We start from the raw sequence: 57,671 nt of genomic DNA, 5'->3' as shown, positions 1-57,671 counted from the left end.
TGTACAGTGTATGCCACCTCGAACAGGTTCATGATGATAAGGGTGAGCACCTGATAGATCATAGAACCGGCCAGAAAACCAGCCAGTGCAGCTGCGGCTCCCATGATCACATTCTCTATCATAAACATCCTGGCAATTTTCTTGTTGGTAATACCCAGCAGCATGTAGGTGCCCAGTTCCCTGCTTCGTTTTTCCAGCATAAAGCGGTTCATATAGTGGACAAGCCAGGCAATAACGAAGATTACAATTAATGAAATCATGACGATAACAATAGAGAGGCTGCTCAGCGTCTGGTTCAGGCCTTGGATATCATCAGAAAAAACTACCATATTAAACGCATACATAAGGGAAAATGCAATTGTAACTGTTATCATATAGACACTGTAATCCTTCATGGAGCGTTTTACATTTCTAAGAGCTAATTTACTTAGCATCAGATACGTCACCTCCAAGCAGTGTCACTACGTCCATGATCTCATTAAAAAATCTGCGCCGTGGTTTATTTCCCTTTACAAGTTCATTGAATATTTTTCCGTCCCTGAGAAAGAGTATCCTGCTGCAGTAGCTGGCAGAAAAGATATCGTGAGTGACCATAAGTATGGTTGCATTCATCTCACGGTTCATCTGGGTGAAGCAGTCCAGGAGCATTCCGGCCGATCTGGAATCCAGGGCGCCTGTAGGCTCATCAGCCAGAATAAGGCTGGGCTGTGCGATGAGAGCACGGGCACAGGCACAGCGCTGCCGCTGTCCCCCGGAGACTTCATAGGGAAATTTGGGGAGAATATCCTGGATTCCCAGTTTTTTCGCCACATCCATTACCTGCCCGGCTATTTTTTTGGGGGAAGTCCCCTGGATGACGGGGGCGAGAGCTATATTTTCTTCTATAGTGAGTGTGTCCAGAAGATTAAAATCCTGGAATACAAAGCCCAGATTCTTTTGACGGAATTCTGCCAGGTCCTTCTCCTTCAGAGTGGTGATATCCGCATCTTTTAAGCAGATGTGTCCGGCTGTCGCCGTATCTATTGTGGAGATGCAGTTCAGCAGAGTGGTCTTGCCGCTTCCAGAGGCCCCCATGATCCCAAGGAATTCACCCTCTTCTACTGAAAATGAAATATTGTCCAGCGCTTTTGTCACATATGTTTTAGAACCATAATATTTTTCAAGTCCTTCAATTCTTAGAATAGTACCCATTTTAAACTCCTTTTTGTAATTGCTCTTATGTTTTCCTGTTGTCAATATAATAACAGGTGTAAGGAGATTTGGGTACTTACAAAGTTGTAAGGGCGTACCTGAAGCTTATTTAACGGCACCTGAGATTACACCCTTTATAATCTGTTTCTGGAGAATCACATACAGAACCAGGATAGGGATGACGCACAGCAGCAGTCCTGCCATGATGGTACCGTAATCTGCTGAATAAGTCCCGTAGAAGCTGTAGGTTGAGAGCGGCAGAGTCAGCAGTTTTTTATCTGAGAGGACCAGTGAGGGCAGCAGGTAATCATTCCAAAAGGCAAGTGCGTTTAATATGACCAGAGTGGAAATAATTGGCTTAAGCAGAGGGAATACTACCCTGAAAAATGTCTGTGTGCTGCTGCACCCGTCCAGGCAGGCAGCTTCCTCCAGAGCTATGGGAATGCTGCCCCTGATAAAGCCATGAAACATAAATACAGACATACTCATGGAAAAGCCTGTATGTAAGACTATTAAAGTTATTCTGTGATTTAAGATATTCAGCCATCCTCCGTAGATACTTACAAGAGGTATCATGATAGCCTGGAATGGGATTATCATGGAAGCTACCATCAGTGAAAATGTCAGGGTGGAAATTTTGTTGCGGTGGCGCACGATATAGTAGGCCGTCATGGATGCCAGGATGGTGACTAAGATAGTAGCTCCCCCTGTTACAAGAAGGGAATTCTTAAATGCATTCAGGAAATCCATCTGTACAAAAGCGCTTACAAAGTTGTCGAAGGAAAGCCCCTTTACTGTAAACAGCCAGGAAAACGGGTCCTTGATAATATCACGTTTTACTTTCAGGGAGTTAATGAGCACCATGATAAACGGGAACATGAAAGCCAGGAATACGAGGATCAGGACGGCCATAGTGACTATTCTGGTAAATTGTTTTCTGGTACCGCCGATGGCGTTATGTGTCTTTTTACTCATTACGCTTCTACCTCCTTGCGTTTTGTGAGATATACCTGCAGTCCGCTGACACAGGCTACAATAATGAAAAGAATAAGGGCTTCGGCCTGTCCGACCCCGTACAGCCTGGATGTGAATGCTTTTTCATACACATGCATCGCAGCCATTTCAGTAGTTCCGTAGGGAGCGCCGGCAGTCAGCGACAGGTTTACATCGTAGACCATAAATGCCCGTGACAAGGTCAGAAACAGGCATATGGTAATAGACGGCATCATCATAGGGATAATGATGTTTTTCAGTTTCTGGAATCCTGTGGCGCCGTCAATGTCTGCAGCCTCAAGCACATCCTCATTCATGCCTGTAAAACCTGCCACATAGATGAGTATCATATAACCAGTCAGCTGCCATACTGAGACGAGGACAAGCGCCAGGAATGCCTTGTTGGGATCGGACAGCCAGGATACCTTAAATAACCCGAAACCAGTAAAATCTCCTATGCTTACAAATACTCTGGAGAAGACAAACTGCCATATATATCCAAGGACAATACCTCCGATCAGATTCGGCGTAAAGAAGCCTGCGCGGAAGAAGTTTTGTCCCCTGATCCCCCGTGTCAGCAGATATGCCAGAAGGAAAGCTATCACATTGACCAGGATTACTACCAGTATCACATATTTAAATGTGAGCAGCAGAGACTGCCAGAAAGCGCTGTCAGAAAATACTCCGGCAAAATTACTCAGCCCTGTAAAATCCTTTGAAGCTGACACGCCGTTCCAGTTTGTAAAGGTAAGGTAAATACCGTAGACAAAAGGCACTATGACAACTGCGGCAAAGAAAAATATGCCAGGCAGTCCAAAGATACAAAAGTCTTTAAATTTTTTCTTAGATCTCATATCGTTTCCTCTTTTCTTACATGAATAAGTTACAGTTAATTTTTCTGTTCTGCCCAATACTGCAGGATGGAGGAGGCGAGTTCCTCTCTGCTGCTGCGTCCTGCCAGATACATCTGCATAGCGTCGCCTAATACCTTCCAGTGGTCACTTGGAACTATAGCTGCCGCGTTAAATGTGAGGCCCTCATGGATCTTATTGTAGATATCTCTGCTTAAGGGATCTGCAGGTTCGTTTGGATTATTCCTGCAGGCCGGAATGATATCACAGCTGTCCACCAGCATCTGCTGCCCGACATTGCTGTATACGATCCAGTTCAGAAATTCTCTGGCGGCAGCCTGCTGATCCTCTGTTGCATATTGTTTGTCTATCATGACCTGTTTGGAAGGTGAGGCCTGGATCTTTGTATTTGTATAGTCATTTTCATCACTGCCCATAAAATATGGAAGGAATCCATATTCATCTTCGGCATCTGCTCCGGCTTCCTTCAGGTTCGGCCATGCCCAGTTTCCGTTGAACCAGAAAGCGGTCTTTCCGTCGGCCAGATCAATTGCCATTTCGTCATAGTCAGCGCCCAGCGGGTCCAGCCTGGCCACGTTATATTCTTTTAAAGTATCAAAGAGATCTAAGAGCTGGTCAAAACGATCGTAATCTGACAGGCTAATGCTGCCGTCAGATAACATGGATGTAACCTGCGCAGCTCCATCTGAAGTACCGTCATATGTCTCGTAGAGGTATTGAAGCTGGTGCCCTGCAAGTGACCAGTTTTCCATAGACAGTGACACGGGGGTTTCCATGCCGGCAGCCGTCAGGCGCTCCAACAGTGCTCTGAAATCGTCCAGTGAATGGAGACTGTCTGGATCAAAAGTTTCACCAAGTGTATCCTCGATTGCCTTTTTATTGTAAATGATTCCGCGGCCTTCAATGCAGAGCGGAAAACTGTATACCTTGCTGTCAAAATCCATCACGTACTCACTGCATTCTTTGACCCATTCCTCATTCGTAAGTTCCAGCGCTTTTTCAGAAGACAGAGCTTCAATGTCTGTCAGGTCAAGGATTGCCAGTGTAGGCGGAGTGCCTGAGTTGTACATATTTATGACTTTGGTATAGGGCGTATCGTCCCCGCATGGAATCACTTCCAGGCTGACCCCGGAGAGTTCTCCGAAGACTCTGCCCATCTCCTCAAGGGCGACCTGTATTTCAGCTTTGGAATTAAGCATGGTGATTTTAGTGCCCCTCAGAGAATCATCGTAGATAAAATCATCCTTAGAAGTATCAATGACTGCTTTCCCTTCCTCATTGCCTGGTACATCAGGATCACTTGCAAACCCAAATCTCAGGCCGCAGCCAGAAAACAGGCCTGCAGTGACAGCCAGGGACAGAAGCAGCGGCAATCCCTTTTTAACACATCTGTAATTGCTCATTTTATTACCCTCCCTTATAAAAAATACAATTGTCTGAGCATATTGCCGGTTATTTTGTTCTTTGAGTAACCGGTAAAGTAACCGGTTACTTTAACTTATTTTATCATAGCACCTTGTATAAACCCAGTCAATATATAAATATTATTTTGTGAGATATAGATGGAAAATAAACCACTGAATTGTATAGTTTTCACAAAAGTAACCGGTAACTATATGGCGAATACAATTTATTATTGCTAAAAGTAACCGGTTTTGTTATACTGGCATAATAAATCAAGATTCCGAGCGGTAAAAGGAGGAGTTTTATGAATAAAAAGAATGTGACATTCAGCGATATAGCCGCCTACACTAATTTTTCTAAAACAACCATATCCAGATACTTTAATAATCCGGACAGCCTTACAGAAGAAAATCAGAAAATTATTGCAGATGCCCTTACTGCGCTGGATTACAAGGAGAATAAAGTGGCCAGGATCCTGGCAAACGGAAAGACAGAGTTTATAGGGATCATTATACCCAGCCTGTTTTTCAGATTTTTCTCAGAAATGCTGGACAAGATCCTGGGTACATATGAGACATACGGTTATAAGTTTCTGGTCTTTCTGGGGGATGAGAAGAAGGAAGCTGAGGAGAAATATCTTCAGGAACTGCTGGCATATAAGATAGAGGGACTTATCATTATGAGCCATACGATCTCTTCCGGGGAGCTGGCCTCATATCATGTGCCCGTGGTGGCCATAGAGAGAGAGGCGGAGCATATTTTCAGCGTAGAGACTGATAATTATAAAGGCGCGTTTGAAGCTGCCCAGATTTTGTCAGAGGACGGCTGCCAGGCTCTGTTTCACATAAATTCCTTCCCGGATGAACAGGAGCCGGATTATAAACGTATCACGGGTTTCTGTGACTGTGCGCAGAAAAGCGGCCTTCCGTACAGGGTTTTAAGGGAGAATTTTGGATTTGAGTATGAGGACACCCACAGCAAACTGAAAAGAATGTTTGAGGAGATTGAAAAGGAATATCCTGACAAAAGGAAGGGAGTATTCATATCAAATGACACACATGCAAATATATTTATGAATATAGTTCTGCGTTACGGGAGAAGGGTGCCGGAAGATTATGAGATTATCGGTTTTGATGATTCTCCGGCTTCCAGAGAGGCGATCATACCATTCACAACAGTGGGACAGGATACTAAGAGGCTGGCTGAAGCAGCCATGGAACTTCTGGTCAGGCAGATAGAGGCAAGAAAAAAACGTCATGCAGATCAGGAGCTGCAGCCTGAGCACAGGGTCGTAGAGCCTGCTGTCATACGCAGGGAGAGCACATTAAATTTAGTTCAGCATAAGACACAGGAGGAAAAATGAATATGCACAGAGATGATTTTCTGCATTTGAGGGCGCCGGGAAACTGGATCAATGACCCGAACGGATTTATATATTACAAGGGGGAGTACCACCTCTACTATCAATATTTCCCATATGCCCCCCAGTGGGGGACTATGCACTGGGGACATGCCGTCAGCCGGGATCTTGTCAGCTGGGAGCACAGGGGACTTGCTTTATTTCCCAGTAAACCATATGACAGGAACGGATGTTTTTCAGGCAGCGCACAGGCAGAAGAGGAAGGGATCAGCTTCTATTACACAGGTGTCAGGTACAACAGATACGATGAAGAAAATATCCATCTGTCCGTAAATGATGATTTTGATTCCTCACAGGTGATGATCACCTCACAGGATGGATACCATTTTGACAATTTCCATGATAAGAAGATGATCATTCCACCTGTTGCTGACCCTTCCATTGGAAGTGTCACCCATACAAGAGATCCAAAGGTGTGGAAGGAAGGGGATACATACTATATGGTCCTGGGCAGCCAGGCTGAGAATGAGGATGGGGACATGCAGGGAAAGCTGCTTTTCTACAGAAGCATGGATGGTCGGGCATGGGAATATGCGGCGTCCTATACAGATAACACAGGCGGTTATATGTGGGAGTGTCCCGATCTCTTTTGCTGCGGAGGCAGATATGTGCTTTGCATGTCTCCCATGGGGTATCTGAAGGACGGATATGAATATGAAAATATCTCAGTCTGCCTGCCTGTCTCCTTTGAGGCCTCAGAATGTACCCTGAGGGCTGAAGGAGCAGCAGAGCTGATGGATTACGGCATGGACCTTTATGCCCCTCAGAGCACGCTGGATGCCTCCGGAAGGAGGACCATCATCGGATGGATGCGCATGCCTGTACCTGTGCAGGAGGAGAACGGGCAGGAATGGATCGGAATGATGAGCCTGCCGCGCCTTGTGGAATACAGGGACGGCCATATCTGTTTCCGCCCCCATCCAGATGCGGCGGCAGTATTTAAGAAGGAAACAGACGTGAGGGAAATAGACTATGGGAAGCCGTTTAAAATAAATACGTCACTTGCTGAGGGTGACAGCCTGGCAATCGGCGGTTTTTGCCTATGGCAGGAGGACGGGAGGCTCATGGCTGACAGAAGCAGAGTATTTGGGGACGTGAGGGGATACCGTACAAGGTTTTCCACACCGCCCCTTGGGGGACGGTGTGAACTGGAGATCTATGTGGATAGAAATATAATAGAAGTATTTGTAAATGACGGGGAATATGTCCTGAGCAATATTGTCTACGGGCTGAGCGGGCCAACCAGGTTTTCTTATTCCCGCCTCTCCGGGTGCGGAAGCGCGCCCACAGGGAAGCCTATGGTAATTTTTGTACCCTGATTTAACACTGAGTCTGCGGATATGGTAAGTCCCAGTTTCAGACAGAGCTTTTTGCACAGATACAGGCCCATACCCGTGGATTTCCTGTTATTCCGGCAGCTCCCGGTAAAGCCTTTCTCAAAAATCCGGGGAAGATCTTCAGGAGAGATACCCTGCCCATTATCCTCCACGGTGAGATATACCCCGGAGCCGGCACTTGTGGAATATATATGGATACTGGGGTTATGGGGGCTGCGGTACTTGATGGAGTTGGTGAGGATCTGACTTAGTATATAAGTGAGCCATTTCTCATCAGTACATACCGGAGTGTCATTTTCATCAATGGAGAGGGATATCTTCTCCTCCAGAAGGACGGTCCTGTTCTGCATCAGAGCAGGGGCGAGAGCATCAGAAAGGGAAAATTCTTTTATAAAATAGTCCTTTTCTACATTCTCGCTCCGGGCATAGTAGAGGGCCTGCTCCACCAGATAGTTTATCTGCGCCAGCTCCCTGCTGATCCTGGTATTTTCCGGGCCGGGATGGTTTTTGCAGATCAGGTCAACAGCAGTGATGGGCGTCTTTATCTCATGGATCCATTCTTCAATATATTCTTTATAATCACGCTGGGCATTTCTTATCTTATTTACATTCTCAAGCATAGATTTATTTGCTGTCCTGAGCGTCAGCTGGTACAGCTTTTCCAGGCCGTTTTCTGGTTTTCCAAGCATCTCGCAGATAAGATACTTCTGGTCCAGCATATCCAGCTGGTTATTAAGAAGCTGTGCCTTATTCCTCAGTGTGAAAAAGCCCTTCATGATCACGGCGGCCAGTATAAAGAACCATACAGCCAGAATGGGTATTGCTGCCGGGAGGCTGTTTCCCAGGAGCCGCAGGTAAATGGTGAGGGCGGCTGCACAAAACAGATTCAGTATTATCATCAACAATTTTTCATAGATATAATTTCCAAAAGACAAATTTACACCTCCGTCAGTCATTCTTATTGATATCTGCGTCAGCAGACATGTCCGTTTACTTATGGTCTGGTCAGCTTTCTACCATCAGCCCCTGCTTCGGAACAGTAATGATCAGATCCTGCAGCCCGATTTCTTTCAGTCTCCGGCGCAGGCGTGAAAGATTCACATTCAGGATGTTCTCGTCCACATAAAATTTATTTTCCCACAGATATTCAATCAGAGAATCTTTAGAAACAATATGTCCTTTATTCAGAAAAAGATAATAGAGTATCTTTACTTCATTTTTTGACAGCTCCAGTGTCGCACCGTGGGCAGAAATCTGCCCCATAAGGACATTTAGGGATGCGCAGCCTGCAAAGACAGATTCGGCAGGGGCCTGGCTCTTCCGCGCCAGTATTCTGTTGACACGCGCCATGAGGACGGGAATGCTGTAAGGCTTTCTGATAAAATCATCACCGCCCATCAGGATCCCGGAGAGCTCATCCGTCTCATCAGCCCGGCCGGTGACAAAGATGATGGGAAGGGTAGAGATACTGCGTATTTCCCTGCATAGCTTCAGTCCGTCACATTCCTGCAGATTGATGTCCAACAGCAGCAGTTCTATGGGGTTTTCCTCCATGAGCTTCCTGACCTGATCAAAAAGTTCTTCCTGGGTGCAGTTAAAATCAGCAGGACCGGCTGATGGATGCCCGTTCAGGCTCAGGCAGCGGGAGAGCTCCTCCCGGATGTTGGGGTTATCTTCAACAATAAGTATCATCTTGCATTTATTCCTTTCTGACAGCTGAAAAAACAGGGTGATTTCACAGATATCATTATTATACGGCATAAAGGGTAAATGAGAAAGAAGATTTATAGTTACTGTTAACTCCGGGACCAGTAACACGCTCCGCGATGCACAGAAACGATTTACATTCTTTTGAAATAGGATACAGTATGTGTTATGTTGCTATTATGGACAGAGACGTATATAATATCTGTATGTGCGGCTTTGACATATATTGAAGCTCGTATAAAAGCTCATAAAAAAGCAAAATAGAGACAGAAGGACAGGGTAAGTGATGAAGATAAAGAAAGAACCGGAGACAAGAGAGACAGAAAAGATAGAAAATACAATAGAAACAGAAAAAATAAAAGAAACAAAAGAAATAGAAGAAACAGAAAATATTAACGAAACAGAAAGTATCGAGGAAGCAGAAAGTATCAAGGAAGCAGAAAATACAAAAGCGTCTAAGCCAGGGATATGGAAACTGCTTGGGAAAGGGTTCATTCTGGCAGCTGTTGTACTGTTACTGATGTCATGTCTTCCTGAGGACCCGGATGACCATGATGACAGAAGCGTATATGCGGCGAGGGAAGATAAAGACCTGACGAAAAAAGCAGAGGATACAGATGGCCAGGAGCCAGGGGCAGAGCAGGAGACAGAGTCAGAACAGGAGTCAGATTCAGGGCAGAGATCAGAGTCAGGACAGGGGACGGATTCAGAGCGGAAATCAAAGTCAGAGAAGGAAGCAGGGGCAGAGCAGAAATCAAAGTCAGGGAAGGACATAGGGGCGGAGCAGAAATCAGAATCAGGGCAGGAGGCAGAGCCAGAGCAGAAATTAAAGTCTGAGCGAGAGGCAGAGCCAGTGTCAGGTCAGGAAACCGGGCCGGGACAGGGGGCAGAGTCGGAGCCGGAAACAGCATCAGGCCCCAAAAAGAGATCCGGGGAAGAGACCCTGACTGCGGCCTCGAAGAAAGCTCTTATTCTGAAAAATAAGGATCAATACCCGGAAGATATCCTGAAGCTTCTTGAAATCAACAGCATGGAGGCGATTGATTTTGTATTGGATTACCCGGAAAAGAAGGGCCAGGTATATGCAGATGATATCGAAGATGATTACGAGGAAGGGAAGATCCCTCTGCTCATCCAGTGGGATGAGCGCTGGGGATATGGGAGTTACGGGAATAATGTAGTTGCCGTAAGCGGATGCGGGCCTACATGTATGGCCATGGTGATCGCGGGGCTGACAGGGAATACTGATGTTACTCCATACACTATGGCCAAGTACAGTGATGAGAATGGATATGTCACCCAGGAGGGGAACACTATGTGGACCTTTATCAGGGAAGGCGGCCTGGATTACGGCGTGGCAGGCACAGATATTGCTTTGGATGAGGAGATAGTTAAGGAAGCGCTCCAGGCAGGAAAACCTGTCATATGCAGCATGAGGCCGGGAGATTTCACGACTTCCGGGCATTTTATCGTATTGACAGGTTATGAGGATGGAATGATCAGCGTCAATGACCCCGCCAGCAGGATAAGGAGCAGCCAGCTCTGGACCTTTGAGCGGCTGGCCCCCCAGATCAAGAATCTGTGGATGTGTGAATATATCGGAGGGGAAAATACAGATGACGTGACATATGAGGATGATTATGAATATTCAGAGTATGAAGAATATAACGAATATGAAGAGTATGCCGGGGATGAAGAGTATTATGATTATTAAGTGACAGCAGTCCGATGGAGAGGGTTACAGGTCAGACGACCCGTCTGACCTGTAACAACGCTTCGAGATGCACACAAAATGCTGTTTACAGCATTTTGGCGCTGCAACTCTCGGGATTTTCGTGCATTTTGCACGTAAACACCTCGCGGAACAGTAGAGGGCGGAACTGTAACTGGAGAGGAGCTTAAGATGCAGAAAATATTGATAGTGGAAGATGATGAGAAGCTCTGCAGGGAGCTGGAAGTATTTCTTGAGAAGAATGGGTACCAGACTGAGGGGCTTAAGCATTTTGACAATGTGGCTGAAGATATTTTAAGATCAAACAGCCACCTGGTCCTTCTGGACATTAACCTTCCCAGGACAGACGGAACATTCGTCTGCAGGGAGGTGCGCAGGACTTCTGATATTCCTGTCATTATGATCACCAGCAGGAATACGGAGCTGGACGAGCTGCTAAGCATGAACTGCGGGGCTGATGATTTTGTGACAAAGCCGTTCCACCCGCAGATACTGCTGGCCAGGATAGCGGCAGTGTTAAAAAGAGTCTACAAAGAGGCTCCGCAGCTGGAACAGATAGACTGCGGGAGCTTTATTCTGGATATCACGAAAGGGACAGTGACAGTAAAAGGTGCGGGAGCTGATGCGGGCGGCGCTGTTAAAGAAGGATGTGTAGAGCTTACGAAAAATGAACAGAAGATACTTCTCTGTCTGGCAAAAAAACGTCAGAGTATTGTGACAAGAGACGAGATCATCTCAAGCCTTTGGGACAGCGAGATGTTTGTGGATGACAATACCCTGACAGTAAATGTAAACCGTCTCCGGGCAAAGCTGGAGGAGACAGGCATAAAAGATGCCATCCTGACGAAGAGAGGACAGGGATACTTGCTGGTATGAGGTTCATTGATTATTTGAAAGACCACTTTGTCTATTTTTTGATTTTTCTGTTTGCTGTTTTTACTGTTGAGGTATTTGTACTTACTGATGGTGGCAGCCTGTGGGTAAGCGTTTATATTTTTATCGCTTTTTTTGGAGCGTATATCTTAGCACTCTTTGTGGATTTTCTCAGGAGAAAGCATTTTTATGATGTGGTATACAAGAGTCTTGAGGAGCTTGACAAGGCTTATCTGCTGCCTGAGGTGATGGAGGAAGCCAGATTCACAGAGGGAAGGATTTTAAAAGATATTCTGGAAACTACTGAAAAATCAATGGCAGAAAACGTGAACAGCTACAAATATAATAATGAAGAGTACAAAGATTATATAGAGATGTGGATACATGAGATAAAACTTCCCATTGCGGCTGGAAAACTGACAGCAGAGAATAATCCGGGTGAGGCTATGGAGAGTGTGAAGGAGGAGCTGGATAAAATTGAGAATTATACAGAAACGGCCCTCTATTATGCCAGAAGCTTCAGTGTGGAAAAAGATTATATTATCAAAAAAGTCAGTCTGCGAGAACTGGTTGGGGAAGTGATCATTAAAAATAAAAAGCCTCTTATATCCAGAAGGATAAAGGTAGATCTCCATGATCTGGATATTTCTGTATACAGTGACAGTAAATGGCTGCTTTTCATTTTGGGGCAGATAGTTGCCAACTGTATACAGTATGTGGAAGACGGAACAGGCGTGATTGAATTTTATGCCGCAGGGGGCCGGGAAGGCCATGCGCTGCATATAAAGGATAATGGGTGCGGCATTTCAGAGAATGATCTGCCCAGGGTATTTGAGAAAGGATTCACAGGAGCAAATGGCAGGGTAAGGAAGAGAGCGACTGGAATAGGTCTTTATCTCTCTAAAAAGCTCTGTTTAAAGCTTGGACATGACATAAAAATCTATTCCGGGGAAGGCAGGGGGACAGAGGTAGTGATCAGCTTTCCGGAAGGAAGTTTCTACAGCGTGATAGGGGGATAATAATGAAGAAATGTAGATGGTGCGGATATCAGAACAAGCCGGATGCTAAATTCTGTACGGCATGCGGAAGAAAGTTTGATCACAATAGAAGGCTGTATATCATCCTGGGGAGCGTTGTCATCTGCCTGGCGGTTATTGCCGTCCTGACTTTTACCGTACTGTGGAAGAGCAATAAAAAAAGAGAAGTAAAGGAACAGGCTCAGAAAGTGATAACAGAGTTTACCTTTGGAGAAATCTATGAGATCAATGATTATCTGTTTGCCGGTAAACTTGAGAATGGAATACTGCCGGAAGATGACGGAGAGGCATCAGGGCTCCGGGAGAGTATAGACCATGTTCTGGAAAAGTATTTTCTGTATGTTACTATAGAGCTGGGAAAAATCGATGAAAATACAGTCACATATTCCGTGACCGCGCCTGATATGTCAGGCTTTTTCCAGGACTGCATGGAGCATCAGGAAAATTACCGGAATGAGGGGATTGCAGATTATTTCCAGCAGTCGCTGGAAAAAGCTGCGCTGGCAGAGAAGGATGTGACCCTGGAATATACATATGAGGATAGTGTCTTTAAGGCTGATTATACATCGGAAGAATTTACGGATGCTGTTATGGGAGGTCTGGTGCAGGGATATCGTGCAAGTGTGGACAAATATGGAAGAGATGCTGTGACCAGGATGATATCAGGTAAAGAGACAGCGGCAGAAGGTGAGACGGCACAGAAGGATGAGACGGCAGCAGAAAGTGGGAGTGCAGCAGGGACAGAGGCACAGGCCGCCGCAGGTACGGAAATAAAGGCAGACGCATCGGAGTCAACTGCAGAACCGGAAACGGGAGGGGCGGAGAGTGCACCTGGGGAGCAGGCAGCAGAACAGCCGGCAGGCACAGCAATAGATCCTGCCTATGCAGAGATAATAGAGAAATATAAGACGGGAATCTCTCAGGGATGGGGAATACAGGAGTATGCAGCAGCGGGATTATGTTATCTGTTTGGGTACTACAGTGATACATCCCAGCCCGGATATACACTGCTGGATGTGAATAATGACGGTGTGGAGGAGCTGCTCATTGGGGAAGCTAATCTGCCGTCAGGTTATAAAGGAATGTTTTACGAGATGTATACAATAAACGAAGGACAGATCACACTTGTGGCTTCCAGCCAGGAGCGGAACCGCTATTATCTGTGTACAGGAAATGAGATCGGGAATGAGGGATCGGGAGGGGCGTTTAATTCCAATTATGCTTATTACAGATTGGAAGGAGGCGTGCTCTCTCTGATAGAAGCAGTGATATTTGATGGAATGTATGACCAGGACAGTCCTTGGTTTTATAGTATTACAGGCTTTACAGAGGACTGCTATACTCCCATCACAGAAGGGGAGGCGGACAGGATCAGACAGTCCCATGAATATGCTGATATAGCCTATACACCGCTGTCTGAGTTTGGAAATCAATGACGGGGATGTGCCGTGCAGGCTTAAATATATGGCGGAGCAGGTAAAAGGAATGCGTAAACACTTCAGTATAAAATTCAGGACAAAAACTTTTTTGGTATATATAATCATCATAATGCTTATCATGCTTTCATTCGCCGGGGGATCTTTGTATTATGTGACGCAGCAGCATTGGCGGGATTATTCCAGAAGTGTGGAGTATGAGTGTTCCTCTATCGCTGCAGACTTTTCTGCTATGTATGATGATGCGGAGCATCTGACCACCTTTCTTTTGTCAGACCCTGAAATACTCTCTGCCATACGTTACCTGAGCAGGGACGGAGAGACGCAGGATGATGCTGCACGGAATAAATATAAAAAGGTTATCAGAACAGCCCTGTACAGCTATTACATCACAAAATATTATTACCGTGTCAGCTACGTGAACCCAGGAGGTATCCTCGTTACAAGTGATCATAATACAAGTGATGTGCTGAAAGAGGAGGAAGTCAGGGAGCGGTGGAAGGCTAATTATGAGATAGATGAAAAAAAGAGCCTTCAGTTCCTGGGAAAATACCGTGATGTGTGGGATTCAGGAACCTCCCTGGATGTAGTGGGTTTTGTTAAAAGAATCTACGGGGATAATAAAGGATATTTTGAGATCCAGATCTCTATGGATGATTTTGCGGACCTGTTTAGGAGGAGTTTTTCTTATGATATGGATCTGACAGCTGTTTTTAACGGTGAGGTAGTCTATTCCGGGCTCGAGGACGGAGAAATGGAGGAACTTGGGCTTTCAGACATGGAAGACGGCGGGAGCAGGATAGTAAAAGGCAGGATGCTGACATGCAGTGAATTTAATATCAGCGGTGACAGGCTTACACTTTATGGAGTTCTGCCTCTGTGGGAGCTGGCAGGAGGTATAGGCGGGATTTATATAGGCATACTTTTGCTGATCCTGGTTCTGATCCTCCTGACATTTCTATTTCTATATTTTTATTCCAAAAAGCTTGTAGTCCCTATCAATTACTTAAAAGAGCAGATGGATAAGACAAGCATAGAAAACCTGGAAGAACTGGATACATTCCCAGAGGGGGCTGAGCTTGAAGAGATGATTGCTCTGAACAGGGGATACAACCGCCTGATCTGCCGTATCAGAGATGGCAGGATCAGGGAGAAGAAGCTTGAGGAGCTGCAGATGCAGACCAGCTTTGATGCTCTTCAGGCCCAGGTAAATCCACATTTTATTAATAATACGCTTAATGTGATCTCCTACAGGGGTACACTTCTGGAGGATGAGGAGATATGTGAAGTCTGCAATGACCTGTCCTCAATGCTTAAATTTTCCACAAATACGAAAAGACGGATCGTTACAGTAAGGGAAGAACTGGATTACGTGGAGTGCTATATGGAGCTGCTTAAGTACCGGCATCGTGATAAATTCCACTATGAGATACAGGTAGACCGTCAGATATACCAGAAGATGCTTCCCAAGATCGTGATACAGCAGCTGGTGGAAAACAGTGTGACACATGGCTATAGGACCCCATATGAGGTGATGGAGATAAAAATATCCGGGTGGCTCGCGGATGGAAGATGGTATATCAAAGTCTCTGATAACGGAGATGGTTTTGAAGAAAAAGTGCTGGCAGAAATAAGGGATGAGATGGAGCGTATCAGACATCAGATCCTGGAGGAGCACCAGATTCAGGGAATGGAGATCGGGGGCATGGGGCTGCTGAATATCTATTCCAGAATGCTGCTGATGCATAACACTAATTTTGAGATGGACTTTTACAACAGTGAAGATGGGGCTGAAGTCGTACTGTGTTCATCATGAAAGCAGATAAGACTCCCGCCTCTATAGGCGGTGAGTAAAAAACAAGTGGGCCTCGCAGCAAGAATGCCGGGGCATTCTTGAATAATGGGGGCAGAAGACACATACAGGCCGCGATTGGAGGAGATACTGGTGATTAATGTTTTTATTGCAGAGGATGAGGTCACAGCAAGAGAACAGATAAAGCTGCTGGTGGGGAAATTTCCGGCATTTCAGGTCATTGGTGAGGCAGGAGACGGAGATACAGCCAGTGAAATGATAAAAGAACTTCATCCTGACCTGCTTTTTACTGATATCCGCATGCCTGGCAAAAACGGGCTGGAGCTTTTGGCAGATGTCAGAGGAAATTGTCCGTTGGTGGAGCTTGTAGTGATAAGTGGGTATTCTGATTTCGAATATGCAAAAGGCGCTATTCAGAACGGATGCCTGGATTACCTGCTCAAGCCTGTCAGTCCCAGACAGTTTAGGGAGATGATGGAACGGCTGGAGGAGCTTATCGTGACAAAACAGATGAAGGAGCGCACAAGAATATTTGAGGACATTGTCACGGAAGAGAAGATAGATAAGATGCGTTTGAACAGGTTCTTTACGTTCCCCAGCTATCATATAGCACTTGTGAGAAAGCTCGGACTGCCCGGTTCCTGGGGAAAGAGCAGCAGAATCACCATAGCATCCGAGATGGAAGAGCTTAACTGTATCTATGGAAGAGACTGGCAGGAGGCCTTGTATCTGTGGCCTGAGGAGCTTCTGAGCATTCCTGCGTTTGAAAACAGGCAGCGGGAAAAGAATGCCGAAGAAGGGTACTGCACTGTGATCTCTTATATGTCAGGCATTAAAGTGGAAGAGATTCCCCAGAGGGTCAGAGAGATGTATAAGATATTGAACCAGAGGCTGGTGCTTGGAAAAAGCCAGTTCCTCCGTGCAGAAAGCCTGCCTGTTCCGGTATCAGATATAAAAGCTGACTTTGACAGGGCAAAAATAGAGAATTATATTCAGAGACAGGAGTGGAAATATGTAAACTTTGAAATTGAAAAGGTTCTGGGGCAATATGAGAAGTCCTGTTATCCTCTATATAAATTAGAGACTGCAGTGAACCATCTGCTGGCGGATCTTTCCAATTATTTCTCTGTTGAGTTGGACCACAGAGGGGATCTGGAGGAAACCTTTTGCTATGCTAAATCCATGGACGAACTGATAACGGTGCTGGAGGATTATATCAAGGAGGCATTCCAGAGAGGGAGTTTCAGCAATGAAAAGATTGACACAGAAGCTTACTTTGAAAAAGTCATCCAGCATGTCCAGGAGAATCTGAACAAGCCCATCACACTGCAGCAGCTCAGTGATTTTTTTGGAATGTCATCTTCTTATATGAGCAGGCTCTTTAAAAAGTATGCCCAGGTCCCGTTTAATGAATATCTGACGAGGACCAGGATCCAGAAAGCCTGTCAGCTGTTTAAAGAAAATCCTGACTGCCTGGTGAAAGATGCTGCAGGTATGGTAGGTATACCAGATCAGTTCTACTTTAGCAGGCTGTTCCGCAGTATAACGGGAGATACGCCCACGCAATATGCGAAAAAGCAGTTGCAGAAATTTCCATGAAACAGTTCATGTGAATCCATGTTCAAATACCGAAAACCTCCCTATAATAAGGTTATAAAAGACAGGGAGGTTTTTTTAATGAAGAAAATGATTATCACAGCAGTATTAACAGCAGCACTGGCTGCAGGCACTTTATTTGGAAGCAGTGTTCCGGCTGAGGCAGCGGGTACAGATTATTATGATGAGACAGTCACCTTAAGCCTTCTGGTAGACCAGGACTGGCTCAATACATATGAACCGGCTCTGCAGGCGCTTTCAGATGCAGCTCTGGAGAAATTTAATATTGAGATTGAGCTGGAGAATAAAACAAATGGATCCGATGGAGACAATATTGTAAAAACACGGCTGGCCGCAGGTGAGATGACAGATCTTCTCATTTTCAACTCTGGGGCACAGTTTACAGCTTTAAATCCAAATGAGTACTTTGTAGATATGACAGACAGCAGCTTTATGGAAAATGTAGATGAAAATTTTAAAGAGGCAGTTTCTGTGGACGGCAGGGTTTACGGCATTCCGGTAACAAGCAGCAACGTGGGAGGAATCGTATACAACAGGGAGATATATGAGGAGCTTGGGCTTGAAATCCCCAGGACCTGGGATGCATTTATGAGTAATGTAGAGGCATGTGAGGCAGCAGGTTATGTGGGAGTTCTGGGCAGCTGCTCGGATGCGTGGTCCTCACAGTATACACTTCTGGCAGATTACTATAATGTACAGGCTGAGAATCCACGGTTCGCAAGTGATTTTGAAGCGGGAAAGGCTAAATTTGCAAATACGCCCGCAGCTCTCAGGTCCTGGGAAAAGCTGAGCGATCTGGGCGGACATCTCAATGATGATTATATGGCAACTACAGTCACAGATGGTTTTGACAAGATGATGGAAGAAAATGCACCTGCTCATTTTCCTATGACGAGCCAGTTCTTCTCTTATATAGAAATGATGTATTCCAGAGAGGACGCAGATAAATTTGGTATTTTCCCAATTCCGGGGGATCAGGAGGAAGTAAATGGCTTTACTGTATGGATGCCTAACGGACTCTATGTGAACAAAGAAAGTGAGAACGCAGAGGCAGCCATGAAATTTGTGGAATTCTATGCATCTGAGGAAGGAATGGATATTTTTAAAGAAAATGCAAAAGCAGACGGACCCTATCTGATTAAAGGGGTTGATCTCCCGGAGGATTCTTATCAGGGAGTTCTGGAACTGCAGGCTTACTTTGATGAGGGCAGGACCAGCCTGGCACTGGAGTTCCAGACTGCTTTGAAAGGAGCCAGCTGTGACCAGATCTGTGTGGAGTGCATAAGCGGTTCTATGAGTGCAGAAGAGGCAGCCTCCGTATATGATGATGACTGTAAAAAGATGGCACAGCAGCTGGGACTTGAAGGCTGGGAATAGGCGGCATCCCACATGAAGAAAAAGACAAAAACAATTTATTCTGCCTGGTTTTTGGCTCCGGCTGTGATCATTTTTGGTTTATTATTCATCATCCCCACTGTCATATCTCTGTTTTTTAGTATGACAGTGTGGGACCTGTCCTCCTTCAGATGGGTGGGGCTGCAGAACTTCATTGATTTTTTCTCAGAGTATTCCCTGAGGATAGGAATTAAAAATACATTTATATATGCGGCTGCCACATGTGTGCTGAAGGTCGTCATAGGACTTTTATTTGCGGTCATCCTGACCTCTAAGATACGGACAAAAAATCTTGTGCGGTCCATCATCTTTTTTCCCAATCTGATCAGTACAGTTGCAGTGGGGATTATTTTCAGCGCGCTGATGCATCCTTCAAAGGGGCTCTTTAATGAAGTGCTGGGATTTCTGGGAATAGGCGGTATCAACTGGCTGGGAGACCGTTCCATAGCGCTGTATTCCGTGATCATGACAGATGTGTGGAAAGGGGTAGGCGTGGCAACGGTCATCTATATAGCAGGGATATCAGCTATACCTAAGGATTATTATGAGGCGGCATCCCTGGACGGCGCCACATCAGTGAAGCAGTTTTTCACTATCACTATTCCGCTTTGCCGCTCCTCCATAAACTCAGTTATAATACTTGCATTTATTGGAGGCATGAGGACATTTGACCTGATCTGGTCAATGACGGGCGGCGGTCCCGGATTTGCCACAGATACTATAGCGTCGGTCATATATAAACAATATGCAGCCGGATTCTATGGCCTGTCCACGGCCGGAAACGTGATCATGTTTCTGCTGATAGCAGTGATCGCATTTCCGCTGTTTAACTATCTGACCAGCAAGGAGGTGGAGGTTTGATGATAAAAAGAAAGGTAAAGCTGGCAGCAGCAGATATAATTGTTTTATTATCATCCCTGCTCATTTTTGGCACACCTCTGTATTTTCTTGTGATAAACTCCTTTAAAAGCCAGAAGGATGCAAGAGCTCTGAGTATAGCATGGCCGGAGACTTTCCACATAGGCGAAAACTTTTACGAAGCATTTTCCAACCAGAATTATCTCATCATACGCGCCTTTGGAAATAGTGTTCTGATTACTTTCTTTTCTGTGCTGGGGCTTATCTGCATCTGTGCCATGGCAGGTTATGTCATACAGAGAAGAAAGGACAGACTGAGTAAAATTGTGAACGGCTGTATTTTGACAGGACTCATGATCCCTCCGGCTATCCTGCCTACGATCTGGGTCATGCAGGGCATAGGGATCTATAAGACGATCTTTGGTATGGTACTTGTGGAGATCGCTCTTGGCATCCCGTTTACAACCATGCTGTTCCGCGGATATATGGGGTCTATCCCGCGGGAGATCGAGGAGGCTGCATTGATTGACGGCTGCGGGAAATTCAGGATATTTGCAGTTATCATAGCACCGCTTCTAAAGCCCATAGCGTCAACGGCAGTCATCCTGCAGGCGGTGACAGTTTTTAACGATTTTGTTAATCCGCTTTATTTCCTTCCAGGAAATAAAAATGCAACAATACAGCTCACTCTGTATAATTTTATGGGTAAGTTTTCAAATAAATATAATCTTTTATTTGCAGATATTATTTTAATAACAATTCCCATGCTGGTACTTTTCATTTTCTTTAATAAGAGGATAATAGACGGAATGGCGGCTGGCGCCGTAAAGGGTTAGATTATGTACAGAATTAATAAAATACACGGAAATGTATGGGTGATAGGAGAGGACATACGCCCTGATTTTACAAATTCTATGGTCCTGGTGGCGGGGAAGGAGTCAGCAGCCCTGATCGATACAGGCTGTGGTACAGGGAATTTAAAGGAAACAATCGCAGGGCTTACCAGCCTTCCTGTAACAGTGCTGACAACACATGTGCACTTAGACCATATAGGAGGCCATCCATACTTTGAGGATATTTATGCCTCAGAGAACGAAATGCGTGAGTGGATGGAAAAAGGACTTTGGAGAACAAGCGCGGCCGACCGCCTGGATTTTCTGAGGGCTGCGGCGGAAGGAAATAAAGAGCGGTTTGCCCGGCTTGAAGCAGAGATGCTCGTAGAAAGCCGTTTTACATGGAAACCGTTAAAAGACGGCATGGTATTTGATCTGGGCGGCATAAGCCTTGAGACCTGCATGGTACCAGGCCATACAAGGGAATCCTTCGTGTTTGTGAACAGGAGCCGTGAGGAAGCTTATGTGGGAGATTCCATAAATCCCATCCCCTGGCTGATTACAGAGGGCGGTGTCAGTGTCATGGAGTACGGCAGGTCAGTCAAAAAATTTGCAGAGCGTTATCCCATGGTAAGAAGACTGTACAGCGGACATTGTATGGATGATATTGGAATACAGACAATCAAAGATACACTCGATTGTGTAGATGAGATCCTGGCAGGGGCAGCTGATCCGGAAGTCAGCTGCTATGCGGGAAAGGCGTTCAGGCATGTATGCAGAAGCGTGGATATGCTATATGACAGGAATCACATATACGATTGAAAATGGTTAAAGAGTACAAAAAGCCCATTGCCGAAATATGAAACAGGAAATATGAAATCAGAGGAGGATAAATATGTATTGGGAAGAGCTGACAGCTGATGATTTTGCAGAAGCAGTAAAAAGCACAGGGGTCTGCGTGATACCAATGGGAGTAGTGGAAAAGCATGGAAGCCATCTGCCTCTTGGGACAGATATGATCATAGGGCGCACTATTGCGGAGATGGCCGCCAGGCTGGAACCCTTTGTGATCTTTCCATATTACTATTTTGGACAGATCAATGAGGCCAGGCATGTGCCGGGTACTATTGCTGTATCGCCTGAACTGCAGATGAAATTACTGCAGGAGGCAGTTGATGAGATCAGGAGGAATGGATTCAGGAAGATCGTACTTCTGGAATCACACGGCGGAAATATTAATTTTCTGGATTATTTTCTCCAGGCCCAGTTATATGAGAAAAGGGATTATACCTTGTATAAGATAGGAGTCTTCGACATTATTGAAGAATGCTGCCGGGATTTTGCACCCTCAGACGATGACGGCCATGCTGCCCGCACAGAGACAGAGCTGGTCATGGCATATCACCCTGAGCTGGTCCATATGGACAGAGTGAATGCCGCGGGAGCTGAAAACCTACACAGGCTGGATCACCTCCGGGGCGCATCCACACCTGTGAGCTGGTACTGTGACCACCCCACGCACCAGGACGGCAGCCCGTCAGGAGCCTGTCCTGAAATTGGAATAAAAAAATATGAGATTGCTGCGGCTTATGTAGCTGATGTGGTGAAAAGGATAAAAGCAGATGAGACAGCTCCTGAAATTATGAAGGAGTATTATGATGGGTGGGGGAGCTGGCTGTAGGAAAGGAATAAGATGCGCAGATAATAGGTATGAAGAACTATGCAGCAGGTCTGTGCATTAATTGTACAAACCTGCTGATCTTAAGAATCAGTCATGTTAAGAGCATTCCAGGCCGCCAGATAAGCATAAGTTATCCAGAACCCGTCACGTGAGAGTACCTGCCGGATGAGTGAGTCTGCCTGTTTAGCGCAGCCTGTATGGTAAAGATATTGGGCGGTTCCGTAACCAAGGATGGAAAATTGCATATCATCGGTTTCGGATCCAAGTTCATCCAGCAAAGTGCTTAAGCCAGCCTTTCCGGCGGCAAGTGCCGCTACGCGCTCATAGGCCGTATGATGTCCCGCCTGCATTCCTGTATGATAATGGTGAAGCAGCTTAGGGCTGGCATTTATATGCCATGAACTAAGTGTGTGCCAGAATATGACAGCAATTCCCATTTCATCATCGCAGAGGGGATAGCAGACAGAGAATTCCCGTATGGCTTCATGATAGTCACCTGCCAGATAGCAGCTTATTCCCAGCCGGTAGGATATATCCATTGGGTCTAAGCCCAGAGCTCTGCACTGCAGAAGGTCTTTCACGGCATTTAGGGGCTGCAGTGTAGAAATATAGCGGGCGGCCCGCTGTCTGTAGGCAGCAGGACTTTCAGGCTTAAGAGCGATTGCGCGTGTATAAATTTCAATTGCCTCCAGATACCGGAGCTGCCAGCAGAGTGCCTTTGCAAGCCCCAGTAATTCCTCATAGCTTTCGGCAGTTCGAAGCATGGTGATCTCGGGGGTATCCGCGATCCGGCAGGATGCACCGCCCAGCTGGCTTTTTGCAGACGCATGTACATCTGCAAAAAATTCTCCCATTAATAAATCCTCCGGTACGGTTTATAGCATTCTTCACAGAAATATTCGCCGTTCACCAGATGTATATGGCTTTCGGCTGTCCGTTCCCCGCATTCTTTACAGGTATAATTTTTGAAAATGCGTGCCTGCTCAGGCTCATGTTCGGGGGCAGCGTTGCAGTTGAACATGTCATGGAAGTCTCCTTCCATCAGCCATTTCAGGCGCTCATCCCTGTTCTTCTCCGGAGTTTCACGCAGTACCAGTCTTACAGATTTTCCGTTTTTACGATTATAAAAGGAATAGGCTTGTTTACCGCGCAGCTTTAACAGAAGGTTGCCTTTTCCTAAAGTACAGCCAAGCAGTACCTGAATGGCATCCACACTGCAGGCATCACATTCCGCAATACACACGAGTTCTTCATCCTCTGCCCTTCCGGCTTCAAGCAGTTCCATTGCGTACATGCTGACTTGATATCCGATGGCCAGCCCGCCGCAGGAATGTCCATGAAAAGAAACACACTTTTCCCATAAATCTTTCTTCATATTTTTCGCTCCGTTTCTTAATTTAAATAACAACTCTAAATAACTACTCTAAGTAACTCTGTGCCCCGGAGACCTCGCTGGTTTTTGCCTCCAGATAGTGGTTGATACAGTAAAAGGCAATGATGATCAGCGCTATGCACACACCGGGCATGACCAGCCAGTTGTAGGCGCCTTTTGTGAAGCCGCCTCGCTTATAGGCTAAGTTGATCATTCTGCCCCAAGTTACTTCAGTGGGGTCACCCATACCAAGAAAACTTAAGGTTGCTTCAAGCATCATGCAGCGCGCCACAGACATGATATAGCGGGATAATACCACTTCCCGCAGGTTAGGCAGGATATGCCGGAACATGATCTGACGTTTCGATATTCCAAGGATTACCAGCATTTCCACAAAGGGCGTCTGCTTGAGCTGCATTGTGCGGGTGCGGACGGTGCGGGCTGTGCCGCACCATCCAAGCAGTGAAATGATCAATATAATATTAAACATATTTTTTCCGCAAAAGGCGGCAATAACGATAGCCATGGGAAGCATCGGGATCATCAGGAAAATCTGGATCACGGCATCCATGAGTCCGCTTTTCCATCCAGCCAGATACCCGGCAAGCAGTCCTAAAGCCGAGCCCACCGCCAGTGAAATAAGTGCTGCAGCCAGGCCGATCAGCAGTGTAGTACGGCTGGCAAATATTAATTCTGTTAAAATATCGTACCCCATGTCATTGGTTCCAAGGAGATGCGCACTGCTGCAGGGGAGCCATGCTCTGTCCATTTCTTTCAGGGCATAGGGGGCAAAGATATCCGGGAACAGTGTAAATAGTCCGAATACGAGAAGAATTCCGGCACCGAATATTAACACAGCTTTATTGCGCTTCATGGACTTTATACCTCACCTTCGGATCAACCAAAATGCATAGAAAATCTGTGGCCAGTGTGGTGATCACGATTACGACCGCGCTGACGAATAGACAGCCCTGTAAAACAGGGTAATCACGCGCAGTGATGCCCTGGGAGATCAGGCTCCCCATGCCCTTGATTGAAAAAATATTTTCGATAATAAGTGAGCCTGATACTACAAAGCCCACATTCATCCCTACCATTGTCAGAAATGGCTGACAGATATTAGGAAAAATATGCCGGAATGCAATATATGTGTCGCTCAGCCCCCGGCTGCGGGCATAAAGGACATATTTTTCTTTACGCTGCAGAGCCACAGTATTACAGATCATCAGATATTTTGAGGGAATTGTGCCGAGCACCAGGGTCAGTACAGGCAGGACCAGATGCTTTAAACGGTCACAGAAGGCAGCAGCGGGACCGTTCGGTACGCGGATTGAATTCAGAGCTCCGGATGGGAGCCAGCCCAGTTTGAATGCAAACAGTGCAATTAGCAGCAGTCCCAGCAAAAAAGAAGGGAATGCATCAAATATGATCTGCATGGAAGTAACGGCATGTTCTGCGGGGCTGCCCTTTTTCATTCCCATAATACAGCCGAGTACCATTGCAGTTAAAGAGGAGATCAGAATGGCAGGCAGGGCAATCTGCAGGGTATTGGGAAGACGGGCAGCGATCAGACTTGAAATGTCTGCATTATGATGGTAAGAGTAGCCAAGGTCGCCCGTGCAGATACCTTTCAGGTAATCCCAGAACTGTTCCATGACCGGGCGGTTAGCGCCGGTTTTTTCCTGATAGTACGCATACTGCTCTTCAGTTACGGTTTCTTCATCCATGCCTACGAGCATAAGCACAGTATCCCCCGGCATAAGCCGGGGGAGAATAAAATTAAAGATTATTATAATAAATAAGCAGGCAATAGAAATTAAAATTTTTTTCTTCATATAGATAATTACTGAGCCTCAGCCAGATCCATCCAGGTCTGCACATTCAGGATGCCAAAAGTGCCGTCTGCGGAAAAACCGGAGAAACGACTGTTATACGCCTGAACGTGAGCATCCCAGAACAGAGCGACTGCCGGGAGATTTTCAGCATAATATTCCTGTATTTCTGCAGCTGCCTTTTTATATTCGTCCATACTGGCTGCGGCATCTGCTTTATCCAGCAGCGCTTTATATGCTTCATCATATACCTGTCCATAGCTCATGGGGTTTTCTCCCCACAGATATAAGGCGGCAAGCCCCTGGTTCTTTGCCATGCCGAAAGCGGTCAGGCCGGTAATGACAGCCTGCTGTGATCTCTGTTGCTCCGTAAGTTCACGGAATGCGGCGACTTCCTGCACATCCAGTGTGATCTCTATGCCGATCTCAGCAAGATTTGTCTGCAATAATTCGGCATAACGGGCATGGTCAGGTTTGTCATCACGAACCATGACAGAGATGGAGAGTTTTTGGCCATCTTTTTCTACAAAGCCATCTCCGTCGCTGTCTGTATAGCCTCCGTCCTCCAGATACTGTCTGGCGGCATCCAGGTCACGGGTCAGGACAGGCGTATCCACATAGCCATATGTACCTTCAGGTATAAAACCTGCAGTTGACGGAATGGCGTAGGCGGAGCCAAATAATTCACGGAATTTTTCATAATCGATCGCCGACGCGATTGCCTTGCGGACATTAATATCATTGCCGGGCGCTGTGTTATTGTTGAGGATCAATGCAGCGCTGTTTGCAGTATTACTTACAGGCATCAGGGTCAGATTGCCACTGTCCTCCAAGTCAGAGATAACTCCTGCATCCACGCCGCCTGAGTATTTGTAGACCATATCGATCTCGCCGGATTTAAGAGCCATATACATGGTGTCCGGATTATCATACAGCTTCAGAGTCACGGTCTTTGCCTTTGGCGCTCCGTCCGGATAATCTGTGAAGGCTTCAAATTCCACCACACCGGCATCAGCATCAAAGCGGCTGAATTTATAAGGCCCGCATCCGATATTGGCCTGCTCGTTGGGGACGGTTGTATAATCTTCTACGCCTTCATAAATATGTTCCGGCATGATGCGGACTACTACCATATTTGCAAGCTCACGGGGATTTGCTTGTGGAAGTTCAAATTCAACTGTTTTGTCGTCGATTACGCGGATTTCGGTAAAGCGTTCTGCATATCCCCCTTCTTCCCCCTGCGTATCCAGATATTCAAATGTAAACTTAATATCATCGGCAGTCACAGGTGTGCCATCGTGCCAGGCCATGCCGTCCCGCACAGTTAAGGTCCAGGTCTTGCTGTCCTTGGTGCTGTAATCACACAGCAGCGGATGGTAGCTGCCCTCGCCGTCAATATAGACTGGGGCCAACTGTGACAAAGTGCCGGAAATTACATCAAAATTATATTCACTGCGGTTGGCTGTTGTGATTTCAGCAGTGGTTCCAATTATAAAAGTGTCAATTTCATTGCCGGAAGCCTTGCTTGAGAGTGTGAGTGGGGCGCTGCAGACGGTTAAAACAAAAAGCAGTGAAACTGTCAGCAGTGTTGTAAAAATTTTTTTCATAGGTTCCTCCTGGTAAATTATATTTCCATCAGCTTTCCATGTGAAAGCTGGTAGATGCGCTGTGATACAGACTCAACCAGCGGCTGGTCATGGGAGATCAGGAGCACGGAAATGTGTTCCTTTTCCACAAGTGTCCTGAAAATATTTATAATATCTGTCTGAGATGAAACGTCCAGCATAGAAGTGGCCTCATCTGCAATCAGTAACTTAGGTGTTAATGTCAGGCTTCGCGCGATGAGCGCTCTCTGTGCCTGTCCTCCGGAGAGTTCACCGGGGCGCCGGCTAAATAATTCAGGACCCAGATGCATCTGGGATAACAATTCGTGGGCTCTTGCCTGTGCCTCACTGCGGCTTCTGGATATTTTGTGGAAGAGCAGAGGTTCCATTAATGCGGCCGTGATGGTCTGTCGGGGATCAAGCGATGCAAAAGGCTGCTGCGGAATAAGCTGAATGGCATAATTTGAAGCAGGATGGTATGTACCTGTATGCCACAAGGGTGTCCCTTCAAAGGAAATGCTGCCTGTATCCGGCCTTACGGTGCCGCAGATGATGCGCGCAAATGTGGATTTTCCCTCCCCGCTGGTTCCCATGATACTGACAAATTCGCCTTTGCCAATATGAAACGAGGCATCCTGAAGTATCCTTTTTCCACCATAGGCTTTCGTGACTTTATCTGCTTTAAGCATCATTGATGAGTGCCTCCTTTTTGCTGGTATAAGCCGTGGGAAGATTGCAGATCAGCCGCCTGGTATATTTCGCTTTGGGATGCTGCAACAATATCCGGGCAGGGGCGGACTCAATAACATGCCCGTCATTCATTACCAGGATCTCATCACATGCGGCAGCAACAGAAATATCATGAGTGATCAGTAATATGGCAGAATCTTTAAATAATGTATTTAGATTTGCTAAAAATACCCTGATATTTTCCTGGTCGATCCCGCGTGTAGGCTCATCGGCGATGACCAGATGGGGATTCCCCGCTGCAGCCATAGCCATAACGACCCGCTGCGCCATACCGCCTGAGAGCTGGAAGGGATAAGAGCGCAGTATCTGTGCAGGGTCATCAAAACCTGTGCCTGAAAGCAGACGGTGCATGAGTGTGCCCTGCAGGGAACGCTCTATGCGGGCACGCCGGAGAACTTCACGAAATTGTGTGCCAACTTTCAGAGAGGGATTTAGAAAATCTGCCCCACTCTGGGGTATAAGGGCAAAATCAGTCCCCAGATAACTTCTTCGCTGTCTGGCATTCAAGGAGAGAATATCGATGCCATTCCATACCACATGACCTAAAGCAGAGCAGTTTTCAGGCAGCAGGCCCAGAATGGCCATAGCCGTCATTGTCTTTCCGCTGCCGGACTGCCCAACAATGGCAAGACGTTTTCCTGTTTCAACAGAAAGGCAGATATTTTGGACGACAGTGCTAAACGTTCCGCCTTTCATTTGTGCAGTAATATGTAATTGCGCAACCTCCAGTCTCATTTTACGGGCCTCCATCCGATTCACTTTGTGTAACTTACTCATCATAACAAAAAGAAAACACTGCCGCAAGCCGGGGCAGGGGATATCCGTGACAGCAAATGAAGTCACACCTAAGCTAAAAGGGCTTATCATAGAGAATATCCATACGCCGGTCCAGAACCAGGACAAGCTCTGGTCTGACAATCCGGATGGAGAAGACCTGGCTGAATGTTATATGCAGTGTGTGAAAGACTGTGCTGAAGAGAGTGGATTACGGCCGTGTGGGATTCTGTTATGACTGCTGCCATCACAGCAACTACAATCCGGATGATGATTTATTATCCATGTATGGCAAGCGGCTGATGGCTCTGCATTTACATGACAACGGAGGGAAACATTCCCAGCATCAGCTGCCGTTTGACGGCGGTATCGACTGGCCGTGTGTTATGAGAAAGATTGCTCAGACAGGATATACAGGCGCCACTGCATTAGAGTCTATGAACTGGGACTATCTGGATCTGACGGCAGAAAAGTTTTTGCAAGAAGCGTATGTGAGGGCCAAAAGGCTGGATGCTTTCAGGCTAACGGCGTTTTAGTATCCACCTGAAATATTCCCTGAAGGAGATGTCTTCCCTGTGCTTTAAACCCACCAGAACAAACAGGCACAATGAAGCGCTCAGATAGCAGTCTTTCAGATCAAATGTGAAAAGCCGGGGGATCTGAAGGAAATCCAGACTGCCGCCCCAGAAAACTTTGTCGATCAGGCTGCACAGACAGCCGGCCATCCCGCAGACGAAAATAAAAGCTGCGGATTTTGCCGGCTCTTTTTGTCTGCTTCTATAGAAGGCGTAGCAGCTGATGTACAGGGCAATGCACAGAAGATTCAAAATGACAGTGGCCTCCACGCCGGAAAGGAACGGTATGAAATTGCCGGCCCAGCTCAGGTTCGTGTTATGGACAGGACGGAACCTGAGCAGAGGTCCGATTAAGTCCGTATCTATTGTAAGCCAGAAGAATTGGATAAGAAGTTTGACTGCCTGGTCCAGTACTGTCAGTGCAAGGATGTGCCCAAAATATTGTTTTATATATTTCATAAGAGTACCTGGAGGATTCCAGTCCTTTCTTTAATCTGGTCAGCGTGTATCTGATTTATAATTATGATGGAAGGGCTGATGCCTGTCAATACATGGTTTTGGAAATTTGGCGGGAAAATGGAAAATTCAGGATTTATGTATTGACAAAACAGATTATAGTAGTGTAGAATAAGCATGCAGTTAGTAGAAACTAACTGTTAATTTTTTTGAATATAAGTTAGAAACAACTAATCAATATTTGAGATAACTAACAAGGAGCCTGAAACATCATGATGATTAATAAAAGACTGATCAATACAGTCCCGGAATCTAAAAAGCACATTGCAGGAAATGTTGCGGCGCAGTGGATATCACTGGTTGGGAATATCATTATTATATTTACAATTGGTAGAATACTGGAAGCACTGAGGATGAACAGCCTGACTATACAGCAGGGGGTGACAACAGCCTGTATTTTTGCTGCGTGTGTGGCTGTCAGATTCTGCTGCGCCAGGGCGGCATCCCGGGAGAGTTATTTGGCTTCAAAATCTGTTAAAAAAACGCTGCGTGAACTGATCTATAGGAAACTGCTCCGCCTGGGCAGCAGTTATACGGAAAAAGCTGCCACTGCAGAGGTGGTCCAGGCATCGGTCGAGGGCGTGGAGCAGCTGGAAACATATTTTGGTTCTTATCTGCCTCAGTTTTTTTACAGTATGCTTTCGCCGGTTACATTATTTATTGTCTTATCCTTTGTCAGCATGAAAGCGGCTGTTGTTCTGCTGCTGTGTGTGCCTCTCATCCCGGTGTCAATCATCGCTGTCCAGAAATTTGCAAAGAAGCTTTTGGCAAAATACTGGGGCCAGTATACGAAAATGGGTGACAGCTTTCTGGAAAATCTGCAGGGACTGACGACTCTGAAGGTATATCAGGCCGATGAGTATAAGCATCAGGAGATGAATAAGGAAGCAGAGCAGTTCAGGAAAATCACAATGAAAGTACTGACTATGCAGCTCAATTCCATTACTGTAATGGATCTGATCGCTTATGGAGGCGCTGCTTTAGGCGTTATATTTTCTGTACTTGAGTTTAAGGCCGGCAATGTGGGATTTACGGGATGCTTTGCCATCATCATGCTGGCTGCTGATTTTTTCCTGCCTCTGCGTGCCCTTGGCTCCTTTTTCCATGTGGCAATGAACGGGATGGCAGCCAGCGACCGTATATTTGCACTGCTGGATCTTCCGGAGGATGAGGAAAAGGAGGCACATATAGGAAAAGAAAAAGTGATTGACATTGAAGGTTTGTCCTTCTCCTATGAGGCAGACAGAGCTGTGCTCCGTAATATCCATATGTCATTTCCTGAGAACAGTTTTACGGCTATTGTGGGTGAGAGCGGCTGCGGAAAATCCACAATAGCCTCTCTGGTCATGGGAATGAGAAGCGGCTATGAGGGAAGCATCAGGATTGGAGGAAGAGAGATTACGGAGATATCAGAAGCAGATATCATGCAGAATATTACACTTATCAGCATGGGCAGCTATATCTTTAAAGGTACAGTAAGGGATAATCTCCTGATCGGCAGGCCGGACGCAGATGAAAAATCCATGTGGAGGGCACTGAAGAAAGTAAATCTGGCTGATTTTATTAAATCTGCAGGAGGCCTTGAAATGGGAATCTCTGAGAGGGGCTCTAACCTTTCGGGCGGCCAGTGTCAAAGGCTGGCGCTGGCCCGTGCACTTCTGCATGACAGCCCAGTATATATTTTTGACGAAGCAACCAGCAATATAGATGTGGAAAGTGAAAATGATATTATGGAAGTCCTGATAAAACTGGCCAGGACTAAAACAGTTATATTGATATCACACAGGCTGGCCAATGTAGTCATGGCTGATAAGATCTATGTTATGTCGGAAGGACGCATTGCAGAAACAGGACGTCATGAAACCCTGGCTGCAAAGGACGGCCTGTATGCCAGGCTGTGGAAGACCCAGTCGGAACTTGAAAATTATGGAGGAAAGGAGGGACAGTACGCATGAAAAAGAGAAGTTCGTTACAGATCATGGCAAGACTTACCGGGCTGGTAAGGCCTCTGGCATTTGTAATGCTCGGGGCGGTGATCATGGGAGTGGCAGGTTTTCTGTCAGCTATCTTTATAACAGTGTTTGGGGGCTATGCAGTTTTGGATGTGCTGGGGATCAACAGAGGAATATCTCTGACAACAATATTTATCAGCGTATGTATATTTGCAGTGGTGAGGGGGATCCTCCGATATGCAGAGCAGGCATGCAACCATTATATTGCTTTCAGGCTTCTGGCGCTGATACGGGATAAGGTATTCGGAGCTCTGCGCCGCCTGGCACCTGCCAAATTGGAGTGCAGGGATAAGGGGAATCTGATTTCAATCATCACCAGTGACATAGAGCTGCTGGAAGTGTTTTATGCGCACACCATCTCCCCATGCTGTATTGCGCTTATCGTTTCAGGAATCATGACGGCGTTCCTGTCAGGAATACATGTATTACTGGGGGTTACTGCAGCGGCAGCTTATCTGATCGTAGGTGTCCTGATTCCTTTCATAATCTCCCGCAGGTCAAGAGAGAAGGGGGAAGCGTTCCGCTCAGAGTTTGGGGAGATGAATGCATGCTTTATGGACAGTATGCGGGGGCTCAGGGAGATTATCCAGTACGGGTTCGGAGAGAAGCGCCTGGATGACATTAATTCCCGAAGTGATAAGATGTCCGGCATAGAGAGTGAAATGAAAAAAACTGCAGGAACAAATTCTGCGGTAACAGGACAGATCATCCTGGTATTCACGGTGATCATGCTGGCAGTTTCAGCTATCCTTTACCAGAAAGGCAGTATAGGCTTTGACGGAGTGCTGCTGTCTGTTATCACTATGGCATCGTCCTTCGGGCCTGTCCTGGCAGTGGCCAATCTGGGAAGCGGGCTGTCACAGACTATGGCTGCGGGCAGCAGGGTGCTGGATATCCTGGATGATACACCTGAAGTCAGGGAAAACATATCAGGTGCACAGATTGAGTTTGAAGGCGCCGGTTTAAAAAATGTCCATTTCTCTTATGGGGATGAGGAAATACTTAAGGATGTGAGCCTGGAGGTTAAAAAGGGGACAATTACCGGAATAGTCGGTAAATCCGGCAGCGGGAAATCCACTATACTGAAATTGCTCATGCGCTTCTGGAATACAGGAAGCGGGGAAATACATATATCAGGAAAGGATATCAGGGAGATCCTCACAACTTCTCTGAGGGAAAATGAGGGTTATATGACCCAGGAGACGCAGCTGTTCCACGACAGTATTGAGAATAATATCAGGATTGCAAAAAGAGATGCCACCAGAGAAGAAATCGTGGAAGCCTGCAGGAAGGCCTCAGTGCATGAATTCATCTCATCTCTCCCCAATGGGTACGAGACGGAGGTGGGTGAACTGGGCAGCACCCTGTCAGGCGGCGAACGCCAGCGGCTGGGCCTTGCGAGAGCATTTCTGCACAATGCGCCTCTTTTCCTTTTAGATGAACCGACCAGCAATCTGGACAGTTTGAATGAAGCAATTATCTTGAAGGCTCTGAGGGGAGAAAAGGACAGGACAGTGGTCCTGGTGTCCCACAGGCCGTCCACTATGCGTATAGCAGATACTACGTATGCCATGGAAAACGGGAGGATGAGCTGATGAAAAAAGATATGCAGACTGGCACTAAGAGGGAAAAAGAGAAGGAAATCCTGGAGCTGATGGTAAAGATCTGCTGCAGCGGAAACCGACATGAAAAAGCATCTGGTGAAGAGTTGTGCCCGGAGTGCAGAGAGCTGCTGTCGTATGCCAAACGGAGGGTAGATGCCTGCCGTTTCATGGAAACGAAGACATTTTGCTCAAACTGCAAAGTCCACTGTTATAAGAAAGATATGCGTGAACGCATTAAGAGTGTCATGCGGTACTCAGGACCGCGGATGATCATGTATCATCCGGTTCTGGCAGTCAGACATCTTATAGAATCGAAGAAAGAAAAGAAAGGATAACAGGTAATATGAAGCTGAAAAAAATACTGTTGATCATCGTGGGCTGCCTGGGTCTGTTTATGGGAGCAGTCGGGGCCGTCCTTCCACTGCTTCCGGCATTTCCCTTCCTTCTGCTGGCAGCATACTGCTTTGCCAGAAGTTCCGAAAAGCTGAATACCTGGTTCATTAACACCAGGCTGTATAAAAATAACCTGGAGACATATGTGAAAGGACAGGGGATGACCTGGAAAACGAAGATCCGGATCATGGTCATGGTTACACTTCTGATGTCCATCGGATTTTTGATGATGGGCCGTGTACCGGTGGGCAGGATCATCCTGGCCGGAGTGTGGCTGTTCCATATCCTTTACTTTGTCTTTGGGGTGAAGACGGTCAGGCAGAAGGCGGAGGGTTATCCTGACCCTGAATTTTAGATTCAAATAGTGGATTTGCCTCCCTGACCTTATCAGGATATTCTTGCTGCAGTTCTGAGAATGCCTTTACTACTTCTTCAGGGATATCCACATGTGCTATAAAGTTTTTCCCATTAGGGCCATACCCGTCTTTAGAATCAGACAATCTGGGAATCTCACCCATCAGGAGCGTGATATACCTGTCCATATCCCACATTCCCCAGATTTCATTTTCAAAAACAAGGCGGGGGCCATCTGTGACTGCTTTTGCAGAGTAGACGGCAAAGTTAATGACGGTCACATCTTTGGAGACATATTTGCGCAGCCCTGCCTCCATGCGGCGCTGCATGGAAGCGTCCTGGGCGAGGATAATTGTCTTAAAATCCAGGCCATTTCTTTTCAGAAGTTCTAACAGATAAGTAATGTTATTGCCGCAGTTGGTAGATTCACACTCTAAAAAATCTGCCGCCAGTCCATACCTGTAACGCAAATAAGCATCGAAGATACAGGCTTCAGAAAGTCCGGCAGTTTCTATACAGGGAAACTGGCTGTGCATTTTTATGCGCAGAGTCTCCGTCGTATGTCCTTCTCCTCCCACGATAATATATTTTCTGGCTATTTTATTTCTGATAGCTTCAGCAAGCACATCACCCCCGCACATGATACTTCCGCCAAAAAGCACCATGATATCTGCCTGTGCCACCCCATATCTTTTCTTTAATTCTTCCCCTGTCAAAACTGGAAGATCCCTCTTTCCGCAAAATTCACCTAAAATATTTATACACTCAGCTATGCGTTCTTTCATAATTATATTCCCCCCACATTTCTTATTGGTATCGATTTTATCATACACTGTTTTAATCCGCAATTTATTTCCACGGGCAAAGAGCTAAAGCAAAGCCTGTTTTTCCGGCTTCAAAGTTATATAGAAGGTTGTATAAATGTATGTTATAATTTTTTAAAACAGAAATCGGTTTTGGACAAATCAGAACTCCTTTATTTACATTAAATATACTTTAATAAAATGCTATAATCAGGAAAAGAATATACAGGCAGGTTCTCTGGAAGTACACTGGGAGGAATGACGGCCGCGGGAAAAACATGTTCCGGGGCTGCTTTTTTTATTGGGAGGATGGGAGATGCTGGATAGCATAAAAAAGAAATTTAAAAATATGAAGCTGGCAGGTAAAATGATGTCTGTTTATCTGCTGCTGGCAGGGATATCCTGCTGTATTTCAATTGTGGCGCTTCAGGCCAGCCTGAATATCTATGACAAAAAGCTGTATGAGAAGTCGCTGCAGGAGCTGGATTTTTTTACGCAGAAGGTGAACGCGGAGCTGCAGGATATAGAGGAATTAAGCTATATTATAGCTATGGACCAGGATATACAGGAACATCTGGCGGATGCTATGGCTCTGGAATATCTGTCGCAGGGCTATAATTATGAGATCAATAAGATCAGGAATATCATTCAGGATAAGATCATGCTGTATCCGGTGGTTGAAAATATCGTCTATACGGACAGAGACAGTGTGAGTTTTACCATGGGTTCCTACTGCGGGGAGCCGGATGAAGATACATACCAGGAGTTTTTGCAAGAGTGCCGGGCTAAGAGAGGCGGCTATGTGATGGAGTCTCCGTCGCTGAATTATCCTTACCTGATTTCAGGAAGAGATATACTGGAACGGAAAAATGCCAGCCTCACATATCTGGGGACATTTATTTTGACAAGCGATGTGGCGGGGATGATTGAAAATACCAGGGATCTGCTGGAGGCAAAGGATTCAGTTTTATATGTATACTCAGACAGAGGGCTGGTCTACGGCGATGAGAAAGAGGTGCCGGAATATTTTCAGACAGATGAGAGCCAGGGATATCAGGTCATTAACTATGAGGGGGAGCGCTATTTTCTGTGTTATTTAAAGTCTTCAGTAAATGGCTGGGTCTACGTCAATGCATTTCCCTACAGCCAGATCTTCGGGCAGACTATGCGCATACGTTATCTGATGCTGGGAGGATTCGTGCTAGTATTTGTGATACTGATATTTGCCATGCGCAAAATATCAGGGGTGATAACAAATCCCCTTGACCAGCTGACAGAATCTATGAAAATAGTTGAGAACGGAAACTTCCAGGGAGCGAAAGAATTATTGTCAGAGGAGACAGGCCATGATGAGGTGGCTATCCTCTCCCAGGAATTTGCGGTAATGCTGGATAAGATCGATTTTCTTATCCATGAGAATTACGAAAAACAGCTGCTCCTCAAGGATACAGAATATAAGATGCTTCAGGCCCAGATAAATCCACATTTTCTCTACAATACACTCAACGCTTTAAATTGGATGGTAAAAGCGGGCAGGAACCAGGAAGCAGGCAGGATGATCGTTGAACTGGGGCGCCTTCTGAGGGCCTCCTTTGCCAAGGAGCCGTATATAACAGTGGAAGAGGAAGTGGAGAATGCCAGGAGCTATATTACAATACAGCAGTTCAGATACCAGAAAAGGGCAGAATTTGCTGTTGAGACAGAGGGGGATCTGACTCATTATATGGTGCCCCGGATGATTCTGCAGCCTCTCATTGAGAACTCTATTTATTACGGCGTGGAAAAGGTGCTTACCATGTGCAGGATAACGGTTACGGTAAAAGAGGAAGCGGACTGCATACGGATGGAGGTACAGGATACAGGTCCGGGCATGTCACAGGAAGAGCTGGAGGCAGTCAGAAGCTTTGATTTTAAGCCTAAAGGACACGGTATTGGCTTAAAGAACATCAGGGAGAGGCTGAAGATCGCATATGAAGAAAATGTATTTATGATTGAAAGCAGGCTGGGCGAAGGAACGAAGATTTCTATTCTCATACCTAAGAGGCAGAAGGAGGGAGCAGATGTATAAGCTTTTAATTGTGGATGATGAAGATATTGAAAGAGAAGGGATGGCACAGTTTATTCCCTGGGAAAATTATGAAATACAGCTGGCCGGTACTGCCTGGAACGGAGTGGAAGGATTTCAAAAGATCCAGGCGGAGGAACCGGATATCGTACTGACTGATATAAAGATGCCAGTGATGGACGGCATTGAACTGATCAAAAAAACAAAAGAGAGCTTTCCCGACATAGAATTTATAGTGCTGTCAGGTTATGGGGAATATGAGTTTACAAGCCAGGCGATGGAAGAAGGCGTGCGGTATTATATACTGAAGCCCTGTGATGAGGAAAAAATCGTGGAAGTGCTCAGCAAAGTCAAGCAGAGCATTGCAGAAAAGAGGTCACAGAAGCGCAGGAGCCAGGAATACAGCCATAAGGTCAGAAGACTGCTGCCAAGAGCCAAGGAGCAGCTGTTTTGCAACATGCTCTTAGAAAGGGAAAAGCCGCAGGAAGATTATCAGATGTTTCTGGAAGAGTTTGGAACTGAACAGCAGCAGGTACGTGTGCTGGCGTTGCGCCTGGAGGATAAGATCGACTATCTGGAACAGTTTGTGCTGGGAAATATACTGGGGGAGCTGCTGGGAGAGACTAATATTTTATTATCAGCAGTATTACAGCAGGATATCCTGTTTCTGCTGCGAAACTGCGATATAGAGCAGATTGAGCCTGCGTTTGCCAGAACACGGACAGAATTCAGCCGGGTAGCAGGAGGCCCTATGAATGCAGCAGTAAGCAGGGAGGGTGAGCTGCAGGACGTTCATCAGCTTTTTGACCAGGTGAAAGAACTCTTCCGCATGGGGGCAGACGCCCCTGATGGAGTCCTGCTCCACTACGGTATATTCAGGGAAGCAAAGAGCAGGCTCTCTGATATTATAGACTACCATAAGGCAGGCAGTTCTCAGGATTATGGTGAGATATTATTTGAAATGTATCTGGCCTTTGCCAAGATGGAATTAGATGGATATACATATGATGAAAAAAGAGAGATGTGTACATGGATCATAAAAGTCCTTTACGGGGAGCAGTTTGTTCCGGGAGAGGGCGTGGGTGAAAACGCTGACAGGGTATGGCAGCTTTTTACTGACGTGACAGAACAGATTGCGGTCCGGCAGGGAATCCTGCAGCAGGAGGGCAGGGATGACAAGCGTGTGAGGAATATATTGCTGGCAGTCCATAAGTATCTCCGTGAGCCGGATATGAATATCCGGTTTCTGGCAAAGGAAGTTCTGTTTATGAATGAAGAATATTTTGGAAGGATATTTCTGAAGAACAGAAAAATGAAGTTTTCCACCTTCCTGTTAGAGACAAGGATCGCGCTGGCAGAGAGACTGCTGGATTATAAACCTGATATCAAGATCTCACAGCTGGCGGAAACAGTGGGATATTCTCCCGATGGCCAATATTTTTCCAAAGCTTTTAAAAAGGCAGCGGGAGTCTCACCTACGGAATATCGTGACAGATGTTTGAAAGGCAGGAGCAGCTGTTCCGGATAAAATAAGTCGGTTATTTTCAAATACCAACTCCTGAAATTCCATTCATTCTAAAAAAGAAATCCGTTACAATATCATTATCAAGCAACAAATACATAAAACAATGGTAGAAGAGAAGGAGAGGATGACATGAGTCAGAGAATGAAAAGAATAATGGCGGCTGCACTGGCCGGAACAGTAGCATTATCTGCGGGGGCCTGCAAAACAGCGGAACCGGAACAGGAGGAGGCTTCTCAGAAAGTAACCGAGGCGGACTTAAAGACAGCAGCGGAAGATGGGGACGCCAAAGAGGTAACGATTAAGATAGCATGGTGGGGTGGACAGACAAGACATGAACAAACCCAGCAGGTGCTTGATCTCTATTCAGAACTTCATCCTAATGTGAAGTTTGTGGCATCACCTTCCGGATGGGACGGATATTTTGAAAAGCTGTCCACGCAGACAGCCTCAGGGGCAATGCCTGATATTGTGCAGATGGACTACCTCTACCTGACAACTTATGCAAAAAACAATTCTGTGGCAGACCTTCAGGAGTTTATTGATAATGGCACGATTGATGTATCCGGTATTGACGAAAAACTGCTTAACACAGGCCAGATCGATGATAAGATGACAGGACTGGTGCTGTCCACATCCATGCTGAGCTTTGGATACAATCCCGATGTACTGGCAGAGGCGGGAGTAGAAGAACCCACAGCTGACTGGACATGGAGTGATTTCATAGAGATGAGCAAGAAAGTCCATGAAGCCACAGGAAAATATGGACCGGCTATGGATACAGCCCTGGATACAAACGGGTTTAATTATTGGGTAAGGCAGCATGGACAGAGCCTGTTCAGCGAAGACAACAAGTCACTTGGTTATACAGACGATAAGATCTGTGAGGATTATTTTACAATGTGGAACAGCCTGATGGAGGAGGGAGTCCTTCCAAATCCTGATGAGTATGCGCAGATCGCCACTCTTGGCCAGGAAGCCGGTCCTGTTGTTACAGGGGATGCTGCAATGATCATGGAGTGGAACAACTACGCTTCTAAGCTGAGCAGTGTGAATGATAAAATTAAAATGGTCACCCCGCCTATGTCAGATGACTCAGATGCAAAAGGGCTCTGGATGAAACCCGGAATGTTCTTTTCAGTTGCTGAGACTTCCCAGGTAAAACAGGAGGCTGCAGAATTTATCAACTGGTTTATTAATTCTAAAGAGGCAAATGATATCATGATGGCAGAGAGAGGCACACCCGTCTCCTCAGAGATCCGTGACTATATGATCAGCTCAGGAAAGCTGGGAGAGCAGCAGAAGGCTATGTTTGAAGGTGTGGATGAAGCAGCAGCCATCTGTGGTGATACACCTGCTCCCGATCCTGTTGGGATGTCAGAAATAAATGAAGCATTTAAGAATGCTGCCAACAGTGTATATTATGGCCAAGCAACAGCAGAAGATGCAGCTGCTGCCTTCAGGGAAGAAGCAAATTCAATCCTTGAGAGAAATAATAAATAGAGTAGAGAACAAGAGGGGAGACGTTTAATGGATGTCTCCTTCTCTTTTAGGAAAAGGGTGAAAAAATGAAAAATTCTAAAGCTTTAAGGAAATCCCCATACAAGCGGAAAGACAATATTGCAGGATATCTGATGCTCACGCCGTGGCTTGTCGGCTTTATTCTGATGTGGATGATCCCCATGTTCATCTCAATATACTATTCGCTGACAGATTTTAACCTGCTGAATACTCCGTCCTTCGTGGGTATAGACAATTATATCCGGGCTTTTACAAAGGATAAAAGCTTTTATCAGTCTCTGAAAGTTACATTTATTTATGTACTTGTGCTGGTTCCCCTCCGTCTTGCCTTTGCGCTTTTCGTGGCGATGCTTCTGAATAAAAAGCATAAAGGGCTGGGACTTTACAGGACATTATACTATGTGCCCTCTATCATAGGAGGCAGCATCGCTGTATCTGTCGTGTGGAAGCAGATATTTGGAAACCAGGGTGTTATCATGTCCCTTCTGAACGCAGTCGGCATCAGCCAGACTACCTCTTTGCTGGGAAATACGACTACGTCTCTGGGCGTGATCATACTTATGGGTGTCTGGCAGTTCGGATCATCTATGCTGATCTTCTTATCAGCCCTGAAGCAGATACCGTATTCCCTGTATGAATCAGCACAGGTAGACGGCGCAAGGCCGGCGAAGATGTTTACAAAGATTACGCTGCCAATGCTGACTCCTACTATATTCTTTAATCTGATCCTGCAGATCATCAATGGGTTCAGAGTGTTTACAGAGAGCTATATTATCACAGACGGAGGGCCTCTTGACAGTACCCTGTCATATGTGCTGTATCTGTACAGGCGGGCGTTTAATTATTTCGATATGGGTTACAGCTGTGCCCTTGCGTGGATCCTGGTAGCCATCGTGGGTATATTCACGATTGTTCTGTTTAAGACGCAGGGAAGCTGGGTCCATTATGAAGCTGGGAGGGAATAAAGAATGAATAGGCAGAAAAAACAGAGATTGCGTTCAATACGGTTCCATATAGGTGCGTGTCTTCTTGGATTTATAATGATCTATCCGCTCCTCTGGCTGGTGGCCAGTTCATTTAAAAGCAACCAGACCATGTTTCAGGATGCGTATTCCCTGATCCCCAAGGTCTGGGATGCAGCGGCAAACTATCTGAGCGGTTTTGAAGGGGTCGGAGGCGTGCCCTTCACCACATTTCTCTTTAATTCGGTGATAGTTACTGCAGTGGGAGTGGTGGGATGCGTTACCACATCGCTGTTTGCGGCTTACGCTTTTTCCAGGATCAGATTCCGATTTGGAAATTTCTGGTTTGGATGCGTGATGATGACCATGATGATTCCGGCCCAGGTGATGGTAGTGCCCCAGTACATAATCCTTAAAAAGCTGAACCTGATAGATACAAGAATATCCCTTATACTGCCATGGTTTTTTGGCGGAGCATTCTTTATCTTCCTGATGGTGCAGTTCTTCCAGGGTATTCCGCGGGAACTGGATGAGGCGGCTGAAATCGACGGTTGCGGAAGAGTCGCTATCCTCTTCAGGATACTGGTACCGGTGGTACGCCCTGCTATCATCACATCCACGATCTTCGCATTTTACTGGATCTGGCAGGACTTTTTCCAGCCTCTGATTTTTATGAGCAGCGCAGAGAAGTTTACGATTCCTCTGGCATTGAATATGTATCTGGATCCCAATTCATATAACAATTATGGGGGACTGTTCGCAATGTCGGTGGTATCCCTCCTTCCTGTCATCCTGTTTTTCATCTTATTCCAGAGGTATCTTGTTGACGGAATCGCAATGGACGGTATAAAAGGATAAGGAGCATACAGCCATGAAAGATATGGTAATTAACATTAACACAAAGATCACATCAGATATACATTCAAGGCCTGTAGAGTGGGCTGTCAGAAATCTGGAAAGAGATCTTGGGAAGGCCTGTGATAAAACCTGTTTGGAAAAGCAGGGGGCGGAAATAATTCTGCGATTTAGTTTGGAGCAGCAGAGTGAATGCTTCCGGCTGTTCTGCGAAAATGGAAGTCTTGTCATCGAGGCGGGAGATGACCTGGGATTTATTTACGGCATTTATAAGGTGAGCCGTTCTGTGCTGGGTATCAATGACTACTGGTTCTGGAATGACCAGAAGATTGTCCCAAGGCAGGAATATGTACTGCAGGCGGACTACGATTACCAGTCAGAGCCGTACCGAATAAAATACCGCGGCTGGTTTATCAATGACGAGGTCCTCCTTCACACATGGAGTGTAAACAGGAGAAAGGAGGAACCCTGGGAGATGGCTCTGGAGGCGCTCATGCGGCAGGGCGGAAATATGGTGATCCCAGGGACTGATAAAAATTCCGGCAAATACAGAGGGCTTGCTTCCAGGATGGGGCTTTTTGTGACTCATCACCATGCAGAGCCTCTGGGGGCACAGATGTTTTCCAGAGCTTATCCCGGCCTGAAGCCCTCTTTTGCAGAGTATCCTGATAAATTCAGGAAGCTGTGGCAGGAGGGGATAGAGGCCCAGAAGGGGATGAAAGTCATCTGGAACCTGGGATTTAGGGGACAGGGGGACTGTCCCTTTTGGGTAAATGATCCGCAGTACCAGACTGAAGAGAGCCGGGGGGAATTAATGAGCCGGCTGATCAGGATGCAGTATGATATGGTGAAGGCGGCAGATAAAGATGCAGCCTGCTGTACGAATCTGTATGGGGAAACGATGGAACTGTATAAAGAAGGATTACTGAAGCTGCCGGAAGATGTCATTAAGATATGGGCGGATAACGGATATGGGAAAATGGTGACAAGGCGTCAGGATAACCACAATCCCAGAGTGTATTCTCTGCCGTCTGCCAATACCGGAGGCAGGCACGGAATCTATTACCATGTGTCTTTCTATGACCTGCAGGCTGCAAATCATATCACTATGCTGCCAAACTCCCCGGAATTTGTCAAAAAGGAACTGACGGAAGCCATACGCCATGGAGCCGATAATTTCTGGATCATCAACTGCTCTAATGTAAAGCCTCATGTATACTTCCTGGACCTGATTTCTGAGTTTTGGAAAAATGGAGACATTGATACAGAGGCACACAGGATGGCGTATGTGAAAAGGTATTATGGTGAAAGGAATGCGGGGAGGATCGCAGAGTGCTTTAAAGAGTATCACAGGAATGCTGTCTCATATGGTGAGCATGAAGATGAACATGCGGGAGAACAGTATGCCAATCATCCGGCGCGCATCCTCATATCCCAGTATCTGAAGAACAAAGAAAGCTGTGCCCGGGAACTGCTCTGGCTGGGTGAGAGCGGCAGCCTGAGAGGACAGATCGGAAGATATAAGGCACATTGTGAAAAAGCAGCGGAAGGTTACGGCAGATATGAGACACTATGCCGCAGGACGGAGGCTGAGCTGGATGAAGAGAGGGAGCTGTTCAGAGATTCGCTGCTGCTGCAGGCAAGAATACACTGCGGCTGCTTTCATGGGGCTCTGCTCGTCTGCAAAAGCCTGCTGGCGGCTCTGGATGAAGAATATATGGAGGCGTTTTATCTGGCAGGAAAAGCCAGGAAGTGCTATCTGCAGGCGGACAGCGCCATGCGGTCCCGGGAACATGGAAAATGGCATGGATTTTATCAGAATGAATGCCTGACAGATGTAAAACAGACTGCCTGGGTGCTGGAGGGGCTGATGAGCTTCCTCAGATGCCTGGGCGACGGACCGCATTATTTCGGATGGCAGAGGGAATTTCTGTATTCTGAGGAAGACAGAAGAGTTATGCTGATCCTGAATATGGAAAACCATCTGAGGGATCAGGAGCTGTTTGAGCTGATGGAGGAGAAGTGGGACAGATAAAAAACTTGGGTAATAACTTCAGCAGGCCCGGAGCTGGTTCATTCCGGGCCTGCTCTGTATTCACTGGGTGTGCAGCCCATGATCATTTTAAAATGTTTGCCCAGATAGCTCACACCCGTAAAACCACAGGCCAGAGCGATCTCCGTGACAGGCATGTCTGTCTCTGAAAGCATCCTGGCTGCCATACGTATCCGGTATTCCAACAGATACGTAAAGGGGGTTGTATTTAATGTCTGTTTGAAGCATCGCAGGCATTCTCTCTCGCTGATATTGGCGCTTTCTGCAATCTGTGCAAGAGAGATCTTATCATGGAAGTGCTCCTGAATAAACAGGAGCATTTTTTTAATGCGTTCTTCCCTGCGTCCTGAGGTGATTCTGGGTTCGCTTAAGACGGGCGCGGCTTCTTCGCACAGCAGCCGCCATACCAGTGACAAGTCACTCCGCACTGCCAGTTCATAGCCAAATCCCCCTTCCTCTGCCAGGTCATAAGAATGCTTCAGCAGCTCCAGGATTTTCTGATGGCGGGGCAAAGCAGGATAAAAAGCCATGGCCTCCAGAGACTTACACTGCAGGATTGGGGACACATATTTCTGCTCAAAGATACTTTTATACCCTCCGGAAATCAGGCCCGCATCAAAAATCTGGTTAAGAGATACAGGAACGGGGCCTTCTATTGCTTCTTTATAGTGGAGGATATTTGAATTTATGAATGCCGCCTCACCTGGCCCCAGCAGGTATGTATGGTTATTTGTGTACAGCTTCACACTTCCCTGAAGAAGGAGCATGAATTCTACATCAGGATGCCAGTGCCATGGCACGCTGCCGCCGGTGTAGATACTGTATGATTCGTAAAATGCCGTAAAGGGAAAGAAAGAATTTTCCCGGGGAAGCAGTTCTTCCATTTTTTCATTCATCTTCAGTGAAGTTGCGATCATCCTGCTGTGCTCCTTTTCCGGAAAGCCTTAAAACTGGCGTTATAATTATGACAAATGGCGTAATTATGATTTTTTCTGCTGCGTCCTTACATTATAATACATAAAAACACTTTATATCAACTATTATAAGGATTTGGGGAGAGGGAAAAGTGACAGAGAAAACAAAACGTTTAGTAATGAGTACGATGGGAGTGCTGATTGCCGGATTCAGTGTAGGAATATTAAAAAGGGCGGAATTGGGCGTAGACCCTTTCCAGGCTTTTATGAGCGGCCTGGATTTTGCAGTCCCGCTTAAGTTTGGAACGCTTTATGTACTGCTCAGCCTGATTCTGCTCACCTTCAGCTTTATAGCAGATAAGCATTACATCGGCCCCGGAACATTTGTGACCCTGCTTTTTCAGGGATATGTGATTGACTTCTCCCGGAAATTCTTCTATGGGCTGTTCCCTGTGCTTTCACTGCCGGGAAGGGTTTTATTTCTTATGATCGGCATATGTATTCTATGCCTTGCTTCATCTTTATACATTACTGCAAATCTGGGAGTTTCCACATATGACGCCATCTCCCTTATTATTGCATATACGTGGAAGAAGGGGAAGTTTAAATATAACCGTATCATTACTGACCTGGTCTGTGTATGCCTGGGCAGCGCACTGTATCTTGCTTCGGGAGGTAAGCTCTCAGGGCTGGCAGCCATGGTAGGGGCCGGCACTATTATTACGGCATTTTTTATGGGACCGCTTATTGACTTTTTGAACATTCATGTAAGCCGGCCTGTTTTGGCATCGGGTATGGCGAAAGGTAAAAATTATGAAAGAGGATAAACAGAAAATAAAAGGCAGATTCCACATATATAAGCTGTACATCTGGAAAAAGATAAGAGATTCCAGGATCAGGACAAAGCTTTATGCCTATCTGGCCCTGTCTGCTGTTGTATGCAGCGTTGCCATAGGGAGCATGAGCTATATGAGCATGAGGAAGGCTCTGACCCTGAATGCCCAGGATTCTGCTGTCAGTCTCATGAAACAGATAGGGACGAGAATGGATGAGAGGGTCTATGATTTTCAGGATGCCTCCTATTCGCTGTCCCATAAAAAAGAGATCATGGCAATTCTGGACGGCACAGATGAGGAAGGGAACAAGTGGAACCATACGTTAGATGAGGCTGCATTTAACAGCAGCATGTTTATGTATAATATACTTTATAAATATTCTGATTTTGCTGTTATGGAATCCGGGTCCGGGGAGGTTTATGTATACAATCAGGTGCTGGCAGATGAGAAGATAGGAAAAGCGAAGGCAAAAGAGGTGCTGGATCTGTTCCGGGATGAGGTGAGCGGAACAAGCCCTGTTAAATGGACACAGAGGAACGGGCAGGTCTATTTTATCAGGCGGATGACTCCCCTTAACAGCAGCCAGAAGACAGAGGACAAGGGGATCATAATATTTGCCGTCTCTGACAGTTTTTTTGACTGCGGTGATGACGCCAATCCCTTTGTGGAGAATAAAAATATTGTAGTGGCAGGCTCTGACGGACTGATCTACAGGAATAATGAACTGGAGCTTAAAGAAGAGGATCTGCAGTATTATCTGTCTTATGAACAGGGGAAATACTATATTTATACGACCACGAAGAGGATAGCTGAAGAGCAGTATCTGGCAATTCCGCTGAGAACAGTGAAGTACCAGTGGAATATTATGTGTTTTATACCATATTCAGTTATAATGGAAAAAGCGAATCAGGTGATCCCAAAGGTGATCGTGACAATGCTGGTGATACTGTGCGTGGGAATGGCTGCGGCATATGCCCTGTACAGGATGATAGAAAAGAACCTGAAGATCATCGAGACTGGAATGCGCCAGTATGAGACAGGAAATTATTCCAAGGTGCTCTCTCCTGCATCTTACGATGAGATTGGCATGCTTATCCTGCAGTTTAACCATATGGGACTTAAAATAAATGAGCTGAATGAGCTGGCAAGAAGGGATCAGGAAGAAAAACAGGAGCTCCAGTATCAGGTGATGGAGGCACAGATCAATCCCCATTTTCTTTACAATACTCTGGGTTCCCTGAAATGGCTGGCCTATGAGAAGGAGCAGGAGGAAATAGCCAGGCTGGCGGACGCCCTGATAAATCTGCTGCGGTTTACTGTGAAAAATGCAAATAAGTTCATATATTTCAGGGATGAGATAGATTACATCAAAAATTATGTCTATATACAGAAGCAGAGATATGAGGATGCTTTTACAGTAGAATATGACGTTACAAAGGAAGCCGGGGAGTTTAGTATTATCGGTTTTATCCTGCAGCCCTTTATTGAAAACAGTATCCTTCACGGACTGGATAACTCCAGGAACGACGGGGTGATACGTATAGAGGGGGAAGTGCTGGAGGACAGGCTTCATATCACCATAAAGGATAACGGCATGGGGATGCCAAAGGAAAAATTAGTTGACTTGCGCAGAAAGATGCAGGAAAATAAAACTGAAAAGTATAAAGGCTTTAATGGGATCGGGATTATAAATATCATACAGCGGCTGAAGATGATTTATCAGGAAGGCTTTATCTATGAGATCGACAGCATTCCAGGGAAGGGAACAACAGTGACTATGATCATCCCGGGAAAGGTAAGAGAAGATGAAAAAACGTGTATTGATTGTGGAGGATGATAAGTTTTTCCGTTTTGCTATAAAAAAGTTTGTAGACTGGGAGAGCCATGGGTTTGAAATAGCAGGGGAGGCTGTGCATGGAGCAGCAGCCCTGGAATTTGTAGAATCACAGCCCGTGGAGGTGGTAGTTACAGATATGAGTATGCCGGTCATGAACGGGATTGAACTGACTGCTATGCTCAGAGAGAAGCATCCGGATATTTTGATCATTGCCCTTTCAGCATACGATGACTTTGAATTCGTAAAAGAGTCCCTGAAGCTGGGCGCCAGTGACTATATACTGAAGCAGGATATAGAAAAAGAAGACATCGGAGAAATAATCAGCAGTTCCTGGAATAAGCATATGGCCGGCCTTGCAAAGGAAGGGTGGCTTCAGGAGGAGATACTTAAATTCTTAAAGGGCGGAAAACTGGAAGAAAGGGCCGGCAGATTCCTGGATCTGAGTCTGGACGGCAGCAGGGGAGGCTGCCTGTTTGCTGTCAGGAATCTGGATCAGGAGTGGAAAGGCAGCTTTGGCAGTAAGAACTGCTGGCTGGAGGAGAGTCTGCTTGAGCTTCATGAGAAAGAGTGGAATATACTTCTTGTACCGGCAAAAGCGGAGCACAGTATAAAGAAACAGATAGAATACAGGTACAGCCTGTGTGCCAGAATAGAAAGTTTGTTAAAGGGAGAAGACTATCTGGCAGGATGCAGCAGTTTGTGCACAGAGACGGCACAGCTGCCGGAGAGTTACGCGCAGGCCCGGAAAGCCGCTGTGACAGGAAGCTTTTTACAAAGGACTAAAGTACTCTCCTGGGATGACATAAAGGACGGTTATGAGGGCCGGACACTGGACTATATGGAAAAAGAAGAGTCATATAAGGACATCTGCAGTCTGGAGACGGCTCTTAAGGCCTTAGGTGGGCTGACAGAGAAGATGCGGGACCTGATGCCGGATGAGGAGCACCAGCAGAGGAACTGCCTGCTGCTACTGAATGCCGCGGCACGGAATCTGAATTATCCTATCAGCAATCTGGAGTTTGCCAGGATGAAGGAGCATATGGCTGAAATGGTGCGTCTGGATGACCTGGTCAGGTTAACGGGTGAGTATCTGGAACAGATATTTAATAAAAGCAGGAACGGTCTGCTCCATTCCAGTGTGGCAGCAGGGATACAGTTCATGCGGCAGAACTACGGCAGGGATATCTGCCTGCATGAGATAGCGGAACACGCTGCATTAAATGAAAGCTACTTCTCGAACCTGTTTAATAAGGAGACGGGCCAGAGCATCACAGAGTATCTGAATAAGATCCGCATTGAGAAAGCGAAGGAGCTGATCGCCCGGACAAATCTGAAAAATTATGAGATAGCAGAGCGGGTGGGAATAATGAATGCTTCCTATTTCAGTACGATATTTAAAAAGGAGACAGGGCTGACGGTTCAGGAATACAGACAGAGATTACCTAAAAATCTAGAATAAAATCTAAAAAAATTGAATACTCCGGGGAAAATCTTATTTGGAGCTTATAAAAGATCATGGCGTTTTTAAAAAATGCCATGATTTTTTAAAGAAAGCCAAAAAATCATGAAGGAAGAAAAACGTGAAAAAGGATAGAATAGGTTTATCAAGAAACGAAGCACAAGTCAAAAGTACAAGGAGGAAATCATGAAGAGGAAGTATTTATCAATTATTATGGCATGCGGGCTGGTATTGGGACTGGCAGGAGGCAGCAGCGCCACTGTGGCTGCCGCAGACAAATCTGAGGACAAAGAAACTGTGGATGCAAAGGACGTATCTAATGCAGAAAGTGAGCAGGTCATCCTGGAATTCATAAATGGATCATCTGAAGAACAGTATGTGGCATGGCTGGATGAAATTATTGCTAATTTTGAGGAAGCAAACCCAAACGTCAAGGTAGAGGTACAGAGGGTGTCCATTGACAGCTTCAACCAGACTGTCATGACAAGATTTGCTGCGGGTGACGTTCCGGATCTTTTTACATTTTCAGAAAATGATATTGATGATATGGTGCCAAGCGGCTATGTCATGGACCTGAGTGAAAGCAAGAATGTGGCTAATTATGCGGAGGGCATGCTGGACAGCCTCTCACTTGACGGAAAAGTGTACGCCCTTCCTATAAGTAATGATTTTATGTGTGTTACATACAACAAAACAGTTTTTGAAGACGCGGGGATCACAGAAGTTCCTGATACCTGGAGCGGATTTCTGGAGGTCTGCCAGAAGCTGCAGGATGCAGGTGTGGTTCCGATCGCATCAGGATTCTCTGAACAGTGGGTGGTCAACGGCACATCACAGACCACATATTGTGCAGAGGTGCTGGGGAACGGAGGTCCTGCCCTCTCTGAAATGGTAGACAGGACATATAAGTTTTCAGAGGTAGAACAGTGGAGAGAGTTTTTTGCCAAGCTTCAGGGAATCTACCCGTTTATGAACAATGACCCGTTCGGAACAGACCAGAACACCTGCTATTCTATGCTGGCAAATGGAGAAGCAGCTATGATCTTAAACGGTACATGGACCATCACCAATTCAATAGCCATGAATCCTGACGGAGACTTTGGTATCTTTGCGCTGCCGGTATCCGAGGATCCGGAGGAGAATAAGATGCCTATGTGCCCGCCGGCCGGAGGCTTTGCCGTGAGCGCTGAGACAACACATAAAGAAGAAGCGCTCAGTTTCCTGGAATACCTTACCTCACCTGAATCAGCCTCCCTTTATGCTGAAAAAGGCGCCGGGATCCCTATTGTGCAGGGTGTTGACACTTCCAGCCTGACCGGAGGCTTCAAGGATGCAGCTGATATCATGAACAGCGGTGATGTGCAGATCATCTCTTCCAAGAGCTTCCCGAGCGCAAATGAAGATTCCTTCATCAATAATATCTCAACCTTTTTCTTAGATGACTGTGAAGATATTGACGGAGCGCTGGAGAGTCTGGACGAAGAATTTGACAACCTGGCAAAATAAATAATTGCTGCTGATCATGCAGCAGATAAATAGCGGGCAATTAGCTGCGCGGTGCAGGAAATGGTGCACCGCGCATCCTTAAAGAAAGGACAGTTATGAAACAATTAAAGAAAAGAATGGGATATTTCGTATTTTTGATTCCCTCCCTGATCCTGTTTACATTCTGCGTGATCTACCCGTTTTTTTCCGGGATCCATCTGGCATTCACGGACTGGGACGGTATTGCCAGGTCTTATGATTACGTGGGCATAGATAATTTTATCAGGCTGTTTTCAGACAAAAAGGTAGTAGCGCCAATTCAGAATACAGTGATATACGGTGTGGCTGTAACGGCCATCAACAATGTGCTGGCCCTGTCCCTTGCGATCATACTCAGCAAAAAGCTGAAAGGGAAAGCCTTTTTTAAGACGAGCTTTTTTATCCCTCTGGCCATCAGCGCAGTCCTGGCTTCCTTTGTATGGAAATATATTGATTCCAATATGTTCTCCATGGTGCTGGGAAAATCCCTGCTGGGCAGCCGCAGGACTGTGCTGACGGGCATCATTATCATATCCCTGTGGAATAATCTTGGCTCAAATGTCATGATCTATATGGCTGGCCTCACAGGCATACCAAAAGACTATATGGAAGCCGCAATGATAGACGGCGCAAACAGCAGGAAAAGATTCTGGAATGTCACGGTCCCCATGCTGATGCCATCTTTTACGATCTGCATTACTCTTACCCTGACATCCTCCCTCAGAGAGTTCGGAACAGTCCTTGCAGCCACAGGGGGAGGTCCGGCAGGTTCCTCAGAGACAGTGGCAATACTGATCTACAATTATATGTTTAAGTACTCCAGGGCTGGATATGCACAAGCTGTATCACTTGTATTCATGGCATTTCTGGTGATTATAGGCCTTGCATTGACAAAGTTTTTCAGAAGTAAGGAGATAGAAGCGTGATGAAACAGGATAGAGTCAATTTTATTGGAAAAATATTTCTGGCAGTCTTAACTGTTATCTTTCTCTGGCCGTTTTTTATCTGCCTGCTGATGTCAGTGAAATCAAAGCAGGAGACATCTCTTGGGATCTTGTCTCTTCCGGAAATGATACATTGGGAGAATTTCAGCGCGGCCATGGAGAAGGCAAATATTCTGGTCTCCATGAAGAACAGCATTATTATTACCCTGTGCAGCGTGGTTATCATAGTACTTGTGGCTTCTACTGCGGCCTACGCGATAGGGAGGCAGTACAACAGGAAGTTTTACCGTTTCTATGAGACGCTGCTTGTCAGTTCCATGATGCTGCCCTTTCAGGTCATTATGATTCCTGTCTACAGGATGTATAAGGGGATGAACCTGTTAAATACAAGGTCAGGCGCCATCATCATGATAGCCGGGCTGGCCATTGCCTATTCTACTGTGATGATAATCGGGTTTGTCAGGGCTATACCCATGGAACTTGAGGAGGCAGCTGAGATAGAGGGGGCCGGGAGGTTCAGGATATTCTTCAGGATCATCTTCCCGCTGCTCAAGCCCATTCTGGCTACAGTGGCTACACTGCAGTTCCTGGGCGTATGGAATGAATTCAACGTGTCTATCCTGCTGCTGCAGAATGAAGCTATAAAGACGATACCCATGCAGCAGTATGTGTTTTTCGGAGCATACGGGGCTGACTATAACACTGCATTTGCTGCAGCTGTCATCACCATGATCCCGGTAATTATCATATTCCTGATCCTGCAGAAGCAGGTGGTGGCAGGTATGACAGCCGGGGCTGTGAAGGGTTAGCGCAGTTTATAAGAAATAATTATAAAAAATTTGGAGGCAGGAAAATGAATCCGATATTACCGCTGCATTATTCAGCGCCGGACGGCGAGCCGCATGTGTGGGCATCTGATCCGGACACACTTTATCTGTATGCATCAAATGACCGCACAGGCGGATTTGGTATGGACCCCTGGCAGCATGTGTGGTCTACAAAAGACCTGCAGGACTGGACGGAACACAGACCGGGATTCGATGCACGCCAGGCTGTGGATTTTGAAGATGTTCAGCTGCTGCCGGCCAGCGACTGTGCGGAAAAGGACGGCAGATATTATTATTATTTTACGGCAGCTGGAAAACAGTGTGTTGCCTTCTCGGACAGACCGGAAGGCCCGTTCCTGAATGCCCGGCCCATAGAAGGGACGGACTTTCCGTCCTGCGGGGACCCGGCAGTGTTCGTGGACGATGACGGCAGCGCATACCTCTATTGGGGACAGTTCTCCTTAAGGGGCTGCAGGCTCAAGGACAATATGTACGAGCTGGAAGAAGAGACTCATGATACTATGCTCATCACAGAGGACGGGCATGGTTTTCATGAGGGCAGCTCTATGAGGAAACGTGGTGATACTTATTACCTGATTTACTGTGACACGGACAGGGGCGCCGCTACCTGCCTCAGCTACGCTGTCAGTAAATCCCCATTGGGTCCGTTTGAAAAACGGGGAGTTATTATTGACAATGCAGACTGCGACCTGGCTTCCTGGAATAACCATGGCTCTATCGTATGCTTTCATGATAAATGGTATATCGTTTATCACAGGGCATGTTTTGGTATCGAGATGGGAGGCAGGAAGGCATGTATAGAACCCATCCAGTTTGATGAGAACGGAGATATCGCAGAAGTGAAGATGACTACCCAGGGCGCAGAAGGTCCCATCGATGCACTCAGGAGGATGGATGCTTACCGTGCCTGCTGCTTCCACAGGGAATCCCTGAGTATCCATGAAAGAAGCGAGTGTGATAATTTCTTCTGGAAAGTGCCTGTGACAGGGTGGCGGCGGACAATGCTGGACAACAGGATGAAGGGCGCCAGAGACGTGGGGGTGAGGTCTGCACACTACGTTGAAAACGGAGTACATAAGGAGTATCTGACTAAATTTACAAGCGGCGATGCTGCAGTTTACCGTTATCTGGATTTTAAAGACGGAGTCAGCAGGTTTACGTGCTCTGCATCCAACTACTTGTCATCAGCAAAACTGGAGATCCATATAGACGGCCCGGACGGTCCCTGCATCGGGGTGTGCCGGATCAAGGATACAAACGGATTCGGCCCGTGGAACTGGAGGACATTTACATGTGAGGTAGAGCCTGTAAAAGGAGTCCATGAAGTATGCTTAAAAACTTATCCGGATAATCAGTTCGGCGGATGGCTGTGCGACCTGGAATGGTTCCGGTTTGAACGGGGACAGGAAGAGAGCCGGAATGTATGAGGGGGATGGAAAAATGAACAATTTTCAGCTGCAGGTAAGAGGATACCGGGATAATATAGGCGTGGAGCGCGTCAGGCCTGTATTTGTGTGGAAGGCTCCGGTTAAATACAAACAGTTTACCATAGAGATGGCTAGAGATGAGCAATTTAAGGATATTATATTTTTGCGGGACACCCATGAGTGCTTCTGTGCTTATGACAGTGCCATGCTCAAGGCGGAAACTGTGTATTATATCAGGGTGCGCAGCGGCATGGGTGAATGGAGCCAGTCGTTTTTTGCCACAGGAGATTAGAGGAGTATTATGGCTTTTAATGATTTTTTACAAAACAGGAAGGGTGAGCCGGTCTTCCTGACCGGCCTGCAGTGCCACAACTCATCCAGCGGCACAGAGATGATTGACAGGACCATCAGTGCGGTCAGGCTATACGGCGGGAATCTCATAGAAGCGCCTGTATACTGGTGTGATATAGAACCGGAGAAGGATGTCTATGATATGAGCCTTGTCAGATCACTTGCGGATAAGGCTAAGGAAGCCGGGTTATACCTGATTCCCCTGTGGTTTGGAGCTAGCAAGAACGGCCTGTTTACATATGCGCCGGAATATATAAAAAGAAATCCTGAGGTCTACAGGCTGGCCAGAAACTTTGCAGGCATTCCTGTGGAATCTCTCAGCCCTCACTGCAGGGCCACCCTTGAACGGGATAAGAAGGCTTTTGCCAGGGTAATGGAATTTCTGGCGGAGTATGATAAAGACGGCACTGTGATAGCAGTCCAGGTGGAGAATGAAGTGGGGCTGGTACATACTGACAGGGACTATTCAGAGGAGGCGGAATATGAGTACAGACAGCCTGTGCCTGAAAACCTTTGGAATGTGGTTCTTGAAGACAGCGGCCGGGAGGTATCATGTCCCGCGGGACAGAACAGGAGGCATTCATGGGCTGATATATTCGGCAGACATGCAAATGAGGCATTCTGTGCATGGAAGCATGCGTCGTATATACAGGAGATGACAGAGGCAGGCAAGGAAAAATTCCAGGTTCCGTATCTGATGAATGTTTCTATAGAGATCAATGAGTGTGAGGCGCCGGCCCTGTGTTATGTGTCAGGAGGGCCTGTGTCAAGGGTGATGGATATCTGGAAGATCACAGCACCCGGGATCACCCTCTTTGGACCGGACATCTACCTGCCGGCTGAGCGGGATTACAGAAAGGCATGCAGGGCATACGCCAGGCCGGACAATCCCCTGTTTATTCCGGAAACGCTAAACGGAGGCGTGGGTGCAGCCATGAACATACTTATCGCAGCAGCTGAATATGGAGCCATCGGTATCTGCTGTTTTGGAGCGGAGAGCGGCATTGCAGGCGGAAAGCTGCTTCCTGAAGCAAGAGAAGCGGCAATGTCTATGAATATATTGTCTTCACTGGCGCCTCTGCTGATAAAATACAGGGGCACAGGACGTGTACACGCCGTCACACAGGCAGAATTCTCCCAGTGGCAGTATATCAAAACAGAAGAATATCATATAGCAGCCAGATTCCTGAGCAATGATCCAAAGCCCCAGCACTACTTTGGCTCCAGGATCAATCTGAATGCCCCGGAAAATGGATCCTGCATGACATGCAGGGGAAGATGCCTGATCATAGACTGCGGACAGGGGGAATTTTATCTGGCAGGCGCTGGAGTGTGCTTCTCTTTTTTGAGAAGGCCGGAGATAGAGGATAGGATTCCATATGCACATCTGACCTCCTGTCTGTCAGGACAGCTCAATTTCCTTTCCATAGAGGAAGGCCACTTTGACGGGAATACGTGGGTGTGCGAATATAAGCGGAATGGCGATGAAGCAAATTATCAGCTGTACGTGCATGAGGGCAGTGTGATACGAGTCAGGCTAAATACTGATATAAAGTGGGAATAGATAGAAAACAGTTGACATAGAATGATATCTATGAAAAAATAATAATAAATTATATAAAATACTCCTGTTAGTCACAGAAATTGATAAGTTACATCGTATTGGAGGGCACAAAATTTGGAGAGCAGGATTAAGATCCACAGGGAGAATTATGAGTATCTGCCAAAGAGATTTGTGGATAAAATAGATGCTGATATTGATTATATTGTCAAAGCAGATATACCGGGACTGAAAGGCGTATATCTTTTTGGCAGCTGTGCACGCGGGGAATTAAAAAGTACAAGTGATGTAGATATGCTGATAATTACAGAGAAAAAGTTGGAAGACAGGATGCTGGCTTCAGATATCAGATGGACATTGGCCGAAAGTAAGTGCGGCATCAGCACTGATCTTGTATATATGAATGAAGAGTCTGTTGAAGAAGACACTGTATTTAAGAAGGCTGTGAGACGTGACAGGAAAATAATCCTGGAGGTGATGTGATGATCAAAAATAGTTATCTGGATATTGCGGAAAATGATTTAAGATATCTGGAGTCAGTTCTTGAGACTGGCAGTACTTTTTATAATCAAATGTCTGTGCAATGCCAGCAGGTGGCAGAAAAGTTTCTGAAAGGATATGTTGACAGGCTATTTTTAAATGAGGATGTATCAGATTTATTAAGAAAACATAACATGAAAAAAATTGCAGCAAAACTGAATCAGCTGGACCCGGATTTGAATCTGGATACGATAGGGCTTGCATATCTTACAGATTTTTACTATGATGCAAGGTATCCGGGTGATGATTTTTACACAGTTACAAAGGAAGAATTTGATAAGTGTTTATCCATTATGTACGATACAGTGGAGAAGCTGAAAAAATTGAAATACTAGCATAGGCAAGGGGCCGTGTGGATGCATGAGAAAATGCACCCGCATGGCTCTTTTTTTGTTCTGTATTGTTCTGTGATTAGAAGCCTGCGGCACTCTGTCCGGGGAATAAAAACCAGGGGCAATATAGTGTTATTTTTCAGCAAGATACAGGGATGTAATGGCAAAATAGTATGCTAGAATTAAATTATGAATTGCAACGGAGGCGTAAAACAGGAGGATATTTCATTATTGGGAGGTAAAACAGATGAAGAAAAAAGCATTAAGTATTTTGTTGTGCAGTATCATGGCATTTGGATGTCTGGCAGGATGCGGAGATTCTGCGCAGAAAAAGGAAACAGAAAAAAATACTGCTGAGACTGAAGCTGAAACAGCAGCCAAGGAGGAGACGGAAGCGGCCAAGACTAAGGCAGGGGGGCCTGAGCTTACATTGATGATAACAAATTCTACGGATCCCTGGGCTGAAACTGTAAAAGAGATGGTGGAAAAGAAGTTTCCTGATTACAGTCTCACATTTAAAAACTGGGATGAACCAACTGTAGAGCAGACAGTTAAGACAGCCTTTGCAGCCGATCAGGCTATGGATGTTGTTATGTACTGGCCTACATATATGAAGAAATTCGAAGGCACAGGCATCCCAATGGATCTGACGGAGTATATGGAAGCGGATACGGAGTGGAAGGAAGGCTTTACGGACGGTATTCTGGAAGTGGGAAAGACAAAAGAAGGACTTCTGGCAATTCCGAATACAACAAACTATCCTATGCTCCAGGTGAATAAGAAGCTGTTTGAAGATGCAGGCGTGGAATTTAAAGATGTCATGACATGGGATGAATTCATGGCAGCCTGTGAAAAAATCAAGGCTTCAGGGAAGACGCCTGTAGCTGTACAGCAGGAGTGGGCTGGATGGTTTGTGCGCAACGCCCTGCTTCAGTGCTGGGACAATAAAGAAGAGCTGGATTCCTTCATAGCAGGCGAGGTTCCGTTCACGGATGAGAGAGTCAAGAATGCCATGGACAATATTGCTGATATGTATAACAGTGATTATGTGTATCCGGGCGGCAAGGAAGCCGTGACTACCTCCGCAGATGATGCTATGGCAGCCTTTATAAATGGAGATGCAGCAATTTTCTGTAATGTTGTGGCAAATGCCCAGTCTGTATCAGAGAAGGTAGGGGACAGATTTGAACTGGGCGTGATCAGCTGGCCAAGCATGGCGAAAACAGATGATATGAATAATCTTCTGGGATCAGCCGGCGGCTATATGATCATGTCAAATACGAAATATCCTGATGAAGCAGTGGAAATCCTGAAATACCTTACAGGTACGGA

The 57,671-nt window shown here is 46.2% G+C and carries 54 protein-coding genes (2 of these 54 cut by a window edge); 37 read left to right on the top strand and 17 right to left on the bottom strand.

From position 1 onward, the window contains the following. From NSB28_RS08630 to NSB28_RS08610, 5 genes are all read right to left on the bottom strand, one after another. Positions 1-434: the 5' portion of an FtsX-like permease family protein gene (locus tag NSB28_RS08630; protein ID WP_109626516.1), read on the bottom strand. 1,501 nt of this gene lie to the left of the window's left edge; the window shows 434 of its 1,935 coding nt (coding positions 1-434); it begins with the start codon at positions 432-434; its stop codon lies off the left edge, out of view. Beyond that, positions 424-1,191 (bottom strand): ABC transporter ATP-binding protein, encoded by a 768-nt coding sequence (locus NSB28_RS08625; RefSeq protein WP_109626515.1) that lies wholly within the window; start codon positions 1,189-1,191, stop codon positions 424-426. The genes NSB28_RS08630 and NSB28_RS08625 overlap by 11 nt, the downstream gene beginning before the upstream one ends. Positions 1,192-1,296: 105 nt before the next feature. Next, positions 1,297-2,103 carry a carbohydrate ABC transporter permease gene (locus NSB28_RS08620; protein ID WP_392391508.1) on the bottom strand — a complete coding sequence of 269 codons (807 nt, stop codon included), beginning with the start codon at positions 2,101-2,103 and terminating at the stop codon, positions 1,297-1,299. 62 nt (positions 2,104-2,165) lie between these two features. After that, positions 2,166-3,038, bottom strand: a complete 873-nt coding sequence (locus tag NSB28_RS08615) for a carbohydrate ABC transporter permease (protein WP_109626513.1) — start codon at positions 3,036-3,038, stop codon at positions 2,166-2,168. A 35-nt stretch (positions 3,039-3,073) separates the two neighbouring features. After that, positions 3,074-4,459, bottom strand: coding sequence for an ABC transporter substrate-binding protein (locus NSB28_RS08610; protein ID WP_109626512.1), 1,386 nt, complete (start codon positions 4,457-4,459; stop codon positions 3,074-3,076). A gap of 305 nt (positions 4,460-4,764) precedes the next feature. On the opposite strand from NSB28_RS08610, the gene NSB28_RS08605 reads away from it, so the two are divergent. After that, positions 4,765-5,823 carry a LacI family DNA-binding transcriptional regulator gene (locus tag NSB28_RS08605; protein ID WP_109626511.1) on the top strand — a complete coding sequence of 353 codons (1,059 nt, stop codon included), beginning with the start codon at positions 4,765-4,767 and terminating at the stop codon, positions 5,821-5,823. Further along, a complete protein-coding gene (locus tag NSB28_RS08600; protein ID WP_306812157.1) occupies positions 5,820-7,199 on the top strand; it encodes a glycoside hydrolase family 32 protein in 1,380 nt (459 codons plus the stop codon). The genes NSB28_RS08605 and NSB28_RS08600 overlap by 4 nt, the downstream gene beginning before the upstream one ends. On the opposite strand, the gene NSB28_RS08595 is transcribed toward NSB28_RS08600, so the two are convergent. Continuing rightward, complete coding sequence (locus tag NSB28_RS08595; protein WP_257497647.1) at positions 7,133-8,152, bottom strand: sensor histidine kinase; 1,020 nt, start codon at positions 8,150-8,152, stop codon at positions 7,133-7,135. The two genes, NSB28_RS08600 and NSB28_RS08595, sit on opposite strands and share 67 nt — an antisense overlap. 70 nt (positions 8,153-8,222) lie before the next feature. Then, complete coding sequence (locus NSB28_RS08590) at positions 8,223-8,909, bottom strand: response regulator transcription factor (RefSeq protein WP_257497648.1); 687 nt, start codon at positions 8,907-8,909, stop codon at positions 8,223-8,225. A 301-nt stretch (positions 8,910-9,210) separates the two neighbouring features. Between NSB28_RS08590 and NSB28_RS08585 the strand changes: the two genes are divergently transcribed. The 11 genes from NSB28_RS08585 to NSB28_RS08535 all read left to right on the top strand — a co-directional run bounded on the left by NSB28_RS08585 (position 9,211) and on the right by NSB28_RS08535 (position 22,199). Next, positions 9,211-10,638 carry a C39 family peptidase gene (locus tag NSB28_RS08585; RefSeq protein WP_257497649.1) on the top strand — a complete coding sequence of 476 codons (1,428 nt, stop codon included), beginning with the start codon at positions 9,211-9,213 and terminating at the stop codon, positions 10,636-10,638. Positions 10,639-10,827: 189 nt separating this feature from the next. Next, positions 10,828-11,532 (top strand): response regulator transcription factor, encoded by a 705-nt coding sequence (locus NSB28_RS08580; protein WP_109626508.1) that lies wholly within the window; start codon positions 10,828-10,830, stop codon positions 11,530-11,532. Next, positions 11,529-12,548, top strand: a complete 1,020-nt coding sequence (locus NSB28_RS08575; RefSeq protein ID WP_109626507.1) for a sensor histidine kinase — start codon at positions 11,529-11,531, stop codon at positions 12,546-12,548. Before NSB28_RS08580 ends, NSB28_RS08575 begins: the two co-directional genes overlap by 4 nt. A 2-nt stretch (positions 12,549-12,550) precedes the next feature. Next, a complete protein-coding gene (locus tag NSB28_RS08570) occupies positions 12,551-14,002 on the top strand; it encodes a zinc ribbon domain-containing protein (RefSeq protein ID WP_109626506.1) in 1,452 nt (483 codons plus the stop codon). 91 nt (positions 14,003-14,093) lie between these two features. After that, positions 14,094-15,818 (top strand): sensor histidine kinase, encoded by a 1,725-nt coding sequence (locus NSB28_RS08565; RefSeq protein WP_187374309.1) that lies wholly within the window; start codon positions 14,094-14,096, stop codon positions 15,816-15,818. 129 nt (positions 15,819-15,947) lie between these two features. Next, on the top strand, positions 15,948-17,414 hold the full coding sequence (locus tag NSB28_RS08560) for a response regulator transcription factor (protein ID WP_257497650.1): 1,467 nt from the start codon (positions 15,948-15,950) through the stop codon (positions 17,412-17,414). A gap of 78 nt (positions 17,415-17,492) precedes the next feature. Next, positions 17,493-18,809: an ABC transporter substrate-binding protein gene (locus NSB28_RS08555; RefSeq protein WP_257497651.1), complete on the top strand. Its 1,317-nt coding sequence runs from the start codon at positions 17,493-17,495 to the stop codon at positions 18,807-18,809. Positions 18,810-18,821: 12 nt separating this feature from the next. Beyond that, a complete protein-coding gene (locus NSB28_RS08550) occupies positions 18,822-19,688 on the top strand; it encodes a carbohydrate ABC transporter permease (protein ID WP_109626502.1) in 867 nt (288 codons plus the stop codon). After that, a complete protein-coding gene (locus NSB28_RS08545) occupies positions 19,688-20,521 on the top strand; it encodes a carbohydrate ABC transporter permease (RefSeq protein WP_109626501.1) in 834 nt (277 codons plus the stop codon). The genes NSB28_RS08550 and NSB28_RS08545 overlap by 1 nt, the downstream gene beginning before the upstream one ends. Positions 20,522-20,524: 3 nt before the next feature. Then, positions 20,525-21,340 carry an MBL fold metallo-hydrolase gene (locus NSB28_RS08540; RefSeq protein WP_109626500.1) on the top strand — a complete coding sequence of 272 codons (816 nt, stop codon included), beginning with the start codon at positions 20,525-20,527 and terminating at the stop codon, positions 21,338-21,340. A 73-nt stretch (positions 21,341-21,413) separates the two neighbouring features. Next, positions 21,414-22,199: a creatininase family protein gene (locus NSB28_RS08535; protein WP_109626499.1), complete on the top strand. Its 786-nt coding sequence runs from the start codon at positions 21,414-21,416 to the stop codon at positions 22,197-22,199. A gap of 80 nt (positions 22,200-22,279) precedes the next feature. On the opposite strand, the gene NSB28_RS08530 is transcribed toward NSB28_RS08535, so the two are convergent. From NSB28_RS08530 to NSB28_RS08500, 7 genes are read right to left on the bottom strand one after another with little or no spacing between them, the layout of a single operon-like run. Further along, positions 22,280-23,053 carry a tetratricopeptide repeat protein gene (locus NSB28_RS08530; RefSeq protein WP_109626498.1) on the bottom strand — a complete coding sequence of 258 codons (774 nt, stop codon included), beginning with the start codon at positions 23,051-23,053 and terminating at the stop codon, positions 22,280-22,282. Further along, entirely contained in the window at positions 23,053-23,574 is a 522-nt protein-coding gene (locus NSB28_RS08525) for an FmdE family protein (RefSeq protein WP_109626497.1), read from the bottom strand. Before NSB28_RS08525 ends, NSB28_RS08530 begins: the two co-directional genes overlap by 1 nt. 43 nt (positions 23,575-23,617) lie before the next feature. After that, positions 23,618-24,445: an ABC transporter permease gene (locus NSB28_RS08520; RefSeq protein ID WP_109626496.1), complete on the bottom strand. Its 828-nt coding sequence runs from the start codon at positions 24,443-24,445 to the stop codon at positions 23,618-23,620. After that, positions 24,432-25,406 carry an ABC transporter permease gene (locus tag NSB28_RS08515; RefSeq protein ID WP_109626495.1) on the bottom strand — a complete coding sequence of 325 codons (975 nt, stop codon included), beginning with the start codon at positions 25,404-25,406 and terminating at the stop codon, positions 24,432-24,434. Before NSB28_RS08515 ends, NSB28_RS08520 begins: the two co-directional genes overlap by 14 nt. Positions 25,407-25,414: 8 nt before the next feature. Then, entirely contained in the window at positions 25,415-27,010 is a 1,596-nt protein-coding gene (locus NSB28_RS08510; protein WP_109626494.1) for an ABC transporter substrate-binding protein, read from the bottom strand. A gap of 17 nt (positions 27,011-27,027) precedes the next feature. Then, the gene (locus NSB28_RS08505) at positions 27,028-27,699 is read right to left on the bottom strand and encodes an ABC transporter ATP-binding protein (RefSeq protein ID WP_109626493.1); all 672 of its coding nucleotides are present in this window, start codon (positions 27,697-27,699) and stop codon (positions 27,028-27,030) included. Beyond that, complete coding sequence (locus tag NSB28_RS08500; protein ID WP_187374305.1) at positions 27,689-28,492, bottom strand: ATP-binding cassette domain-containing protein; 804 nt, start codon at positions 28,490-28,492, stop codon at positions 27,689-27,691. The genes NSB28_RS08505 and NSB28_RS08500 overlap by 11 nt, the downstream gene beginning before the upstream one ends. Before the next feature lie 88 nt (positions 28,493-28,580). On the opposite strand from NSB28_RS08500, the gene NSB28_RS08495 reads away from it, so the two are divergent. Together NSB28_RS08495 and NSB28_RS08490 are read left to right on the top strand one after the other, a co-directional pair. Further along, complete coding sequence (locus tag NSB28_RS08495) at positions 28,581-28,769, top strand: hypothetical protein (protein WP_257497652.1); 189 nt, start codon at positions 28,581-28,583, stop codon at positions 28,767-28,769. Then, positions 28,726-29,067 carry a sugar phosphate isomerase/epimerase gene (locus NSB28_RS08490; protein WP_257497653.1) on the top strand — a complete coding sequence of 114 codons (342 nt, stop codon included), beginning with the start codon at positions 28,726-28,728 and terminating at the stop codon, positions 29,065-29,067. The genes NSB28_RS08495 and NSB28_RS08490 overlap by 44 nt, the downstream gene beginning before the upstream one ends. Here the strand turns inward: NSB28_RS08490 and NSB28_RS08485 are convergent. Continuing rightward, on the bottom strand, positions 29,053-29,565 hold the full coding sequence (locus NSB28_RS08485; RefSeq protein ID WP_109626491.1) for a signal peptidase II: 513 nt from the start codon (positions 29,563-29,565) through the stop codon (positions 29,053-29,055). The genes NSB28_RS08490 and NSB28_RS08485 overlap by 15 nt on opposite strands. Before the next feature lie 272 nt (positions 29,566-29,837). On the opposite strand from NSB28_RS08485, the gene NSB28_RS08480 reads away from it, so the two are divergent. From NSB28_RS08480 to NSB28_RS08465, 4 genes are read left to right on the top strand one after another with little or no spacing between them, the layout of a single operon-like run. Next, entirely contained in the window at positions 29,838-31,577 is a 1,740-nt protein-coding gene (locus tag NSB28_RS08480; protein WP_109626668.1) for an ABC transporter ATP-binding protein/permease, read from the top strand. Next, complete coding sequence (locus tag NSB28_RS08475; protein ID WP_109626490.1) at positions 31,574-33,229, top strand: amino acid ABC transporter ATP-binding/permease protein; 1,656 nt, start codon at positions 31,574-31,576, stop codon at positions 33,227-33,229. Before NSB28_RS08480 ends, NSB28_RS08475 begins: the two co-directional genes overlap by 4 nt. Then, a complete protein-coding gene (locus NSB28_RS08470; RefSeq protein WP_243134905.1) occupies positions 33,229-33,573 on the top strand; it encodes a nitrous oxide-stimulated promoter family protein in 345 nt (114 codons plus the stop codon). The genes NSB28_RS08475 and NSB28_RS08470 overlap by 1 nt, the downstream gene beginning before the upstream one ends. A gap of 8 nt (positions 33,574-33,581) precedes the next feature. After that, a complete protein-coding gene (locus NSB28_RS08465; RefSeq protein WP_109626489.1) occupies positions 33,582-33,986 on the top strand; it encodes a YbaN family protein in 405 nt (134 codons plus the stop codon). Here NSB28_RS08465 and NSB28_RS08460 read toward each other — a convergent pair. Next, on the bottom strand, positions 33,946-34,770 hold the full coding sequence (locus NSB28_RS08460; protein ID WP_109626488.1) for a hypothetical protein: 825 nt from the start codon (positions 34,768-34,770) through the stop codon (positions 33,946-33,948). The two genes, NSB28_RS08465 and NSB28_RS08460, sit on opposite strands and share 41 nt — an antisense overlap. Positions 34,771-35,104: 334 nt before the next feature. On the opposite strand from NSB28_RS08460, the gene NSB28_RS08455 reads away from it, so the two are divergent. The 6 genes from NSB28_RS08455 (at position 35,105) to NSB28_RS08430 (ending at position 43,748) form a co-directional block, all read left to right on the top strand. After that, a complete protein-coding gene (locus tag NSB28_RS08455) occupies positions 35,105-36,856 on the top strand; it encodes a sensor histidine kinase (protein WP_109626487.1) in 1,752 nt (583 codons plus the stop codon). Then, complete coding sequence (locus NSB28_RS08450; protein ID WP_109626486.1) at positions 36,849-38,381, top strand: response regulator; 1,533 nt, start codon at positions 36,849-36,851, stop codon at positions 38,379-38,381. The genes NSB28_RS08455 and NSB28_RS08450 overlap by 8 nt, the downstream gene beginning before the upstream one ends. 126 nt (positions 38,382-38,507) lie before the next feature. After that, on the top strand, positions 38,508-39,878 hold the full coding sequence (locus tag NSB28_RS08445) for an ABC transporter substrate-binding protein (RefSeq protein WP_109626485.1): 1,371 nt from the start codon (positions 38,508-38,510) through the stop codon (positions 39,876-39,878). A 65-nt stretch (positions 39,879-39,943) separates the two neighbouring features. After that, complete coding sequence (locus NSB28_RS08440; protein WP_109626484.1) at positions 39,944-40,861, top strand: carbohydrate ABC transporter permease; 918 nt, start codon at positions 39,944-39,946, stop codon at positions 40,859-40,861. A gap of 3 nt (positions 40,862-40,864) precedes the next feature. Then, positions 40,865-41,716: a carbohydrate ABC transporter permease gene (locus NSB28_RS08435; protein WP_109626483.1), complete on the top strand. Its 852-nt coding sequence runs from the start codon at positions 40,865-40,867 to the stop codon at positions 41,714-41,716. 13 nt (positions 41,717-41,729) lie between these two features. After that, positions 41,730-43,748: a glycosyl hydrolase 115 family protein gene (locus NSB28_RS08430; RefSeq protein ID WP_243134904.1), complete on the top strand. Its 2,019-nt coding sequence runs from the start codon at positions 41,730-41,732 to the stop codon at positions 43,746-43,748. Positions 43,749-43,786: 38 nt separating this feature from the next. Here the strand turns inward: NSB28_RS08430 and NSB28_RS08425 are convergent, their stop codons facing one another. Continuing rightward, the gene (locus NSB28_RS08425; RefSeq protein ID WP_109626482.1) at positions 43,787-44,683 is read right to left on the bottom strand and encodes an AraC family transcriptional regulator; all 897 of its coding nucleotides are present in this window, start codon (positions 44,681-44,683) and stop codon (positions 43,787-43,789) included. 149 nt (positions 44,684-44,832) lie between these two features. Between NSB28_RS08425 and NSB28_RS08420 the strand changes: the two genes are divergently transcribed. The 12 genes from NSB28_RS08420 to NSB28_RS08365 form a co-directional block, all read left to right on the top strand. Then, a complete protein-coding gene (locus NSB28_RS08420; RefSeq protein WP_243134903.1) occupies positions 44,833-45,507 on the top strand; it encodes a YczE/YyaS/YitT family protein in 675 nt (224 codons plus the stop codon). Beyond that, positions 45,494-47,353: a sensor histidine kinase gene (locus NSB28_RS08415; RefSeq protein WP_109626481.1), complete on the top strand. Its 1,860-nt coding sequence runs from the start codon at positions 45,494-45,496 to the stop codon at positions 47,351-47,353. The genes NSB28_RS08420 and NSB28_RS08415 overlap by 14 nt, the downstream gene beginning before the upstream one ends. Next, a complete protein-coding gene (locus NSB28_RS08410; RefSeq protein ID WP_109626480.1) occupies positions 47,322-48,812 on the top strand; it encodes a response regulator in 1,491 nt (496 codons plus the stop codon). The genes NSB28_RS08415 and NSB28_RS08410 overlap by 32 nt, the downstream gene beginning before the upstream one ends. A gap of 186 nt (positions 48,813-48,998) precedes the next feature. Further along, positions 48,999-50,318 (top strand): ABC transporter substrate-binding protein, encoded by a 1,320-nt coding sequence (locus NSB28_RS08405; RefSeq protein ID WP_109626479.1) that lies wholly within the window; start codon positions 48,999-49,001, stop codon positions 50,316-50,318. A gap of 95 nt (positions 50,319-50,413) precedes the next feature. Further along, a complete protein-coding gene (locus NSB28_RS08400) occupies positions 50,414-51,262 on the top strand; it encodes a carbohydrate ABC transporter permease (protein WP_109626478.1) in 849 nt (282 codons plus the stop codon). After that, positions 51,262-52,089 carry a carbohydrate ABC transporter permease gene (locus NSB28_RS08395; protein ID WP_109626477.1) on the top strand — a complete coding sequence of 276 codons (828 nt, stop codon included), beginning with the start codon at positions 51,262-51,264 and terminating at the stop codon, positions 52,087-52,089. Before NSB28_RS08400 ends, NSB28_RS08395 begins: the two co-directional genes overlap by 1 nt. A gap of 44 nt (positions 52,090-52,133) precedes the next feature. Then, positions 52,134-53,555, top strand: a complete 1,422-nt coding sequence (locus tag NSB28_RS08390) for a family 43 glycosylhydrolase (protein ID WP_109626476.1) — start codon at positions 52,134-52,136, stop codon at positions 53,553-53,555. Positions 53,556-53,568: 13 nt separating this feature from the next. Beyond that, positions 53,569-53,847 (top strand): hypothetical protein, encoded by a 279-nt coding sequence (locus NSB28_RS08385; protein WP_148410652.1) that lies wholly within the window; start codon positions 53,569-53,571, stop codon positions 53,845-53,847. A gap of 9 nt (positions 53,848-53,856) precedes the next feature. After that, positions 53,857-55,470 carry a DUF5597 domain-containing protein gene (locus NSB28_RS08380; RefSeq protein ID WP_109626474.1) on the top strand — a complete coding sequence of 538 codons (1,614 nt, stop codon included), beginning with the start codon at positions 53,857-53,859 and terminating at the stop codon, positions 55,468-55,470. A gap of 114 nt (positions 55,471-55,584) precedes the next feature. Continuing rightward, on the top strand, positions 55,585-55,950 hold the full coding sequence (locus tag NSB28_RS08375) for a nucleotidyltransferase domain-containing protein (RefSeq protein ID WP_187374302.1): 366 nt from the start codon (positions 55,585-55,587) through the stop codon (positions 55,948-55,950). After that, the gene (locus tag NSB28_RS08370; protein ID WP_109626473.1) at positions 55,950-56,342 is read left to right on the top strand and encodes a HEPN domain-containing protein; all 393 of its coding nucleotides are present in this window, start codon (positions 55,950-55,952) and stop codon (positions 56,340-56,342) included. Before NSB28_RS08375 ends, NSB28_RS08370 begins: the two co-directional genes overlap by 1 nt. Before the next feature lie 244 nt (positions 56,343-56,586). Continuing rightward, on the top strand, positions 56,587-57,671 hold the 5' portion of the coding sequence (locus NSB28_RS08365; RefSeq protein ID WP_109626472.1) for an ABC transporter substrate-binding protein. 241 nt of this gene lie beyond the right edge of the window; only the first 1,085 of its 1,326 coding nucleotides appear in the window; it begins with the start codon at positions 56,587-56,589; its stop codon lies beyond the right edge, outside the window.

It is taken from the genome of Murimonas intestini (genome assembly GCF_024622195.1).
GTDB lineage: Bacteria > Bacillota > Clostridia > Lachnospirales > Lachnospiraceae > Murimonas > Murimonas intestini.
This window is presented reverse-complemented; position numbering and strand designations above follow the sequence as displayed.

Bases quoted from the DNA above. Each gene is read 5' to 3' on its own strand.
- NSB28_RS08625 (WP_109626515.1), bottom strand. From the start codon at position 1,191: ATGGGTACTATTCTAAGAATTGAAGGACTTGAAAAATATTATGGTTCT.
- NSB28_RS08620 (WP_392391508.1), bottom strand. From the start codon at position 2,103: ATGGCCGTCCTGATCCTCGTATTCCTGGCTTTCATGTTCCCGTTTATC.
- NSB28_RS08615 (WP_109626513.1), bottom strand. From the start codon at position 3,038: ATGAGATCTAAGAAAAAATTTAAAGACTTTTGTATCTTTGGACTGCCT.
- NSB28_RS08610 (WP_109626512.1), bottom strand. From the start codon at position 4,459: ATGAGCAATTACAGATGTGTTAAAAAGGGATTGCCGCTGCTTCTGTCC.
- NSB28_RS08605 (WP_109626511.1), top strand. From the start codon at position 4,765: ATGAATAAAAAGAATGTGACATTCAGCGATATAGCCGCCTACACTAAT.
- NSB28_RS08600 (WP_306812157.1), top strand. From the start codon at position 5,820: ATGAATATGCACAGAGATGATTTTCTGCATTTGAGGGCGCCGGGAAAC.
- NSB28_RS08590 (WP_257497648.1), bottom strand. From the start codon at position 8,909: ATGATACTTATTGTTGAAGATAACCCCAACATCCGGGAGGAGCTCTCC.
- NSB28_RS08585 (WP_257497649.1), top strand. From the start codon at position 9,211: ATGAAGATAAAGAAAGAACCGGAGACAAGAGAGACAGAAAAGATAGAA.
- NSB28_RS08580 (WP_109626508.1), top strand. From the start codon at position 10,828: ATGCAGAAAATATTGATAGTGGAAGATGATGAGAAGCTCTGCAGGGAG.
- NSB28_RS08575 (WP_109626507.1), top strand. From the start codon at position 11,529: ATGAGGTTCATTGATTATTTGAAAGACCACTTTGTCTATTTTTTGATT.
- NSB28_RS08570 (WP_109626506.1), top strand. From the start codon at position 12,551: ATGAAGAAATGTAGATGGTGCGGATATCAGAACAAGCCGGATGCTAAA.
- NSB28_RS08555 (WP_257497651.1), top strand. From the start codon at position 17,493: ATGAAGAAAATGATTATCACAGCAGTATTAACAGCAGCACTGGCTGCA.
- NSB28_RS08550 (WP_109626502.1), top strand. From the start codon at position 18,822: ATGAAGAAAAAGACAAAAACAATTTATTCTGCCTGGTTTTTGGCTCCG.
- NSB28_RS08545 (WP_109626501.1), top strand. From the start codon at position 19,688: ATGATAAAAAGAAAGGTAAAGCTGGCAGCAGCAGATATAATTGTTTTA.
- NSB28_RS08540 (WP_109626500.1), top strand. From the start codon at position 20,525: ATGTACAGAATTAATAAAATACACGGAAATGTATGGGTGATAGGAGAG.
- NSB28_RS08535 (WP_109626499.1), top strand. From the start codon at position 21,414: ATGTATTGGGAAGAGCTGACAGCTGATGATTTTGCAGAAGCAGTAAAA.
- NSB28_RS08530 (WP_109626498.1), bottom strand. From the start codon at position 23,053: ATGGGAGAATTTTTTGCAGATGTACATGCGTCTGCAAAAAGCCAGCTG.
- NSB28_RS08525 (WP_109626497.1), bottom strand. From the start codon at position 23,574: ATGAAGAAAGATTTATGGGAAAAGTGTGTTTCTTTTCATGGACATTCC.
- NSB28_RS08520 (WP_109626496.1), bottom strand. From the start codon at position 24,445: ATGAAGCGCAATAAAGCTGTGTTAATATTCGGTGCCGGAATTCTTCTC.
- NSB28_RS08515 (WP_109626495.1), bottom strand. From the start codon at position 25,406: ATGAAGAAAAAAATTTTAATTTCTATTGCCTGCTTATTTATTATAATA.
- NSB28_RS08510 (WP_109626494.1), bottom strand. From the start codon at position 27,010: ATGAAAAAAATTTTTACAACACTGCTGACAGTTTCACTGCTTTTTGTT.
- NSB28_RS08505 (WP_109626493.1), bottom strand. From the start codon at position 27,699: ATGATGCTTAAAGCAGATAAAGTCACGAAAGCCTATGGTGGAAAAAGG.
- NSB28_RS08500 (WP_187374305.1), bottom strand. From the start codon at position 28,492: ATGAGACTGGAGGTTGCGCAATTACATATTACTGCACAAATGAAAGGC.
- NSB28_RS08485 (WP_109626491.1), bottom strand. From the start codon at position 29,565: ATGAAATATATAAAACAATATTTTGGGCACATCCTTGCACTGACAGTA.
- NSB28_RS08480 (WP_109626668.1), top strand. From the start codon at position 29,838: ATGATTAATAAAAGACTGATCAATACAGTCCCGGAATCTAAAAAGCAC.
- NSB28_RS08475 (WP_109626490.1), top strand. From the start codon at position 31,574: ATGAAAAAGAGAAGTTCGTTACAGATCATGGCAAGACTTACCGGGCTG.
- NSB28_RS08470 (WP_243134905.1), top strand. From the start codon at position 33,229: ATGAAAAAAGATATGCAGACTGGCACTAAGAGGGAAAAAGAGAAGGAA.
- NSB28_RS08465 (WP_109626489.1), top strand. From the start codon at position 33,582: ATGAAGCTGAAAAAAATACTGTTGATCATCGTGGGCTGCCTGGGTCTG.
- NSB28_RS08460 (WP_109626488.1), bottom strand. From the start codon at position 34,770: ATGAAAGAACGCATAGCTGAGTGTATAAATATTTTAGGTGAATTTTGC.
- NSB28_RS08455 (WP_109626487.1), top strand. From the start codon at position 35,105: ATGCTGGATAGCATAAAAAAGAAATTTAAAAATATGAAGCTGGCAGGT.
- NSB28_RS08450 (WP_109626486.1), top strand. From the start codon at position 36,849: ATGTATAAGCTTTTAATTGTGGATGATGAAGATATTGAAAGAGAAGGG.
- NSB28_RS08445 (WP_109626485.1), top strand. From the start codon at position 38,508: ATGAGTCAGAGAATGAAAAGAATAATGGCGGCTGCACTGGCCGGAACA.
- NSB28_RS08440 (WP_109626484.1), top strand. From the start codon at position 39,944: ATGAAAAATTCTAAAGCTTTAAGGAAATCCCCATACAAGCGGAAAGAC.
- NSB28_RS08435 (WP_109626483.1), top strand. From the start codon at position 40,865: ATGAATAGGCAGAAAAAACAGAGATTGCGTTCAATACGGTTCCATATA.
- NSB28_RS08430 (WP_243134904.1), top strand. From the start codon at position 41,730: ATGAAAGATATGGTAATTAACATTAACACAAAGATCACATCAGATATA.
- NSB28_RS08425 (WP_109626482.1), bottom strand. From the start codon at position 44,683: ATGATCGCAACTTCACTGAAGATGAATGAAAAAATGGAAGAACTGCTT.
- NSB28_RS08415 (WP_109626481.1), top strand. From the start codon at position 45,494: ATGAAAGAGGATAAACAGAAAATAAAAGGCAGATTCCACATATATAAG.
- NSB28_RS08410 (WP_109626480.1), top strand. From the start codon at position 47,322: ATGAAAAAACGTGTATTGATTGTGGAGGATGATAAGTTTTTCCGTTTT.
- NSB28_RS08405 (WP_109626479.1), top strand. From the start codon at position 48,999: ATGAAGAGGAAGTATTTATCAATTATTATGGCATGCGGGCTGGTATTG.
- NSB28_RS08400 (WP_109626478.1), top strand. From the start codon at position 50,414: ATGAAACAATTAAAGAAAAGAATGGGATATTTCGTATTTTTGATTCCC.
- NSB28_RS08395 (WP_109626477.1), top strand. From the start codon at position 51,262: ATGAAACAGGATAGAGTCAATTTTATTGGAAAAATATTTCTGGCAGTC.
- NSB28_RS08390 (WP_109626476.1), top strand. From the start codon at position 52,134: ATGAATCCGATATTACCGCTGCATTATTCAGCGCCGGACGGCGAGCCG.
- NSB28_RS08385 (WP_148410652.1), top strand. From the start codon at position 53,569: ATGAACAATTTTCAGCTGCAGGTAAGAGGATACCGGGATAATATAGGC.
- NSB28_RS08380 (WP_109626474.1), top strand. From the start codon at position 53,857: ATGGCTTTTAATGATTTTTTACAAAACAGGAAGGGTGAGCCGGTCTTC.
- NSB28_RS08370 (WP_109626473.1), top strand. From the start codon at position 55,950: ATGATCAAAAATAGTTATCTGGATATTGCGGAAAATGATTTAAGATAT.